This is a genomic window from Hymenobacter qilianensis, from assembly GCF_014638675.1.
Lineage (GTDB): Bacteria > Bacteroidota > Bacteroidia > Cytophagales > Hymenobacteraceae > Hymenobacter > Hymenobacter qilianensis.
In genome coordinates, this window is sequence record NZ_BMFN01000001.1 from 1,092,970 (window position 1) to 1,150,640 (window position 57,671).

Annotated in this window: 46 protein-coding genes and 1 pseudogene (2 of these 47 only partly in view); 17 read left to right on the forward strand and 30 right to left on the reverse strand. The window is 51.8% G+C overall.

Features of this window, described 5'->3' with window-relative positions:
- On the reverse strand, positions 1-527 hold the 5' portion of the coding sequence (locus IEW06_RS04645; protein ID WP_188547564.1) for a hypothetical protein. The gene continues 10 nt to the left of window position 1, outside the view; 527 of the gene's 537 nt are visible here — the first part of the coding sequence; its start codon is at positions 525-527; the stop codon falls past the left edge of the window.
- A gap of 209 nt (positions 528-736) precedes the next feature.
- Here IEW06_RS04645 and IEW06_RS04650 point away from each other — a divergent pair, with 209 nt between their 5' ends.
- Positions 737-2,341, forward strand: a complete 1,605-nt coding sequence (locus IEW06_RS04650; protein ID WP_188547567.1) for an ArnT family glycosyltransferase — start codon at positions 737-739, stop codon at positions 2,339-2,341.
- Positions 2,342-2,406: 65 nt separating this feature from the next.
- Here IEW06_RS04650 and IEW06_RS04655 read toward each other — a convergent pair whose 3' ends face one another.
- On the reverse strand, positions 2,407-3,960 hold the full coding sequence (locus tag IEW06_RS04655) for an OmpP1/FadL family transporter (protein ID WP_187733682.1): 1,554 nt from the start codon (positions 3,958-3,960) through the stop codon (positions 2,407-2,409).
- Positions 3,961-4,027: 67 nt separating this feature from the next.
- Complete coding sequence (locus IEW06_RS04660; protein WP_188547569.1) at positions 4,028-5,242, reverse strand: hypothetical protein; 1,215 nt, start codon at positions 5,240-5,242, stop codon at positions 4,028-4,030.
- Positions 5,243-5,435: 193 nt separating this feature from the next.
- On the opposite strand from IEW06_RS04660, the gene proS reads away from it, so the two are divergent.
- Positions 5,436-6,911 carry a proline--tRNA ligase gene (gene proS / locus IEW06_RS04665; RefSeq protein WP_187733679.1) on the forward strand — a complete coding sequence of 492 codons (1,476 nt, stop codon included), beginning with the start codon at positions 5,436-5,438 and terminating at the stop codon, positions 6,909-6,911.
- A gap of 68 nt (positions 6,912-6,979) precedes the next feature.
- Here proS and IEW06_RS04670 read toward each other — a convergent pair whose 3' ends face one another.
- Positions 6,980-7,234, reverse strand: a complete 255-nt coding sequence (locus IEW06_RS04670) for a hypothetical protein (protein ID WP_223284806.1) — start codon at positions 7,232-7,234, stop codon at positions 6,980-6,982.
- 172 nt (positions 7,235-7,406) lie between these two features.
- Here IEW06_RS04670 and IEW06_RS21070 point away from each other — a divergent pair.
- The 3 genes and pseudogenes from IEW06_RS21070 to floA form a co-directional block, all read left to right on the forward strand.
- Positions 7,407-7,637: pseudogene (locus tag IEW06_RS21070) on the forward strand (hypothetical protein); the annotation flags it as partial.
- Complete coding sequence (locus IEW06_RS21075; RefSeq protein WP_444542855.1) at positions 7,635-7,898, forward strand: NfeD family protein; 264 nt, start codon at positions 7,635-7,637, stop codon at positions 7,896-7,898. The pseudogene IEW06_RS21070 and the gene IEW06_RS21075, both read left to right, overlap by 3 nt.
- A gap of 83 nt (positions 7,899-7,981) precedes the next feature.
- Positions 7,982-8,983, forward strand: coding sequence for a flotillin-like protein FloA (gene floA, locus IEW06_RS04680; RefSeq protein ID WP_188547570.1), 1,002 nt, complete (start codon positions 7,982-7,984; stop codon positions 8,981-8,983).
- A 128-nt stretch (positions 8,984-9,111) separates the two neighbouring features.
- Here the strand turns inward: floA and IEW06_RS04685 are convergent, their stop codons facing one another.
- From IEW06_RS04685 to IEW06_RS04695, 3 genes are all read right to left on the reverse strand, one after another.
- Complete coding sequence (locus IEW06_RS04685) at positions 9,112-9,528, reverse strand: response regulator (RefSeq protein ID WP_187733677.1); 417 nt, start codon at positions 9,526-9,528, stop codon at positions 9,112-9,114.
- Positions 9,529-9,810: 282 nt separating this feature from the next.
- Positions 9,811-11,862 (reverse strand): OmpA family protein, encoded by a 2,052-nt coding sequence (locus IEW06_RS04690; protein WP_188547571.1) that lies wholly within the window; start codon positions 11,860-11,862, stop codon positions 9,811-9,813.
- 276 nt (positions 11,863-12,138) lie between these two features.
- Entirely contained in the window at positions 12,139-12,966 is an 828-nt protein-coding gene (locus IEW06_RS04695) for a hypothetical protein (RefSeq protein WP_187733674.1), read from the reverse strand.
- A gap of 127 nt (positions 12,967-13,093) precedes the next feature.
- On the opposite strand from IEW06_RS04695, the gene IEW06_RS04700 reads away from it, so the two are divergent.
- Complete coding sequence (locus IEW06_RS04700; RefSeq protein WP_187733673.1) at positions 13,094-14,071, forward strand: isopenicillin N synthase family dioxygenase; 978 nt, start codon at positions 13,094-13,096, stop codon at positions 14,069-14,071.
- A 154-nt stretch (positions 14,072-14,225) separates the two neighbouring features.
- Entirely contained in the window at positions 14,226-15,458 is a 1,233-nt protein-coding gene (gene chrA, locus IEW06_RS04705) for a chromate efflux transporter (RefSeq protein WP_229743040.1), read from the forward strand.
- A gap of 73 nt (positions 15,459-15,531) precedes the next feature.
- On the opposite strand, the gene rfbA is transcribed toward chrA, so the two are convergent.
- The 7 genes from rfbA to prmC form a co-directional block, all read right to left on the reverse strand.
- Positions 15,532-16,410, reverse strand: coding sequence for a glucose-1-phosphate thymidylyltransferase RfbA (gene rfbA, locus IEW06_RS04710; RefSeq protein ID WP_187733672.1), 879 nt, complete (start codon positions 16,408-16,410; stop codon positions 15,532-15,534).
- A 66-nt stretch (positions 16,411-16,476) separates the two neighbouring features.
- Positions 16,477-17,484 carry an SDR family oxidoreductase gene (locus IEW06_RS04715; protein ID WP_188547572.1) on the reverse strand — a complete coding sequence of 336 codons (1,008 nt, stop codon included), beginning with the start codon at positions 17,482-17,484 and terminating at the stop codon, positions 16,477-16,479.
- A gap of 105 nt (positions 17,485-17,589) precedes the next feature.
- Entirely contained in the window at positions 17,590-18,645 is a 1,056-nt protein-coding gene (gene rfbB, locus IEW06_RS04720; RefSeq protein ID WP_187733671.1) for a dTDP-glucose 4,6-dehydratase, read from the reverse strand.
- A gap of 78 nt (positions 18,646-18,723) precedes the next feature.
- Positions 18,724-19,755, reverse strand: coding sequence for a UDP-glucose 4-epimerase GalE (gene galE, locus IEW06_RS04725; RefSeq protein ID WP_187733670.1), 1,032 nt, complete (start codon positions 19,753-19,755; stop codon positions 18,724-18,726).
- A 107-nt stretch (positions 19,756-19,862) separates the two neighbouring features.
- Positions 19,863-21,158, reverse strand: a complete 1,296-nt coding sequence (locus tag IEW06_RS04730) for a nucleotide sugar dehydrogenase (protein ID WP_187733669.1) — start codon at positions 21,156-21,158, stop codon at positions 19,863-19,865.
- Between the two features lie 26 nt (positions 21,159-21,184).
- The gene (locus IEW06_RS04735; RefSeq protein ID WP_187733668.1) at positions 21,185-21,787 is read right to left on the reverse strand and encodes an acyltransferase; all 603 of its coding nucleotides are present in this window, start codon (positions 21,785-21,787) and stop codon (positions 21,185-21,187) included.
- Positions 21,788-21,885: 98 nt separating this feature from the next.
- On the reverse strand, positions 21,886-22,746 hold the full coding sequence (prmC, locus tag IEW06_RS04740) for a peptide chain release factor N(5)-glutamine methyltransferase (RefSeq protein ID WP_188547573.1): 861 nt from the start codon (positions 22,744-22,746) through the stop codon (positions 21,886-21,888).
- 52 nt (positions 22,747-22,798) lie between these two features.
- Here prmC and ribD point away from each other — a divergent pair, with 52 nt between their 5' ends.
- Positions 22,799-23,839, forward strand: coding sequence for a bifunctional diaminohydroxyphosphoribosylaminopyrimidine deaminase/5-amino-6-(5-phosphoribosylamino)uracil reductase RibD (ribD, locus tag IEW06_RS04745; protein WP_188547574.1), 1,041 nt, complete (start codon positions 22,799-22,801; stop codon positions 23,837-23,839).
- A 79-nt stretch (positions 23,840-23,918) separates the two neighbouring features.
- Positions 23,919-24,401, forward strand: a complete 483-nt coding sequence (gene msrC, locus IEW06_RS04750; RefSeq protein WP_187733667.1) for a free L-methionine (R)-S-oxide reductase MsrC — start codon at positions 23,919-23,921, stop codon at positions 24,399-24,401.
- 157 nt (positions 24,402-24,558) lie between these two features.
- Here the strand turns inward: msrC and IEW06_RS04755 are convergent, their stop codons facing one another.
- Positions 24,559-31,842: a beta strand repeat-containing protein gene (locus IEW06_RS04755; protein WP_188547575.1), complete on the reverse strand. Its 7,284-nt coding sequence runs from the start codon at positions 31,840-31,842 to the stop codon at positions 24,559-24,561.
- A gap of 1,586 nt (positions 31,843-33,428) precedes the next feature.
- Between IEW06_RS04755 and IEW06_RS04760 the strand changes: the two genes are divergently transcribed.
- Positions 33,429-33,962, forward strand: coding sequence for a dihydrofolate reductase family protein (locus IEW06_RS04760; protein WP_187733663.1), 534 nt, complete (start codon positions 33,429-33,431; stop codon positions 33,960-33,962).
- A gap of 60 nt (positions 33,963-34,022) precedes the next feature.
- Here the strand turns inward: IEW06_RS04760 and IEW06_RS04765 are convergent, their stop codons facing one another.
- From IEW06_RS04765 to IEW06_RS04780, 4 genes are all read right to left on the reverse strand, one after another.
- Positions 34,023-34,703 (reverse strand): phosphatidylserine decarboxylase family protein, encoded by a 681-nt coding sequence (locus IEW06_RS04765; RefSeq protein WP_187733662.1) that lies wholly within the window; start codon positions 34,701-34,703, stop codon positions 34,023-34,025.
- A 268-nt stretch (positions 34,704-34,971) separates the two neighbouring features.
- Positions 34,972-36,258: a Glu/Leu/Phe/Val family dehydrogenase gene (locus tag IEW06_RS04770; protein WP_188547576.1), complete on the reverse strand. Its 1,287-nt coding sequence runs from the start codon at positions 36,256-36,258 to the stop codon at positions 34,972-34,974.
- 307 nt (positions 36,259-36,565) lie between these two features.
- A complete protein-coding gene (locus IEW06_RS04775) occupies positions 36,566-37,537 on the reverse strand; it encodes a phosphatidate cytidylyltransferase (protein WP_187733661.1) in 972 nt (323 codons plus the stop codon).
- Positions 37,538-37,564: 27 nt separating this feature from the next.
- Positions 37,565-38,620 (reverse strand): CPBP family intramembrane glutamic endopeptidase, encoded by a 1,056-nt coding sequence (locus tag IEW06_RS04780; RefSeq protein ID WP_187733660.1) that lies wholly within the window; start codon positions 38,618-38,620, stop codon positions 37,565-37,567.
- Between the two features lie 69 nt (positions 38,621-38,689).
- Here IEW06_RS04780 and dusB point away from each other — a divergent pair, with 69 nt between their 5' ends.
- Entirely contained in the window at positions 38,690-39,679 is a 990-nt protein-coding gene (gene dusB / locus IEW06_RS04785; RefSeq protein WP_187733659.1) for a tRNA dihydrouridine synthase DusB, read from the forward strand.
- Positions 39,680-39,717: 38 nt separating this feature from the next.
- On the opposite strand, the gene IEW06_RS04790 is transcribed toward dusB, so the two are convergent.
- Positions 39,718-40,275, reverse strand: coding sequence for an ester cyclase (locus tag IEW06_RS04790; RefSeq protein WP_308421988.1), 558 nt, complete (start codon positions 40,273-40,275; stop codon positions 39,718-39,720).
- A 42-nt stretch (positions 40,276-40,317) separates the two neighbouring features.
- Here IEW06_RS04790 and IEW06_RS04795 point away from each other — a divergent pair, with 42 nt between their 5' ends.
- A complete protein-coding gene (locus tag IEW06_RS04795; RefSeq protein WP_187733657.1) occupies positions 40,318-41,262 on the forward strand; it encodes a DMT family transporter in 945 nt (314 codons plus the stop codon).
- 262 nt (positions 41,263-41,524) lie between these two features.
- Here IEW06_RS04795 and IEW06_RS04800 read toward each other — a convergent pair whose 3' ends face one another.
- Complete coding sequence (locus IEW06_RS04800) at positions 41,525-42,508, reverse strand: lipid A deacylase LpxR family protein (RefSeq protein WP_188547577.1); 984 nt, start codon at positions 42,506-42,508, stop codon at positions 41,525-41,527.
- 308 nt (positions 42,509-42,816) lie between these two features.
- Between IEW06_RS04800 and IEW06_RS04805 the strand changes: the two genes are divergently transcribed.
- Entirely contained in the window at positions 42,817-43,674 is an 858-nt protein-coding gene (locus IEW06_RS04805) for an ABC transporter permease (RefSeq protein WP_187734217.1), read from the forward strand.
- A gap of 6 nt (positions 43,675-43,680) precedes the next feature.
- On the forward strand, positions 43,681-44,964 hold the full coding sequence (locus IEW06_RS04810; RefSeq protein WP_187733655.1) for an ABC transporter ATP-binding protein: 1,284 nt from the start codon (positions 43,681-43,683) through the stop codon (positions 44,962-44,964).
- A gap of 30 nt (positions 44,965-44,994) precedes the next feature.
- Here IEW06_RS04810 and IEW06_RS04815 read toward each other — a convergent pair whose 3' ends face one another.
- The 7 genes from IEW06_RS04815 to IEW06_RS04845 form a co-directional block, all read right to left on the reverse strand.
- Positions 44,995-45,846, reverse strand: a complete 852-nt coding sequence (locus tag IEW06_RS04815; RefSeq protein WP_187733654.1) for a glycosyltransferase family 2 protein — start codon at positions 45,844-45,846, stop codon at positions 44,995-44,997.
- Between the two features lie 48 nt (positions 45,847-45,894).
- On the reverse strand, positions 45,895-46,593 hold the full coding sequence (locus IEW06_RS04820) for a class I SAM-dependent DNA methyltransferase (protein ID WP_187733653.1): 699 nt from the start codon (positions 46,591-46,593) through the stop codon (positions 45,895-45,897).
- Between the two features lie 40 nt (positions 46,594-46,633).
- Positions 46,634-47,620 carry a GNAT family N-acetyltransferase gene (locus IEW06_RS04825; protein WP_187733652.1) on the reverse strand — a complete coding sequence of 329 codons (987 nt, stop codon included), beginning with the start codon at positions 47,618-47,620 and terminating at the stop codon, positions 46,634-46,636.
- Entirely contained in the window at positions 47,617-48,576 is a 960-nt protein-coding gene (locus IEW06_RS04830; protein ID WP_187733651.1) for a hypothetical protein, read from the reverse strand. The genes IEW06_RS04825 and IEW06_RS04830 overlap by 4 nt, the downstream gene beginning before the upstream one ends.
- Positions 48,573-49,271 (reverse strand): WbqC family protein, encoded by a 699-nt coding sequence (locus IEW06_RS04835; RefSeq protein ID WP_187733650.1) that lies wholly within the window; start codon positions 49,269-49,271, stop codon positions 48,573-48,575. The genes IEW06_RS04830 and IEW06_RS04835 overlap by 4 nt, the downstream gene beginning before the upstream one ends.
- A 1-nt stretch (position 49,272) precedes the next feature.
- The gene (locus IEW06_RS04840; protein ID WP_188547578.1) at positions 49,273-50,346 is read right to left on the reverse strand and encodes a DegT/DnrJ/EryC1/StrS family aminotransferase; all 1,074 of its coding nucleotides are present in this window, start codon (positions 50,344-50,346) and stop codon (positions 49,273-49,275) included.
- 169 nt (positions 50,347-50,515) lie between these two features.
- Entirely contained in the window at positions 50,516-52,264 is a 1,749-nt protein-coding gene (locus tag IEW06_RS04845) for an amino acid permease (RefSeq protein WP_187733649.1), read from the reverse strand.
- 225 nt (positions 52,265-52,489) lie between these two features.
- Between IEW06_RS04845 and IEW06_RS04850 the strand changes: the two genes are divergently transcribed.
- The gene (locus tag IEW06_RS04850; RefSeq protein ID WP_187733648.1) at positions 52,490-53,245 is read left to right on the forward strand and encodes a carboxypeptidase-like regulatory domain-containing protein; all 756 of its coding nucleotides are present in this window, start codon (positions 52,490-52,492) and stop codon (positions 53,243-53,245) included.
- 40 nt (positions 53,246-53,285) lie between these two features.
- Positions 53,286-54,404 (forward strand): lipocalin-like domain-containing protein, encoded by a 1,119-nt coding sequence (locus IEW06_RS04855; protein ID WP_187733647.1) that lies wholly within the window; start codon positions 53,286-53,288, stop codon positions 54,402-54,404.
- Positions 54,405-54,422: 18 nt separating this feature from the next.
- On the opposite strand, the gene IEW06_RS04860 is transcribed toward IEW06_RS04855, so the two are convergent.
- Complete coding sequence (locus tag IEW06_RS04860; RefSeq protein ID WP_187733646.1) at positions 54,423-55,607, reverse strand: sensor histidine kinase; 1,185 nt, start codon at positions 55,605-55,607, stop codon at positions 54,423-54,425.
- A gap of 316 nt (positions 55,608-55,923) precedes the next feature.
- Between IEW06_RS04860 and hemA the strand changes: the two genes are divergently transcribed.
- The gene (gene hemA, locus IEW06_RS04865) at positions 55,924-57,195 is read left to right on the forward strand and encodes a glutamyl-tRNA reductase (RefSeq protein ID WP_187733645.1); all 1,272 of its coding nucleotides are present in this window, start codon (positions 55,924-55,926) and stop codon (positions 57,193-57,195) included.
- A 191-nt stretch (positions 57,196-57,386) separates the two neighbouring features.
- Here the strand turns inward: hemA and IEW06_RS04870 are convergent, their stop codons facing one another.
- Positions 57,387-57,671: the 3' portion of an ArsR/SmtB family transcription factor gene (locus IEW06_RS04870; protein ID WP_084443403.1), read on the reverse strand. 24 nt of this gene lie beyond the right edge of the window; 285 of the gene's 309 nt are visible here — the last part of the coding sequence; the start codon falls outside the window, past its right edge; it ends in the stop codon at positions 57,387-57,389.

Genomic DNA, 57,671 nt, shown 5'->3' on the forward strand with positions numbered 1-57,671 from the left:
ATGGTTATTTCCAAATCGTCGACATAAGCGGGCTCAATACCGCCGTTATTCCAAGCGTACACAAATATCTGAGTGTCGTAGGTAGCTTCGGGAGGCAACGTAATGTCAGCATATCGTCTGATCCAGCGGCCATACTTCTGATCTTTTCCAAAAGTTACGCCCTCCCAAATCAGCTTAGTCCCATTCGTAGGATTAACTAGTTCGGTTACCAGTACGGGGTTAGAGTTTTTGGTGGGAAGCAGCCCCCACGCCGCCACCCGGATTTTGTTGGGCCGAACTTTACTGAATTTACCTAACATGTTAGAGTAGCTCATGCTGTAATTCAGGCCTGGTCCCACCTTTAGCGCGGTAGTACCGGAGTGCGCGGCCTCCTGTGTCAGGCTCCCTGCCGTTTCCGCAGGTATCCATCCCTCCAAGTTCTCAAAGTCATTATGAGCAACTACGTTGCCCTGGGGAGCTTCCGGTTTTTTCTTTGAACAGGCACTTAGCAGGCTGCAGAGGAATAGAACACAAAGGGGAAATCGCATAAAATGTAGAAAGGGAAATACGGGGAACCGGATGGCTATTCAGTTAAAATCAGGCCCGCAAAATAGAGCGTTTTCTTAGTTGAAAACAAAAAAAGCCAGGCTAGCTGCCTGTTGATAATATATTTGTGACCACTCTTACTATCCATCCTGACCAAAACGTCTTCGATTCTCACTACCCAACGGCGCTATTCAATCATCTATTTTCTTGTATGCTTTCTTCCCCCGAAACAGGCTTACCCTCTTCTGCTGATCCTTGGCCGCGCTGGTTGCCCCACTTGCTATTGCTACTGCTGCTGCCATTAATTTTCTACTCATTATTCTATCAATTAGGGGTCAATCCTATTCCTATGTGGGATGAAGGCCGCTTAGCTGTAAACGCAGCTGAGATGGATCTGAATAACAACTGGCTAGTAACATATTTTGGCGGCGCACCTGATATGTGGAATACGAAGCCGCCTCTTATGATCTGGCTAGAGGTGCTTTCCTTACGCCTGTTTGGCTATTCTAACACTGCCCTCCGATTGCCATCGGCCTTCGCCGCCCTCGCTACGGTCATCGTGTTGTATGTTTTTGCCCGATTTTATCTACGGCAGATGCTGGGGGGCGTTTTTGCCGTCATCGTACTACTCACTTCCGATGGCTATATAGATCAGCATGTTACGCGCACCGGCGATTATGATGCCTTGCTGACCTTTATGCTCACGAGTGCTGCGCTGTTCTTTTTTTGGTATTTAGAATCGGGGCGCCGGGGGGCACTCGTGGGCTTTGCCACGGCTATAGCTCTGGCAGCTCTCACCAAAGGGGTAGCAGGTCTGTTTTGGCTACCACCGCTTGTCTTTTATACAGTATGGCGCCGACGCCTTTTCTGGTTGCTGCGGCGCCGGGAGGTATATGTAGCAATGATAGCAGTCATCGCGGTTATTGCCAGCTATTATATAGCCAGGGAGCAGTATAATCCTGGCTACTGGAGAGCGGTGTCAGACAATGAGCTGGGTGGGCGCCTACTGGGCACACTTGACAACCACTCTCACCCTTGGTACTGGTTTATCCAGAATCTTTACGATAGAAGATTTGCCCCCTGGCTGCTGGCGCTGCCGTTTGGCTTGTTCATGCTGGGCATACAGCCACGTGAAACGCTCAGCCATAAGCTAGCCTGGCTAGTGGCGCTACTCTTCGTATTTCATATCACTATCATCAGCACAGCTAAAACAAAGTTGGTGTGGTATGATGCGCCCGTATTTCCTTTGGCCTCCTTAGTTGTGGGATTAGGATTTGGGCGCGCCGCTGAGGTGCTCCTACGCCAGCAGGTCACGCCCTGGAGACGCACTTGCCTTGTTCTCCTGTTCATCGCTGCTTTATTCTTTTATCCTGTTCAGCGCATCGTCGACAAGCTAAATTACCTCCACAGTCTGCGCTTTACTGACAATAACCTGCAGCATGGGTTTCAGATCAAAGCACTACGGGAGCAAGTTCCACAGGCAACTAAATACACCGTCTTTAGTGATCAGAACTACGAGCCAACGATGACATTTTACGCCATAGGAGCTCGCAAAGACTATGGCCACGATGTCACCATTAAGTATCGTTCCGAAGGCTATACTTTACATGTCGGTGAGCTTGTCTTAGTGTGTGGCGAAAGTGACAGAGCCTTCGTGCAGGATCGTTTTGAGACTATCCCCGTACTGCGTGAAAACAATTGTGCAGCATTGTATCTGCAGGCCGTAAAGAAGCCTGAAAGCGAGAAATTGAAGGAAAAGAAGCCGAAAGGGGCAGAGAAATCGAAGGCAGCAAAAGAGAAAAAACCTAAAAATTAGAAGTAATAAAAAGGGCTGCCTCCATAAGTGGAAACAGCCCTTTTTATTGTGGTAGCTACTGCTGGCTAGAAAGTAATACCAGCGGTTAAAGAAGTAATAAAGCGGTTGGCATCCACGGTAATTACAGGCTCATTGCCAGAGTTCAGGGTATAAGCCCGATAGTATTGATTACCAGTATTGTAAACACCTGCCACGTCTAGGAAAAACTTGTTCTGGCGAATGCCAAGGCCACCGGTGAAGTAGTTTTGAGTGCCATTTAAGCCACTGTCTTCGTACGGGCTGCCGTAGCGTGCGTACCCCAGCCGAAAGCGAAACGCATTGTAGCGGGCCTCACCACCGATGCGCAGATTCACCGTGGGGCGGTACAGCGCCGCAATGGCGTCGTTTTGCGAGTTGAAAGAGCCGGAGAGACCAGTATCCGAATCGTCCTTCAATCGTGCGCTGGGATAGTTAACGTATTCCAGGTCGCCGCTCACAAAACCAAATTTGCCAATCAGCACCGCCACGCCCCCCGATGCCCGGAAAGGCGTAGTCAGGCGGTAGCTAAACTCGCCACCGGTGGAAGCTGAGCCATCAGAAATCGATTCTATGACTTGCCCATTCTCGTTCACGAACTCAACGGCTGGCGTGAACTGTGTGGTGAGCAAAGTGCTGTAGGTGTCATCAAGCTGCATAAACGTTGGCGTTTGGACGGAGGCGCCAAAACGAACCTGGTCATTAGGCCGATAAATGGCCCCCAGGCGTGCATTGAATCCATTTCCCCGCGTCTCCAGATTATCCCGCAGTGTCAGGCTTACCCCGCTATTGGGGTCTGTACCGAACTCGCTGAACACGCGGGTTTGAATGAAGCGGGTGCTTACAACCCCAATAGCGCCCCCGATATAAATCTTGTCCCGGAAGCTGGCTCCATAGCCGAAATCAAACTGCGTCTGGGAGCCCTCGTTCACCACCGATTCCTGCTGCTGGATAGGGCCATTGCGTGGCACCGTTACAATCTGCTCCGCCGTGCCCGGACCATTATCCTGAATGTTAGTCAGATAAGCGCCATACGCTAAGCCTTCCAGATCCAGATACTCATTATCGTTGAACTGCTTAACAATATCATCCAGCGTTTGGGGCAGGGAGCCATTCAGCAAGCGGGGTTCACGAAGGCGTTGAAAGAAGGATCGGTTATCCTGAACAGTACCTGAGTATTGGAAGCTCGTGTTGAAATCGTTTATTCGGTTCAGGCCTACGGCAAACGCCCCGGCCCGCCAGTCCGACGTGTTATCATCATCGGGGCGACGATTCACAAAAACGGCCCCCAGACTTCCTATCTGCAAGCCGTTGCGCGATTCCGATAATTGGGCACCCGTGCCCGAAGTAGTAGAATTGCCCATGTTCAGCCCCGGCGTGAAAGTCACTTCCGACTGCTGGAAAAGCCCCAGACCAGCTGGGTTGCTCACCAGGTTGCCGAGGTCGGCGCCCACGGCTACATTGGCCCCACCGATACCCAGCGTGCGGGAGGTGCCGCCAAATTGCAGCTGCGAATACCGTAGCGCATCCGTTTCACTTTGGGCAAAGGCGTGGCTGGCCCAACCCAAAAGGGTCAGACCAAGCCAGTATTTCAGGTTTTTCATGAAGGAGAGATAGACAGGTTCGCGTAAACGAACGTGCGCAGATTATTATTGAGCTTACGCCTTTGACTTAACGAATGCGTCCACGGCTTCCGCCACTGTTGCTGCCACCGCTATTGCTAGGGCTGCTCATTGAAGGGGAAGAATAAGATTCCGAACGCGAAGGCTGCGAATATGACTCGGAGCGCGAAGGCTGTGAGTACGTCCGGGTCGAGCGCTCAGATGTTGAGGACTCAGAGCGCTGAGGACGTGATACTTGCTGACTGGGCGCGTTGCGCATCTCCCGGCGTGATGGGAAAGCCCGAGTAGATTGAGCAGGCGAAGCAGTACCATCATTCGAAGCTGGCTCTACCGTACGCCAGCGGCGTGGCTGGCTGGCACTGGTAGCCGATTCAGTTACTACCCCGGGCTGCGAAGGCTGGGCAGTAGGCTGCGGTGAATCTGCGCCTGACGCGTTCAGCACACGACCACGACCACGGCCGGCAGTAGTTGGCGCGGGAGCGGCGGAACCATCTACCACGTTACCGCCCCGGCTGCGGGTAGACATTACCGGACCGCTATTGGTCGGACGATCCAGATTATATGCCTGACTGCTCCGGTCGCGGCGCGGGGCCACGTTTACGTTGCTACGGCGATTGTCGGTGTAGTTACGATTATACACGTTGCCGTATCCCAGGCCGCCGTAGCCTAAGCCCCCATAGCCATAACCGCGCAGCCCCCCATAGAAGCCGTTGTTGAAACCATCGTAGTAGCCCATGCCATAGCCGCCACCGTAGCCATAGCGCCATGGGCGCGCCCATGGGTTGCCGAAGCCCAAGCCAATGTTAATGAAAGAGCCGCCGCCAAAAGCGTAAGGGTTGTAGAAAGGATCGTAGAAGCCGCCGTAGGGCGAATAAGCGCCATAATAGGCATTAGACCCGTACCAAAAAGGATCGGTGTAGGCTAAATCATAATAGCCCAAGCCGGTGCCACGGTATGGCTGATGAAAGCGACGAATACGCGTCGAGTAGCCATAGTCTTCATCATAATATTCATCTGAGCCACTACGCGCGTTCGATGAGGCAGCACCCTCGTTGTAATCAGGATTGGCCGCCTCATCGGTGGTAGCTTCGTAGCCGCCTTCCTCATACGAGGCGGGGGCTGCCGAAGCAACGAGAGTTGTCTTATCCTTGGAAGTATAGTAAACACCGTCGCTCTCCGTGGAGGTGAGCGCCGACGTGCCAACGCAGCCCCCGAGCGTGAGCAGGGCCAAAGTGGGCAATAAGGCTGGGAGGAAATTTTTCATGTCTGCTGGCGCGAAAGGGTGGACCAAGAAAGTAGAGAATAAGGGTAACCTAACCGGACCCATGCTCTTCTCCGCTAATGTAGCGGACTGCTTGGGTTTTAATAACGTAATTTGCCCCGAAACGGTGCCTTTTGTTGTGTCAAATGTTGTACCAGAGTACGAACAGATTTGCTTATTTAAAGATACTCCAAAGATGAGTAAAAGTTTGCCGAAGCGGAGCGAAGATTATTCGCTGTGGTACAATGAGTTAGTGAAGCGCGCCGGCCTGGCCGAGAACTCGGCTGTACGGGGCTGTATGGTTATCAAGCCGTATGGCTATGCCATCTGGGAAAAGATGCAACGCCAGCTCGACGATATGTTCAAGCGCACGGGCCACGAAAATGCCTACTTTCCGCTGTTTGTACCCAAAAGTTTATTTGAAGCCGAAGAAAAAAACGCCGAAGGTTTCGCCAAAGAATGTGCCGTGGTAACGCACTATCGGTTACAAACAGACCCCGACAATCCGGGGAAGCTGCGCGTCGACCCCAATGCCAAGCTGGAGGAAGAATTGATAGTGCGGCCGACCTCTGAGGCCATCATCTGGAGCACCTACAAAAATTGGATTCAGAGCTACCGCGACCTGCCTTTGCTCATTAACCAGTGGGCTAACGTGGTGCGCTGGGAAATGCGCACGCGCTTGTTTCTGCGCACCGCCGAGTTCTTGTGGCAGGAAGGTCACACGGCCCACGCTACGGCCGAGGAAGCCCTCGCCGAAACGCGCCAGATGCTGGACGTGTACGCCGAGTTTGCGGAAGAGTGGATGGCCCTGCCGGTGGTAAAAGGCGTGAAGACCGAGAATGAGCGCTTCGCGGGTGCCCTCGAAACCTACTGCATCGAGGGTTTGATGCAGGACGGCAAGGCCTTGCAGGCGGGCACTTCCCACTTTCTGGGGCAGAATTTTGCCAAGGCCTTCGACGTACAGTTTACCAACAAAGAAGGCAGCCTGGAGCACGTGTGGGGAACAAGCTGGGGCGTGAGTACCCGCCTGATGGGTGCTTTGGTGATGGCCCACTCCGACGACGACGGCCTGATTTTGCCCCCCAAGCTGGCTCCTATTCAGGTGGTTATCGTGCCCATTTACAAAACCGGCCAGCTAGATGAGCTAAAGGAGCGCATCCGGCCTATTCAGATGGGCTTGCTGGAGCGGGGCATCAGTGTGAAGCTCGACGACCGCGACACCGAGCGCCCAGGCTTTAAGTTTGCTGAGTGGGAGCTAAAAGGCGTACCCGTGCGCTTGGCCATCGGTATGCGCGACTTGGAGAACGGCACGGTAGAAGTAGCCCGCCGCGACACCAAAGAGAAGTTGAACATGCCGCTCACCGACATTGTGAATAACATCGATCAGCTACTTCAGGACATCCAAAATAATATCTACCAGCGCGCTCACAACTTCCGCGAAACCCACACCACCCGCGTGGAAAGCTATGAGGAGTTCAAGCAGGTACTCGACGGCCCCGGCGGCTTTGTTGTAGCTCATTATGATGGCACTCCCGAAACGGAGGAGCGCATCAAAGAGGAAACTAAAGCCACGATTCGCTGCCTGGCGCTTGCCGAGCCTGATGAAGATGGCATCTGCATTGTGACTGGGAAGCCCAGCACACGGCGCGCTCACTTTGCGCGAGCGTATTAGGAGTGTTGCCTTTATTTAAAAAAGCCCCCCACAAATAACTGTGGGGGGCTTTTTTGCTGTTTATTATGTTAGCTGCCAGAACCAGCCGATGTAATAGCAGTAGTTAGCTCCTCATCCGAAAGCTCTTCCAGCCAGTCTTTATCCAGTTCCAGACGCACGGTTTGCGCGCCGCCGCTGGGCGTACAAACTACTGTCACGGTTCCATCTTGGGCTTCGGCTAGCTTGGTGGCTTGCTCGGCGGTTTTGCTATCGAGGCCGGCGTAGGCTTGCACGCAGGTCCAGGCGGTATTTGATTCGTCGGTTATTTCACGTTGTTTCATCATGACCCCAATACGAAACTAGAGCGCAGTTGGTGGGCTCAACATGCCTCATCTTGCTTCCCTAAATACGTCCTGACGATACTTCGCATGGAACTACTAACGGACCAAGCCGCCTAGTTAATAGCAGCAGAAGCTCGGCGCTTGCTCTGGCAACGGCGGTTGTTTTTGTGTATATTTAAGAACACATCCTACTTTCCTTTCTATGGACTGGCTTACCGTTGTTTTACTGTTGCTTTTCGGCCTGCTGTTTTTGGTAGTTGAGGTGCTCTTTATTCCGGGCACTACGTTGGTCGGACTGGTTGGATTTGGGTTACTGGTGGCGGGCGTATGGCTGGGCTATCGTGATTTGGGCACCACGGCTGGCCACTACGCGCTGTTGTTTTCAGTGGTGGCTGCGGGCGTGATGCTGTACGTGGGCCTCCGACCGAAAAACCTGCACAGGTTTGCCCTCACCGATGTGAATGACAGCCACGTGCGCGACGTGCGCCGCCCCGATGTGCAGCCCGGCGCTACCGGACGAGCTCTATCGGCGCTACGGCCCGCCGGCACTGTTCTGTTTGGCGAAGACCGCAGAGAAGCTGCCACGCGGGGTGAGTTTCTGGATGCTGGCACCGCCGTGCGCGTTTTGCGCATCGAGCAGAACCGTATCATTGTAGAGCAAGCTTAACCTTGAAGGCAGCGCTGGCTTAGCTCTAAAAAGCCCCCCAAGTCGTTTTTCTCCTATTTCCACCTACGTCTAACCCTTACTTAATGGAGTTTCCCTTTATTCCGCTGGCCATCGCGGCCGTAGCTCTGCTGGTATTTCTGTACTTCTTTCCCATCGGGCTCTGGATTACAGCTATTTTCTCGGGGGTGCGGGTCAGCCTGTTTCAGCTGGTGCTGATGCGGGTACGCAAGGTGTCGCCCACGCTCATCGTCAACTCCCTGATTACGAGCACCAAGGCCGGCTTGGAGCTAACCGCGAACGATCTAGAAACGCACTACTTGGCTGGGGGCAATATTCCAAGCGTTATCAAAGCACTTATTTCGGCTGACAAGGCCAATATTCCGCTCACTTTTAAGCAGGCTACTGCCATTGACCTGGCTGGCCGCGACGTATTCGAGGCTGTCACGACTTCCGTTAATCCCAAGGTAATCAACACGCCCAACGTGGCGGCGGTAGCGCAAGATGGCATTCAGCTTATCGCCAAAGCCCGGATTACGGTGCGGGCCAACATCGCGCAACTCGTGGGCGGGGCCGGCGAAGAAACGATTCTGGCCCGCGTGGGTGAGGGCATCGTGACGAGCATTGGCTCGTCGCGCTCTCATAAGGAAGTGCTCGAAAATCCGGATAAAATATCTAAGCTGGTGCTGCAAAAAGGCCTCGATGCCGGTACTGCCTTCGAGATTCTCTCTATTGATATTGCTGACATTGACATCGGCGAAAACATCGGGGCAAAACTGCAAATAGACCAAGCCACCGCCGACCTGAAAGTGGCCGAAGCCAAAGCCGAGGAACGCCGGGCCATGGCCGTAGCCGTGGAGCAGGAAAACCGCGCCAAGACGCAGGAAGCCAAGGCCCGTGTGGTAGAAGCTGAAGCCGAAATTCCAAAGGCCATTTCCGAAGCCTTCCGTAGCGGCAACCTCGGTATTATGGACTACTACAAAATGCGCAACATCCAGTCAGACACGGACATGCGTGACTCCATTGCAAATCCTGGGGGGCAAAGTAGCAGCATCAAGCCCGGCCGCGACGAAACCCGTCAGACCTGATAAGAAACGGCAACAGACAGCGCTTTTGCAATTAAGTTTTTATAAAAACGCCCCCCGAACACTTAGCGTTCGGGGGGCGTTTTGTCTTTGCAATCAGACTACACTGCTCGGACAAAACCTGTTTGTGCTTACTCCAGCGGCAGCTCTCGATTAAAATGAGCTTTCAGAATATCGTTTACCTTCTCCTTAGTCAGTGGCTTATTCATAAAGCCTGCAATGCCTAGCTGCTGCACGCGCTCTACGTCGCGCGGGTGCAGCGACGTAGTGAGCATAATGATGATCACATGTTCTTTGGGCGTAATATCGAGCCGGTCGTAAGCTTCCAGAAACTCGAAGCCGTTCATCACGGGCATATTCACATCGAGCAATACCAGCGCCGGGCACCCAGACTCCCGGCATTCCTTCTCAAACATAGAAAGCGCCTCCTTCCCATTCAGGGCCGTGAGCAGCTTCTCTGTCATGTTAAGGCCTTCCAAGAGCCTTTGGTTGAGGAAATTATTAATTCGGTCGTCGTCTACTAAGAGGGTGCAAGAAATCTTATCCACGGGCAGAGGTTGTATCAGGCGATCAGCGTAGGAGAAGCGTGGCTTTACTGCCGCTTCCGACAGTCTCAAATGCTCCGCTTGCTTAGAGATACGCTGACTTTTCGTTTTTGACCGAAGGACAGCTACTCGTTGAAGTAGACGATAAAAGGGAAGGTCTGGTTTAGCAGAGCATGCAAACTCCTCCTCATCGTAAAGTAGACACGGGCCATACTTTACCTATAAAGAAGCCCCCCAGCTCAGCTGGGGGATTCTTTATAGGTAAAGTATCAGATAAATGAAATACTATTTCTTCGTGATCCTGAATTCAACCCGCCGATTGAGACGGCGTGTTTCCTCTTGGTCGTTGCTGCCTACGGGCTTGCTGCCGCCAAAGCCTTCCGTGGTAATACGAGTGGCAGAAATGCCTCGTGCAACCAAGTACTTCTTCACCTCATTCACGCGGTCAAGGCTTAGCTTCACGTTCAAGGCCGGGTCGCCCTGATTATCGGTGTGGCCTTCCAGCTTGATTTCCATGTTCGGATACTCTTTCATAATCCCGATCAGGCGTTGTAGCTCGGGATAAGAGTTTTCGCGCAGAAAGAACTTGCTCTGAGCGAAGAAGATATTGGTCAGCTTGATGGTTTGCCCTACCGTGAACGGAATCAGGTACAAATCCTGCGTTAGCTCGGTGTACTTCTGCCGATCAGTTACGTCGATGTTGTCGCTTTCTGAAATATAGTCGGCAGCCTCCGCCCGGTAGCCATAGTGCGCTCCCGAAGGAAGTACAATCGTATAGGAGCCGTCTACTGGGCTCGTCTCAGCCACACCCAACTCTTCGCCGGTCAGCAGGTTCTCATAGCGAATTTTGGCGGCAACTGGTTTTTTGGTGCTGGCATCGAGCACGCGTCCCCGAACCAGGGTTACTACTTCCGGCTTAAACTGAGGCGTAAGGCCAATGCGAAAGATGTCGCGTGAGCCTTCTGTACCGTTGCGCGACGACACCAGGTAAGCATCCTCTCCCGCCGCCGATACGGTATAGTAAGCATCGAAATCAGAGGAATTGATATTGGAGCCCAGATTGCGGGGCTTGGTCCAGCTTGTCCAGGTGTCGTCGAGGCGCTTGCTATAAAAAATGTCGCTTTGTCCATACCCACCGTGGCCTTCAGAGGCGAAGTACAGGGTTTTGCCATCAGCGGCCAGAAAAGGAGCAAACTCAGCCTTTTTAGTATTTACCGAGGTACCCAAATTGCGAGGCTTTCCCCAGGTTTTGCCATCACTCTTGAGCAGACTTACATATAGGTCCTGCTGGCCCTGCCCGTCTTTGCGCTGTACTGCCATCAGCAGTTCCTTGCCCGAGGTAGCAAGGTAGAAATCAACGTTTTCGGGGTCGTCGTTATAAAAGTCCTCTACTTCAATCTTCGTTGGCTTTGTCCAGCCGGTGGGCGTACGTCGCGCCATACTCAAGCCTTTGGGATCCAGCGAGCCATCGGGATTGTACACATTGATCAAGACCACCGCATTACCGTCCGACGATACCGAGGCTAAGCCATTCGGACCAGGCGTGTTGATGGGTCCGCCGATGTTTTTGGCAGGGTTCCACGACTTCATGGCCGCGTCGCGCAAATTGCTGTACCACACGTCCTGCACATCATCTTTGCCCCCCACATTCTGCGGGCTCTCCTGACGAGCGAAGAACAGCGTTTTGCCATCGGGTGATATAACCGGGTGGGTATCAACGTACTTGGAATTGACGGTAGGCCCGAGGTTCACCATCGACGAATCAGCTGACACGCCGTTCTCATCTGCGGCGGCCGATTTGAATTCCTCCTTTACCATGGTGGCGGCCACGTCGGCAATACCAATAGCATCTATCTGATTCACGCCATTCACTTTAAGCGTGTTCATGGTCACTCGTACGCCGATGGTCCGGTAAGTGCCCGGCTCAAAAGTCACTTGCAGAGAGCGAAATAGCTCCGGAATGGGGCCCGGGTTCTTGTTTTCATACACCTGATGTTTGCCGCCGCGCGTGTCAATTAATTCAATTTTAGTGACCGATCCGGGATTAAAATTTTCCACGACCGTGACCTGACGGGCAATCAACGACTTACTGAAGCGAACTTCCACGAATTCCTCTTTCCCTTCTTTCTTCGGAATCCAGGCATCGTTGCTCACTTGGCCAAGCGGCTTGGCGTTCGGCTCACCTAACACCTTGTCGGGCGAGAACGCCTCTTTCCCTTCTGCCTTCTGCGATGATACCTCTACCACTTTGTTGGCCCATACAGCATGTTGGGCCTGAGCCTGTAAGCTCACAGCTAGCACGACCGCCAGCGTAAAAAATGACTTGTAAAAACGCATAGTTAACACCAAAAAGATATTGCCAGAGAGCTCAACAAGCTCATCTTTGACTTCGTTCTCTTGCCCCGTCACATTCCAAGTAATCTAGGGAGCGGCTCCGGTCTGCGAAAGCCAAGCCAAAACTACTAACTGTGAACGTAAGGGAAGATTTTTTTTAAAAATAGAACTTTTTCTGTATTAAAAATGAACTATATAAGCTAAAACATAAAAAAAAACCTGTTCACGCTTAGCATGAACAGGCTTTTTACTGAAAATCAAGCAATCAGCAATAGCTGCTTAAGGCTGAAGGGTGAACGTGCGGGTGACGGAGTTGAACGGTCCCGGAATGACAGTACCATTGGTGTCGACCAGCTCCAGCTTTATGGTGTTTTGGCCGGCGGGCAAGCCTTCCATCATATACGGCAGCCACTGATCCAACATAAACTCGGTTCCGTTGATGGTAGCGCGCACTTTGGCGCCTTCAGGGCTGAGCGTAGTATTAACCAGATAAAAATCCAGCATTACCTTCTTGGTATCGTTACCCGAATAGGTATCCTTAGGCCGGCTATAGAACATGTGCGGAGCGGCCAAATCGGCCCCCAGCGGGGTGGCGCGCGCCGAGCCAACATTGATCACGCGCAGGTCATAGGCACCACGATGCTTCAGGCTTTCGTGATAGGAGCGCGACAGGAACGACAGCACCACGTGCTGACCATCAGGGATATTCTTGGTAAACTCGGTCGTGTAGTGAGCGGTATAGGGCTCATTGTCGACGATATTATGAATGTGCTGGCCTTGCTGCGAATTGGCCATGTGCTCGGCGTGTATGCCGCCGGTCATCTTGGTCAGCTGAAAGTTACTTAAGTCATAGTCGAAGGGCACAGCACCGGAGGCTACGGTATTGCCAGAGGTTGGCGTCTTCAGCCGCATCTGCGACTCCGGATATTTAGGCGAGTCGTTGAAAGGAGTCAGGCGGATGCCATTCTTTTCCATGCTTGACAATCCACCCGGCGCTGTATTCTCAGCGATGGTCTGCGTGGCAGTTTCGGTTTGCTGACGAGTTGTGTCGCAGGCTACAACGCCTAAAAACATGGCGCCGCTTAAGAGTAAAGTTGATGCTTTCATAATGAAAAAGGAAATAGTACCAAAGAAGCCGAATATCGGGTAATGTTGAGTTACAAAGATGACATTTGATTTTTGAGTACCTTGCACAACACGAAATGATTGCTCAAAAGTATCTTGATTTTCCGCTATGGACCCAACATTGCTGGAAGAAATTCCATCCCTCGATCTAGCCGACTTCCGGTCAGGCGACCCGGAGCGCAAGCAGCGCTTCGTCCAACAACTCGGTGATGCTTACCAAAGCATCGGCTTCGTGGCCCTGCGTAATCATGGCCTAACCGAAGAGCAAACCACCCAGCTCTACGCCGACGTAAAATCCTTTTTCTCCCTGCCCGATGAGGTAAAGCAAAGCTACGAGAACCCTGCTTTGGCCGGGCAGCGCGGTTACATAGGCAAAGGCAAGGAGCACGCGAAAGGCCGCAACACCGGCGACCTGAAGGAATTCTACCACGTAGGCCAAGAGGTAGACGACCCGAATGACCCCATCAAAAATGAGTACCCCGACAACATCTGGCCGAAGGAAGTCCCTACCTTTCACCAGACTACGCTGACCACGTACAAAACGCTGGAAGCAGCGGGTAAGGACGTACTGCGCGCCATTGCTTTATACCTGAATCTGCCCGAAAACTACTTCGATGATAAGGTGCGCAACGGCAACAGCATCCTGCGCCCCATTCATTACTTCCCCATCGAGAACCCCGATGCGGTGCCGGCTGATGCAGTACGGGCCGCCGAACACGGCGACATCAACCTGATTACGCTGCTTATGGGCGCTTCGGCCGATGGCCTGCAAGTGTTGCGCCGCGATGGCAAGTGGATTCCGATCACAGCTCTGCCCGACCAGATCGTGGTAAACGTGGGCGACATGCTCCAGCGCCTGACCAATGGCGTACTCAAGAGCACCATTCACCGCGTGGTAAATCCGCCCCGTGAGAAGATGAACTCTTCGCGCTTCTCTGTACCATTTTTCATGCACCCTCGCTCCGAAATGAGCTTGGCAGCACTCGAAAACTGCGTTACGCCCGACAATCCTAAGCAGGAAGCAGACATTACCGCCGGCGAGTTCCTGAACGAGCGGTTGATTGAGCTTGGCTTGAAGAAAAAGTAACCGTTGTTGTCAGCTAATTACTGACAACCGATAATTGAGGTAAAAAAGCCCCCCGGCATTTTTCTGGGGGGCTTTTTTCTGATAATACCGTATCTTTTCTTCGCACTATGAAGGCCTTAGTATCTGGCTGTTAAAAGTACCAAGCTCTAAAAAAGTGGAAACGGAAGAGGTTAGCTTGGTTCCCCCACCCCGCCGTAGTGGCAACCGCACCAAGCGCGTACGCGGTATCATTTTCCTGAAGGATGTGGCCGTGCTGGCTCTCACCAGCTTTGGCGGTCCGCAGGCGCACCTAGCCATGATGTTCCGCTTGCTAGTTGATAAGCGACGCTACCTCACGTCGGCAGAGTTGGTGGAGCTGACGGCTTTGTGCCAAATTGTGCCCGGCCCCTCCTCTACCCAAACGATCACTGCAATCGGCTTCCGGCTGGGCGGCCCCAATCTGGCGTATCTCACGCTGCTGGTCTGGATGACGCCCGCCGTAACGTTCATGACCGTCTTTGCACTCAGTATTAGCTATTTAGACCCTAGCCTGGTAGCTCGACTGGTGCAGTTCGTGCAGCCGATTGCCATTGGGTTCGTTGCTTATTCAGCTTACAAAATTGCCGAAAAGGTAATTCACACCAAGACCTCCGTCGCCCTGATGGTATCGGGAGCTATGCTTGCTTATTCCTTCCAGCTGCCGGCCGTACTGCCCTTGCTACTGCTGGCTGGGGGGCTAATTACGGCCTTTCGCTACAGCAAACTGCCTCAGATAGAGCAAAAGCAACCGTTGCGCGTTGAGTGGGCCAACTTCGCTCTTTGGCTAGGCGTACTTATTGCGGCGGCCGTGCTTGGCCATTACACGCGCTGGCTACCCGTGCGGCTTTTCGAGAACTTTTACCGCAACGGCAGCCTCGTATTTGGGGGCGGGCAAGTGCTGGCGCCGCTTCTGTTTGCTGAGTTTGTGGAGTTTAAGCGCTACCTCACGGCCCCGGAGTTCCTGTCGGGGCTGGGACTGGTGCAGGCCATGCCGGGGCCCAACTTTTCCTTTGCTTCCTATATCGGTACGCTTGCCATGCGCCGGGAAGATGCAGGTGTGAGCGGGCAGCTGCTGGGTGCGTTGGTTGCCTCGGCGGGTATTTTTCTGCCGGGCACCTTTCTGATCTTCTTTCTGATTCGCTTCTGGGACCAGCTGAAGCAGTACCGCGTGGTAAAAGCGTCGTTGGAAGGCATCAATGCCGTAAGTGCGGGTCTGGTGTGGGCCGCCACCTTTCTGCTCTACCATCCGCTGCCCGATACGCCCGTCAACCTGATACTGGTAGCTTCTACGTTCTTGTTGCTCCTATGGAATAAGATTCCGTCCTACGTTATCATCGGGGCCGGACTGGTAGCTGGTATCTTGTTCTGATACTGGTTTGGTATAAACACAAAAAAGCCCCCCAGATTGACCTGGGGGGCTTTTTTACATAGTATATCTGTGTTTAGGCTTCCAGCATTTGCGTTTCGGGCAGATTCATCAGATAATCGCCATAACCGCTTTTGCGCAGGGGCTCTGCTATTTTGCGTAGCTGATCCGCCGTGATAAAACCCTGACGGTAAGCAACTTCCTCAATGGAGCCTATCTTCAGACCCTGACGATGCTCAATGACCCGCACAAACTCTGAGGCCTGCATCAGGCTCTCAAAGGTGCCCGTATCCAGCCAGGCCGTGCCGCGGCCCAGAATACCCACTTTCAGCTTGCCACGACGCAGATACTCCTGATTCACATCCGTGATTTCGTACTCGCCCCGAAAGCTGGGCTTGAGATTGCGCGCAATCTCAATTACTTCGTTATCATAAAAATACAGGCCCGGCACCGCGTAGTTGCTCTTCGGTGTTTTGGGCTTTTCCTCAATGCTGAGTGCTTTTTTGTCGGCATCAAACTCAACTACGCCGTAGCGCTCCGGGTCATTGACGTGGTAGGCATATACCACGCCGCCGTCGGGGTTGCTGTTGCTTTGAAGCAGCTGCTCCAGTCCTTCACCGTAGAAGATGTTATCCCCCAATACCAAGGCTACTTTATCATCACCGATAAAGTCGGCACCAATGACAAAGGCCTGCGCCAAGCCGTTAGGCACTTCCTGAATGGCATACTGAAAATTGCAGCCCAAGCTCTTTCCATCACCGAGCAGCCGCTGAAACTGCGCCTGATCATGAGGCGTGGTGATCAGCAGGATATCCCGAATTCCGGCCATCATCAAGATAGACAGCGGATAATAAATCATCGGCTTATCGTACACCGGCATAAGCTGCTTGCTAACGGCCAGCGTGAGGGGATGCAGGCGAGTGCCGGATCCACCGGCGAGAATAATACCTTTCATGTGTCAGGGACGACGAACCAAGTATAAAAGAATGGGGCGCGAGCGGGCTTCGTGGCCGCCAAAGGGTTAGTTGCTCTCGTGAATGAACTTCTGGTTTGCTTTAAACCACGCCAGCGTTTGCTGCAAGCCTTCCCGAATGCGAATCTGCGGATCGTAGCCGAGCAGGTTTCTGGCTTTGGAAATATCAGCTAGCGAGTCGCGGATGTCGCCGGGACGGTCGGGGCCGTATTCGGGCGTAATATCCGAGCCGGCTTCTTCTTTGAGAATAGTAAACAGGTCGTTCAGCGACGTGCGGTCGGCTACGGCAATGTTATACACCTCATTCAGCGCCGCCGGATTTGTGGTCAGCGCCGCTTTGATGTTGGCTTGCACGCAGTTTTCTACAAAGGTAAAATCGCGCGTCTGTCCACCGTCGCCATTCATGCGGGGGGCTTTTCCCTGCAACACCGCGTCGATAAACAACGGAATTACGGCCGCGTAAGCGCCATTCGGGTCTTGGCGGGGGCCAAAAATATTGAAGTAGCGCAGCCCGATAATAGGCATGCCATAGGTTTTACCGAATACGTCGGCGTACAGCTCATTGGCATACTTGGTCACGGCGTACGGCGACAAGGGCTTGCCGATGCGGTCTTCTATCTTAGGCAAGTGGGGCGAGTCGCCGTAGGTGGAAGAAGAAGCAGCGTACACAAAGCGCTGTACGTTAGCTTCTTTCGCGGCCACCAGCATATTCACAAAGCCCCCCACGTTCACATCGTTACTCGTGATGGGGTCATTGATAGAACGCGGTACGGAGCCTAGTGCGGCCTGGTGCAGCACCACATTTGCCCCCCGGCAAGCATCGCGGCATACTTGCGGATCCCGAATGTCGCCTTCAATAACTTCCAGAGCCGGATGCCCTTCAAACAGGCGCATGTTTTTGCGGAAGCCGTTCGAGTAATTGTCCAGCACGCGCACGCGCCCGGCGCCGTACTTAAGCAGGTATTCAACCAGATTAGAGCCAATAAAGCCGGCTCCACCCGTCACCAGAAAGGTCAGGTTATCGAGTGGCTGGTCGTGAAAAGGGATATCGTACATTCTTTCAGTTAAGAATTAGTAATTAGTAATTAAGAATCGTGCTTTAAATAATCAGATAACTTATACCCAATTACTCATTCCTAATTCTTAATTATCAGTTGCGCGCTAGCGCTGAGCGTATTGCTGAAGGTAATAGTCCTGGTAGGCGCCCGTAGTCACGCGCTCCAGCCACTCAGTATTGGCCAGGTACCAGTCGACCGTTTGGGCCAAGCCTTGCTCAAACGTAACGGATGGCTTCCAGCCCAACTCGTTCATGATTTTGCTGGAATCGATGGCATAGCGCAAGTCGTGCCCGGCGCGGTCTTTCACGAAGGTGATAAGCTTGCGCGAAGTGCCGGGAGCTTGGCCAGTTTTCTCATCCACCACATCACACAGCAGGTGAATCAGCTCTAGGTTCTGCCACTCGTTTACGCCCCCAATATTATAGGTGTCGCCTACTTTGCCTTTATGAAACACGGCATCAATGGCCGTCGCGTGATCTTTCACGAATAGCCAGTCGCGCACATTTTCTCCCTTCCCATACACCGGCACCGGCTGCTGGGTGCGGATGCGGTGAATGGCCAGCGGAATCAGCTTTTCCGGGAAATGATTGGGACCGTAATTATTGGAGCAGTTGCTCAACTTCACCGGCAGCCCATACGTGTGGTACCAAGCGCGCACGAAGTGGTCGGAGCTGGCCTTGGAGGCGGAATAGGGAGAGCGAGGATCATACGCCGTGTCTTCCGTGAACATCTCAGGACCCATTTCCAGAGAGCCGTAGACTTCGTCGGTGCTTACGTGGTAGAACGTTTTGCCCTCATACCCCAGTGGCTTCCACAGGTTTTTGGCCGCGTTCAACAAGTGCACTGTACCCAGCACATTAGTTTTCACAAATGCCAATGGATCAGTAATGGAGCGGTCTACGTGCGACTCGGCAGCCAGATGGATTACTGCATCGGGCTCTTCGCGCGCAAACAGCTCATCAATGAACGCCTGATCGGCAATATCGCCTTTTATGAAGCGGTAATTAGGTGCATGCTCGATGTCGCGCAGATTCTCCAGGTTGCCTGCATACGTCAGGGCATCCAGATTAAGAATCTGATACTCCGGGTACTTGGTTACAAACAGGCGCACTACATGTGACCCAATAAACCCAGCCCCGCCGGTGATAATTATCTTCATCTGATAAATGGTTGAATTGCTAAATGGCTAAACGCTTAATGACTTGCCAGAACGGCCAGCCATTTAACCTTCAACCATTTAGCCATTTGACATTAGCTTCTGCTGCCACTTCCAGGAGCTAGCCAAGCTTTCTTCCAGAGTAGTAGTGGTTTCAAACCCTAATACCTGATTGGCCTTGGTAACGTCAGCGTAGATGGCGGGCACGTCGCCGAGGCGAGGAGGCCCGATAACATAATTGAGCTTCTGGCCGGTTGCCTTCTCAAAGGTCTGCACCACTTCCAGCACACTGTTGCCACGGCCGGTGCCTACGTTAAAGGTCTCAACGGCCTCGCTCTCCCCTTTCAACAAGCGCTCCACGGCTACCACATGAGCTTTTGCCAAGTCTACCACATGGATGTAGTCGCGGACGTTGGTGCCGTCGGGGGTGTCGTATGTATTGCCGAAAATGGTAAGCTTCTCCCGAATGCCAGCCGCTGTCTGGGTTACAAAAGGAACCAGATTATTGGGTACGCCCAGCGGCAATTCCCCAATCAGAGCCGAAGGATGGGCGCCGATAGGATTGAAGTAGCGCAGCAGAATGGTGCGCACGCTGCTATTAGGCGCGGCCACTACGTCACGCAGTATGTCTTCGCAAATCTTCTTCGTGTTGCCGTAGGGCGAAGTAGCTGGCTTAGTGGGCGTTTCCTCCGTCACGGGCAGCTGGTCAGGGATGCCGTATACCGTGCAGGAAGAAGAAAAAACCACGTTCGGCACCTCAAACTCCTGCATCACTTTCAGCAGTGTGAGCAAGGAGCCGATATTGTTATGGTAGTACGCCAGTGGCTTCTGCACCGATTCGCCCACAGCTTTGTAGGCGGCAAAGTGAATGGCGCCACGCACGTCTTTCTCGTGTGCAAACACCTCGCGCAGTGCTATTTCGTCAGCGCAGTCAATGGCGTAGCACGTGATGCTGGTTCCCAAAATCTCTTTCAGGCCGTGCATCACAGACTCGGAAGAGTTGCTGAAGTTATCAACAATTACAGGCTGATAACCAGCCTCGTATAGCTCTACTACCGCGTGCGAGCCAATGTATCCTGCGCCGCCGGTTACTAATATTTTCGTCCTTTCCATTTCTGAGTGGTTAAATGGCTGGGGGTTAAATTGCTGATTGTTGAATGGCTAAATGGTTGATTATTGAACATTCAACCATTTACCCTCCAGCCATTTAACTATTTATATCACAAGCTCCAATAGTGCAGATCCTGCATCTTGCTGCGGTACAGACCTTTAATATCAACCAAAACGGCATTATCAGCCGTGATAGACTGGAAATACGCTTCGTTTTTGTCGAGGTAGGGCTTATGGCCCACGGCTACAATAACGGCGTCATAGTCAGTTCTAGTCTCTTCGGCGGACGTGAGGCGGAAGCCATACTCATGGTGCAGCTCGTCAGAGTCAGCGTGCGGGTCTACGATATCCACATTGACAGAGAAGTTTTTCAGCTCCTGAATCACGTCGGCCACCTTGGAGTTGCGAATGTCCTCCACGTTCTCCTTAAAGGTAGCGCCCATTACCAGCACCCGGCTTTTGGCTACGTCCTTGCCTTGCTTAATCATCATCTGCACCGTTTTGCGGGCGATGTAGGCTCCCATATTGTCGTTGGTGCTCCGGCCGGAAAGAATAACCTTGGCATCAAAGCCTAGCTCCTTCGCCTTATACGTCAGGTAGTAAGGGTCAACGCCAATGCAGTGGCCACCGACTAGGCCGGGCGAGAACTTAAGGAAGTTCCACTTGGTGCCCGCGGCCTCCAGCACCTCATAGGTGTTGATGTTCATGCGGTCAAAAATCAGCGACAACTCATTCATCAGCGCAATGTTGACGTCGCGCTGGGTGTTCTCGATGATCTTGGCTGCCTCGGCTACTTTAATGCTGCTGGCGCGGTGTACACCGGCTTTCACCACCAACTCATAGAGCTTGGCAATGATATCCAGCGACTCATCATCGCAGCCGGCCACTACTTTTATGATGCTGGTCAGCGTGTGCTCCTTATCGCCGGGGTTGATGCGCTCGGGTGAGTAACCCACCTTGAAATCCTGAGGGAATGATAAGCCCGACAGCTTCTCCATCACCGGGATACAGTCTTCCTCGGTGCAACCGGGGTATACAGTGCTTTCAAACACTACGTAATCACCCTTTTTGAGCACTTTGCCCACGCTGGTTGATGCTCCCAACAAGGGCTTCAAATCGGGCATGGCGTGCTCGTCGATGGGCGTGGGCACGGCCACGATGTAGAAATTGGCCTCACGCAATACCTCCAAGGAGTCGGTGAATGTGATGTCGCAGCCCTCGAAGTCTTTGGCCTCCAGCTCGCCGCTGGGGTCTATGCCGTTGCGCATCAAGTCGACGCGGGCGGCGTTTATATCGAAGCCGATAACGCTGAGCTTGCGGGCAAACTCAAGGGCGATAGGCAAGCCCACGTACCCGAGGCCGATAACGGCTAGCTTGGCTTTTTTCTGAAGTAATTGCTCGTACACAGGAAGAGGAAATGCTGAATTTTGACTTATGAATTTTGGATCGCAATAACAGGTATTACCTGATTATCAAAGGTTAACTCGTACTGCATGCCGCTTTCGGGGCAGGTGGCCCGCTGGCTGGCATCGAAAATAAGACGGTGCCCCGCGCGGCTCATCCAGCCCTGCGGGCGGGCCGGATTACCGTACACTAAGGAGTAAGGGGACACGTCGTGGGTTACTACGGAACCGGCGCCTACAAAGGCGTATTCACCCAACCGAACTCCGCATATAATAGTAGCATTGGCCCCCACGCTTACGCCGCGCTCCAGTACGGTAGGCTGGTATTCGTGGCGGCGCGGCACGGCGCTGCGCGGATTGCGCACATTGGTAAAGACGACGGATGGGCCCAGAAAAACATCATCGGCGCACTCCACGCCCGAGTAAAGGCTCACGTTGTTTTGCACTTTCACGTTGCTACCCAAGCGGACGCCATTCGCTATCATCACGTTTTGCCCGATGCTGCAGTTTTCGCCCAGCTCACAGCCCGCCATCAGGTGGGCGAAGTGCCAGATGCGACACCCGGCGCCAATACGGCAGCCGTCGTCGAGTACAGCGGTGGGATGTGCAAAATAGGCAACCGTATCAGTCACGAAAGCAGATAACTAGCTCGGCAGGCCGCCGATTTTGAGCCCGCAAAGGTAGGACTTTTTAAGTTTGAGAAGTTCGGATTCTGTGAGCGTGGGGGCCCCTACTCGACCATTACCCCAGTCACCATCCGGTCTTTACCGAACATATCCTGCTGAATTTGCCCCCCAGCGTACCCCAGCTCAGCGAGTAGCCTGCGTACGGCTGTGGCGTATTGCTCATTTATTTCGAAGTATAATTTGCCCCCCGGCCGCAACAATTCCTGGCCCAGCTCAGCGATGCGCCGATAGAAAAGCAACGGGTCATTATCCGGCACAAACAACGCGGTAGCCGGCTCGTAGTCCAGCACGTTGGCCCGCATTTGGGCCCGCTCGCTTTCCAGCACGTAGGGCGGATTGCTCACCAGTACCGCCAGGCTGTGGGGGGCAATTCCGGTCGGTGCGGCTCGCAGAATATCGACTTGCTGAAGCTCTACGTTTGGCGCATAGCGGGCCGCGTTGCGCCGGGCCACAGCCAGTGCCTCAGCCGAAATATCCACTCCTATTACCCGGGCTGCTGGCAGGGCCTGGCTGAGGGCAATAGGAATGCAGCCCGAGCCCGTGCCGATGTCGAGAATGGTAAGCTGGGGGGCATTTTTCTGCTCTTTGCTGATAAGCGCCACCAACTCTTCCGTTTCGGGGCGGGGGATGAGCGTGGCGGGCGTTACTTCCAGCTCCAAGCCCGCAAAGTGAGCAGTACCCAGCACATATTGCAGGGGTTCATGGCGCAGGAGCCGAGCTTGGGCAGCGTCTATTAACTGCGCCTTTTCTGTGGAAACCAGCTCAGTGGCTTGCATGCGGCGCTTTAAAGGCGTCAATTCCAGATAATGCTCCACCATCTGCCCCGCAATGGCAGCGGCTTCAGGCTCAGGATAAATGCCCCCCAAAGTGGTGGTGAGGCGGCGCGTTAGCTCCAGGATGGTCATACGAAGCAGGGTTTGTACCTTCGGCCATAAAGCTACGTTCCTCCCACCCCGTATGCGTGATTTTGATGAATTGATAATGCGCCGCGCCCTCGACCTAGCTCGGCTGGGCTTGGGCTATGCGCGGCCTAACCCGGTAGTTGGCTGCGTGGTAACCCACAACGGCCGCATCATCGGCGAAGGCTGGCATGAGCGCTACGGCGGTCCGCACGCTGAGGTAAACGCCCTGGCGGCCGTTGCTGATAAAAGTCTGCTGCCCAAAAGCCGCGTGTACGTGACGCTGGAGCCGTGTGCTCACTTCGGCAAAACACCGCCTTGCGCCGACTTACTGATTGAAAGCGGCGTCCGCGATGTCGTCATCTGCAACCTCGATCCTAACCCGCTTGTAGCCGGCCGCGGCATCGACAAGTTGCGCGCTGCTGGTGTGCACGTGGAGACAGGCGTGCTGGAGGCGGATGGGCGGTGGCTCAATCGGCGCTTCTTCACTTTTCAGGAGAAGAAACGGCCCTACGTGGTCTTGAAATGGGCCGAAACGGCCGATGGACTATTGGCCGGACGGTTTTATCAGCCCATTCAAATAAGCGGGGCGCTGGCCCGCGTGGCGGTGCATCAGTGGCGCGCCGAGGAGCAGGCCATCTTGGTAGGCACGCGCACGGCCCTGCACGACAACCCCAATCTGAACGTGCGCGACTGGCCCGGCCAAAATCCCGTGCGCGTGGCCATCGACAAAAACCTCAGTTTGCCCCCCAGCCATCATCTGCTCGATGGCAAGCAGCCTACCTTGGTTTACACGTACCGCGAGCGGGCTGCCCGGCCCAACATCGACTACATAAAGCTACCCGAAGCGGAAGACTTATTCCCTTGCATTCTGGCCAACCTCTTTGAGCGTCAGATACAATCGGTGCTGGTGGAGGGTGGCCCTACTGTGCTGACTTCTCTATTAAAGGATGGTCTTTGGGATGAAGCCCGAATACTGCGCAGCCCTAAAAACCTTGGCGCGGGCATTGCGGCACCCCAACTGGGTATCAGGCATTTGCACGAGCAGGTAACTCTGGGCGACGATATGCTGTTTGTCTATCACCACTACCGCGCGTAAGCCGCAGCTTGCCTCGCCGTAGCTCAACTTTATCCTACATCTCACGACCACAAAAGCCGCAGCTTACCCTGCTTTTCTCATGGCTGAAGAACTCATTCTCGACCTTACGCTTACCAAAGCCGAAAAATACCGTCAGCTCCTGCCCCAGATTGAGGCCCTGACTACCGGCGAGCCCGACCTGATTGCCAACCTGGCTAACACGATGGGCGCTTTAAAGCAAACCTTTGGCTTTTTTTGGGTAGGCGCTTACCTGGTAAAGGGCGATGAGCTGGTGCTCGGGCCTTTTCAGGGGCCAATTGCCTGCACCCGAATCCGGCACGGCAAGGGCGTATGCGGTGCCAGCTGGGCCCAGGCCCAGACCCTGCTTGTACCCGATGTGGAGCAGTTTCCCGGCCACATTGCCTGCAGCAGCGAGTCGAAGTCTGAAATCGTGGTGCCGGTGCTGAAAGATGGACAGGTAGTAATGGTGCTTGATGTAGACAGCGACCAGCTCAACGACTTTGACCAAGACGATCAGCAGGCCCTGGAGCAACTCGCGCAGCTGATGGCAAGCTGGTTTTGAGTAACTCGCTTGTATTTTGTATAGTCAAAAAAGCCCCCCAGAAAACTCTGGGGGGCTTTTTTTATTAGTGATATGAAAATTAATACATGATGTAAAAAAGAAAGCCAGGAAAATCCCGGCTTTCTTTTTTGGTGCTTACTGTTGGGATAAGCTCAGCTTATCGCTCAATAGCAATGCGCTTGTTTTCCACTTTACCATTAACAATCAGGCGGCAGAAGTACACACCGTTGGGCAGATCCTCACGGGTCAGCTTAACAGTATAGTCACGGTTGCCTTCTATCTCAGCATTATAAAGCGTTGAGACTAAGCCACCCAAGCTGTTATAGATGTATACCTGCGCCTTGCCACCTTCGGTGCTGCGGAAGCGGATAGTAGCCTGGTCAGCTATTGGGTTCGGGTAAACCTCCAGCACGTTGCTGGCTGTCTTCACCTCAGCAGTCTTCACACCACCCACCGACGCAACACTTGTCTGTTGAACTGTTACGGCATTGAGCGTTGAGGTGCTCCGTACGCTGATTCTACCACCTTTCAACTCCTTCATCACCGTTTTGCCGCCAATCCAATTGCTGGAGAAGAGAAGCTCGCCGGTAGATGACCGGAGCGTAACGCCAATCTGGTGCGATTTGCCCGTCAGAACAGACTCGAATGCCTGTATGGAAAGGTCGAGGTTACCAGTGACCGTAACGCTGGTGAGCGGGTTAGCATCCGTGGTGTAAGACAGGTTGGCCTTCGTGTTGAAGTCGCCCTGGTTGCCTTCAGGATTCGAGAAAGTGCCTAATGTGTTGATGGCATTGCTCTTGATCTGATACGTGCGCCACTCGGTGCCAACCTGCTTTCTGAAGATGATATTGGCTTGGCCCTGGATATTCTTGCCGCTTTTGTTCCACTTCATCGTGAAACCAAAGTTCATCTTCGAATCGACAGTGCCGGCATGAGTGCCACCCGGATTAGCCATCACCATGCTGCCCCCACCAGTTACATAATCTTGGCCGGGTACAGCTATCGTAATCAGCGTTTGGGGTTCAACCGTACTGCCCTCATAATAATTGCCCTGTGCTATAGCGCTCAACTTGAACGTCTTACCCCCTTCTTTAAACTCACCTTCAGTAAGCTCGATGACCTTGACATCAGTACGGGCTACCCCAACCGTAGGATCATCAGTATTCAGCAGGTTGACTTCAAAAAGACTACCAAACAAATTGGTGGAGGTGCCTACTTCTCTGAAGGCCACACTTGAAGCCACATTCGTGTTTTTGACAGCCCCGCGTGAGTCATCAGCCTTATCAGTGAATGTTGCGATATATTCCACATTCGCATTGTAGGAGCTGGAATTGGCAGTACCAAAGTACTCTAAGCCAGAGTATACTAAGTCAGCATCCTCTTTTGTAACACCAAGCGCAGTAGTGCTGGTGGCGCTAGCTATGTTAGCTGAGGTTGGCGTAAACACGGCCGACACACTATAAGTACCAGGCTTCTGCATAATTGCGAACGACTTGATTATGGTGCCATTCGTAGCATTCCAGTCTTCAATAATTGAAGAGCCTAATGTTTCAGGCGAGCCACCATTGCTGGTTATCTTGTACAGGATAGTACCACCCGTGCTGTTTAGTGGTGCCTCAGCAGTAGTCGAGGTAACCTTAGCAGTTAGTGTGATTTTATCGGAATATTGTACTGATTGAGTATTAACGACCAGCACCATTTGTGCAACTGCCATATTGATGGTCGCTGTAGTGGCCGCCGTGGTGTTGGCTGTGTAGTTACCAGCATCTGTGCCGGAAATACTGATGCCATTCACCGTCACTGGCTTATTCACACCAACCTTAAAGTCAGCGAAGGATGCACTAGTGTAAGCAGTCGTTAGATCATCTCCACCTACCCGGTTGTCTTTCAGACTTACAGTAGCATTCGTTGTGCCATCGAACAGTTTGTCTATACCGGTTGCAGTCACCAGCAAGTCGCGCTTGCTTATGCTAGCAGTAGTAGTGCTTACGGTAGCTAAGTGATAGTTGGCAGCATCATTACCTGACAGCAAAGGCGTATTAAGCGTTACCGTTTTGTCGGCACCAACATTCTTGTTGCTGAAGGTAGCAGTGCCACTCAGAACTACGTCGTCCGCACTGATGGCTTTCACAACCGAGGTACTTATCACATCAGCTGTTGTTTTACCATCATACACTTTGTCTTTTGATACAAAGGTGCCAGTAGTGCTCAACTTCGTGATATCGGCAGTAGTCGTAGTGGAACTGTTGAAGGTGTAATTCTTTGCATCAGCACCAATCAAGTCCAAATTCACTACCGAGACAGTTTTGGCCGTACCTACACCTTTGTCGGAGAAGGAAGCCGTGCCAGCCGTCAGACTAACATCATCTCCCATTGCCTTGCCTTCCAGAGTACGGGTCAGGATCGTGGCGGCCCCGGTGCCGTCATACACCTTGCTGGCAGCTGTTGCTGAAGCAACCAGCGCTTTGGCGGTAATAGCAGCCGTAGCAGCAGCACTGGTGTTAGCCGTATAGTTGCCAGCATCCGCACCTGCTTTGCTTACCGTCGCCGTAACTGCCTTGCCCGGAGCCACATTCTTGTCGGCAAACGTGCCGCCAGTAGAAGCTACTGTCACTACATCCCCGGCTACCAGACCGCTGGTAGCAGCGAGGAAGGCTGAAGTAGTAGCCGTAGCATTTCCGTCGTAGACCTTGTCTGTTGCGCTAAGCGAAATAACCAGCTCTTTAGCTGAGATGTCAGCCGTGGCAATGGCCGTGGTGTTGGCTGTGTAGTTACCCGCATCAGCACCGGCTTTGCTTACGTCACCGGTCACCGTTTTGCCCGTACCGACATTTTTGTTGTCGAACAGACCGTTGAGAACACTCACTGTTACAGCGTCTTTCTCAACCAGGCCACTGGCGATTGAAGCAGTCACAGCCGCGTTTTTGTTACCATCATACACCTTATTCTGAGCGGCAATGTCAATGACCAGCGTTTTGGCAGTAATAGCAGCCGTAGTAGCAGCCATTGTGTTGGCAGTGTAATTGCCGGCATCGGCGCCCCCGGTGATGCTCACATCCGCCGTCACTGTTTTGCCCGTACCCGCGTTCTTGGTATCAAACAATCCGCCGACAGCGTTTACTGTTACAGCATCATTAGTAACTAGGCCATTGGTGATGATAGCCGTTACGGTAGCATTTCTGTTGCCGTCATAGGGCTTGCTGGTGGCCGTAATGCCAATTGTCAGTTCTTTTGCAGTGATGTTAGCCTGGGCAGTAGGATTAGTAGTCGGCAGGCTATAGTTGCCGGCGTCGCCACCATCCAGTCTGAAGCTGCTGCCGGTTACAATCTTGTTGATGTCTACATTCTTATTGGCGAAGCTGGCACTACCACCCGTGAGGGTTACCGCGTCAGTTTCCAACACACCATCCAGAGAACGGGTCGTGATGGTAGCTGCCGTGCTGCCGTCGTATACTTTATGAGCAGCGGTGAACACGGGGGTTAACTCAGCGGCCGTGATGTTGGCTGTTGTTGAAGCTGAGTTGGCGGTCAGGCTGTAGTTGCTGGCAGAATTGCCCCCCAGCGCTACGGTTGCGGTTACTGCTTTATTCTGTCCAACTTTTTTGTCGTTGAACTGAGCATTTGTAACGGCTACCGTTACTACATCACTTCCTACCAGGCTGGCGGCGGGCACGCTGCCCAAAGCAGTGGCATTACTAGTAGCATCATATACTTTACTCTGCGCCAGAATCGATGCCGTGAGTGCTTTGCGGGTAATGGCAAAGGTGCTGCCAGCGGTCATGCTCAAGTCATAGTTTGTGCCCAGGCTGAGCGTACCCAGATCGATGGCGTAGGTATTCACGTTCTCGCCACCAGCACGCGCCAATTGGCCCGAGAAATTGTCGCCGTCTACTTTTGAACCCGTAGTAATCGAGTACCCTAATACTGGATCAGTAGTCGTACCATACACCTTACTTTGGTTCGCAGCAGCCGTTACTACAATAGGCCGGGCAGTAATAGCGGCCGTGGCCGTAGCCGTAGTGTTAACCGAGTAGTTGCCGGCATCCGCGCCGTCCAGGCGCAGGCCTGCTGCCGCGACGGTTTTACTATCAGCTACGTTCTTATCTGCGAATGCAGCGGTGCCAACCGTCAGGGTAACGGCGTCCGGGCTAATCACTCCTACTAAAGTGCGGGTAGCGATGCTGGCCAGCGTAGTTCCGTCATATACTTTGCTGTCAGCGGTAATGGAAGCTGTTAGCGGCTTGGCCGTGATTTCGGCAGTTGCTGTGGCTGAGGTGGCCGACAAGCTGTAGTTACGGGCAGCCTCTCCTGTCAGAGCTACTGTTGCAGTCACAGTTTTATTTGTTCCAACCTGTTTGGTAGCAAAAGCGGCATCGCTTACTGCTATAGCTACCTCATCACCGGTTACCACATCGGCGGCGGGTACGCTGCCTGTTGCGCTTGCTGTCGTGCCGCCATCATACTCTTTGTTGCTGGCAACGATAGAAGCTGTTAAGGCTTTTGCCGTGATTGTAAACTTCACCCCAGCGGTCAGGCTCAGTACGTAGTTATTGCTCAGGGCCAGGGAGCCCTGGGTAATGTCATAAGAACCTACCGTGCTGCCCTGTTCTCTGGACAAGCTGCCAGTGAAGGCGTCCGTTCCAACTAATACTACTGGCTCGTAAGCTAAAGCCGGCTCGGTAGCGCCATAGGTTTTGCTCTGACCAGATCTGGGGGTCACCGTAACGGCTTTCGTTGTGATAACGAAGTCATTCGTGTTATACGAAACCGTATAGTTATTTATAGCCGAGGCATTGGTCGAGCTGTTTTTGATGGACAGCGTTCCTTGCTGAATGGCGTAAGAACCTACATTTTTGCCCCCCACACGGCTCAATGCACCCGTGAATACGTCGGTGCTGGCTAAGCCACGGCCGCTAACCGTATAAGCAAAAGCGGCTGGCTCATCGTCGCCGTATACCTTTGTCAGGTCAGAAGCTGCCGTAATGGTGATAGGGCGAGCGGTGATGCTTAGGTTGGCAGGAACAGGATTTACCGTGTAGTTAGCCAGCGCTTCCCCGCTGATGGTGGGTGTAATAACATAGGCACTGCCCACTGGTGAGCCAACCGAGGCTGTGCTGCTGCCGCCGGTTGTGAAGGTATCATCGTTCTTCTGACCAGAGACCGTGGCCGTAAAAGAAGGATTGTCATCTCCGTACACGCGGCTTGCGGGGTCAGCCGTTACCGTCAGGGCGGCCTTAGCAACAGTCAGCGTACCGGCTACATAAGTGAAGCTGTAGTTTGTAGCTACGCCACCACTTACAGAGATGGGATATGTGCCAAATCCACTGCTTTCGTTAGAAGCCGTAGCTGCAACGGGAGCAATAGTCAGCGCGCTGGCATCCTCGGTTCCGGCAAAGCCATCATAGCTTACCGTCAAGGGTGGAGTTGCATCCCCGTAGGACTTGCTCTTATTGTCAGCCGTGGCAGTAAGCTCTTTACGCTCGATGGTAATAGCTGCCGTGGCGCTATTGGTAGTGTAGTTAGTGCTGGCAGCATACGTGGACGTAGCTAGGTACTTGCCGGCATTACGAGGAGCTGTGGTGCTGGCGCTGTACGATGTACCATCAGTGCCTTCGTACGTTACGGAAGTAATCGTCAAGTTATCTCCATTCACGCCTGTCACGCTCACGCCGGTGGCTGGATGCGCCTGCGTGTTGTACGTGAAGGTTCCGCCGGTAATCGCGACAGCAGGCGTAGCTGGGGTTACCGTGAAGCTACGCGTTACGTCGGTTGCAGCATTATACGTGTCGTTACCGCCCTGAAAAGCTTCGATAATTACCTCACCAACTCCTGTGATAAAAAGCTCCCCTTTGGTGAGAATAGCTGGTCCCCTTGCTACTGAAATAATCACTGGCAAGTTGGAAGTAGCTGATGCACTGATTGCAAATGGTCTGACGCCATACACTTTCGAGTCTATAGCCGCAAAGGTGATGGTTTGGTCTAGCTTGTTTACGGTCAGTGTGGCTACGCTGCTGGTAACCGGTGGGGTGCACTCACCGCTTACCGTCACATAATAGCTACCGCCATTAGCAGTAGTTACCGAGCTAATTGAATAGGTGCTGCTGGTGGCGCCACCGATAGGAGCACCCGAGCCTACAAGCCCTTTGTACCACTGATACGTGAGGCCGGTACCCGTTGCCGCGACGGAGAAGCTGGCTGCCTCGCCTACGGTTTGGGTTGCGGGCTGGGGCTGAGCGGTAATAGCAGGGGCAGCATTTATCGTTACAGACTTTGTAGCCGACGTGACATTGCATCCATCGCTGGCGGCAATCAAGTTAGTCACCACGTAAGTACCCGGCGTACTGGTGCCGGGCGTGATCTGGCCGGTGGCAGCATCCAGGGTCAGGCCGGCGGGAGAAGCTGTAAATGTGCCAGCCGTAGCGCCTGTAGCCAGTATGGCCGGAGCAGAGGAAACAGAGGTGCAATATGCAGCAGCACCGTACGAGAACGTCGCCACCGGAGTGTTCGTAATCGTGACGGCGGCAGTGGCGCTATTAGAGCAGGTGCCCGACACCGTATAGGTTACGGTATACGTGCCGGCCGTGCTTGCACTCAGGTTAATCTCACCCGTGTTTTCATTCAGGGTCAGACCGTTGGTTGAGGTAAATTTGCCCCCCATAGCACCAGTAACAGCCGGCGATGGATTAGTGCCCGACTTACAAAATGGCGAACCGCTGTAAGTGAAGGCAGCGCTGGGCACAGGATTAACCGTTACAGCCGTAGCGTCCGAAGTAGCCGAGCAGCCGTTGTTAGTAACCGTAACAGAATAATTACCACTGGCACTTACGGTAATGGCTCGCGTGGTCTGGCCGCTGCTCCACGAATAGCTTGTGCCTTCTGAAGCAGTAAGGGTTACGGAGCCGCCAGCGCAGAAGGTAGTTGGGTCACTCGCACTAATCGAGGCAGTAGGTGCAGCAGGCTGTGGATTGACTGTAACTTTGGTCGTACCGGAAGTACAGCCGTTGCTGCGCGTCGACACGAAATAGTCGCCCGCTGCCAGACCCGAGAACACACCACTTGTATTAATGTAATTGGTGCCGTCGATGCTATAAGTGATACCGGTGGCTGGAGCTGGAAGGCTAACTGTGATAGTGCCTGTAGCTAAAGCGCAGGTAGGCTGTTGGGTTACGCTGGCCGTGGGGGCATTAGGGACAGCAGTAATAGAAACAGCTCGAGTAGCACTATTGGAGCAGCCATTGTTGGTGAGTGTATAGCTAATGATGGCTGAGCCGACGCTAACGCCTGTAACTATACCTGATGCTGCATCAACAGTAGCAACTGCCGTATTTGAACTGCTCCACCCGCCACCGGTAGTAGCGGTGCTTAGGGTGGTAGTGCCGCCTACACATGCCGCCGCTGTGCCAGTAATTGAGGCTACCGTAGGTGCAGCATTGATGGTCACCGACCTCACAGTTTGAGCAGAAGGCCCATTACAGCCGTTAGCCGTTACTTGAATATCAACTGAGCCGGAAAAACCACTGGCCCAGGTTACGACACCTGTCGAGGAAATTGTACCAGCTGTGGTTTTACTCAGCGACCAGTTAAATCCTGTGCTGTTAGTAGCCGTGGTGGCATAATTCGTTGTAGTGGTGCTATTCGTTAACTGGCAGGTTGGTTCGATTCCTGACGCAATGGTTATAGCAGTAGGTTTTCCTACCGTTGCATTTATCTTCAGGATACTAGCTGATAGACCACCATTTGGTAGCGCATTCGTGACCACTCTAATACGATATCCCTCGCCTGTATTAGTGCTACTTGGTAGAGTGGCGTTAATAGTCCCACTGCCATTGCCGCCATTATTTAAAGAAAATTGGGTTGGTGAATTAGGGCTAGTAATGTTTGTTGCAGGAGAATTAAAAGCTCCGTTGGCATCCGATAACTCGGCTCTAAATGTATAGGTAGCACCCGTAGACCTTGGGCCATCAAAGTTGAAAGTCACATTCACAGTACTACCTGCGCAAAATGGACTACCAGATATAAGGCCTGTACTAATACTATTTTGCGCCGAGACCTGGGCAGCCAGTAGCAGCAGGAACAGCAAGAGCCCGTAGGCCTTGCGATGTATCCCGCTTTGGGGGGTGGGTAGAAGTGTACTCATAGATGTGGTATGAGGGGTAGATGTGTACTAATAGGTATTGTTTAAGTGCAAAAATTAAATGCTGACCAACAAGCTAAAGAGAGCAAGAAACAGGAATGCGAAGAATGCTTACAATTGGAGCCTATTGACCAATATCTATGTGAATATCCAACAAAAAATGTGACGCTTCTAATTTCTTCAGAATAATTACAACATTTTTTATGGTTTATCCGTAAAGCACGTGTTTTGCCCGCTTAACAGCGGTTTGTAGTCGACCAACAGACTTATAAAATCTATATTTGATATAAACTATGTACCTAGATTACCGCAATTGTTGAGCTTAGAAATAAATAGTCGTTTGCAATCATCATAATAGTCTAATACATTGTTTATCAATTGTTTATACAACAAACAAGTTTGTGATTTAAGCAATCAGATAACACACTTAATATAATTTAAACCCGGAAATGTTTAATTCTCCAAACTTATAGTAAGCCATTGCATACAAGCACATAGCCTATTCAGAGATTCATCACTAATGCTTTGCATAAACAGATAGGAGCCTATTTTTAAGCAGGACCTTTCTAAGAATCTGTTATTTGGCTTCAAGACCTGGTTTTAGCCGTATTTTATAAAGAACATATGCAGTAGCAAGTTGCTGGGCTTAAAGAATCGTATTGCACTAGTTTGCAGATTCTCCTACTTTGTTCAAAGGGTCTATACAAGCTTATATGCCTTATAACCAAGGCACAGGCGTACGCTAAGTATGTTCTATGACTAGTTTGCCTTTACTGTTCAGCCAAGCTTATGGCTTGACATGCGCAGGGCTACAGCATCCTAAATTCACGGGCTCAGCCCTCGAAAAGCCTGAAGATTTTCTGGTCAGATTATGTTAACCTTATACCAACTGTATGCGCAAAGTGGTCCTGTACATTGCCGCGAGTCTCGACGGCTACATCGCCTCGCCTGATGGCTCAGTAGACTGGCTACCACCTCTCCTACCGGGCGAGGACTATGGCTACGCCGACTTTCTTTCAACGATAGACACGACTTTGCAGGGCCGCACTACCTATGAGCAGGTGCTCACCTTTGGTGAATGGTCGTACCCTGAGCTTATCAATTACGTTTTTACCAGCAACCCGCCCACTGAAGCGGTGCATCCGTCCGTCAGGTTTGTAACGACGGATGCAGCCGAGTTTGTCCGGGAATTGCGGCAGGAAGAAGGCGGCACAATCTGGCTTATTGGAGGCGGTAAGCTTGTGGCCCCTTTACTGGCCGCAGGGCAGGTTGATGAGCTGATGCTGTTTGTGGTTCCGAGGCTACTAGGCAACGGTATTCCGCTGTGGCATGAGCCAAAACACTCACAACCGCTTAAATTGCTGCGTACCCATACTTGGCCTGATGGCATGACGCTATTACATTATCAGCTAACTAACATTGAATAAAAAAGCCCCCCAGACTAAGTCTGGGGGGCTTTTTTGGGTATCACAGATCGTTTGTGCGGGTTAGAAAAGACTCGGGGTTTCCGTTTTCAGCTGGGCAATAACTGTTTCGCCGCCCTTCACTTTATCGCCGAGCTGCACTTTCAATACAGTATCCAGCGGCACGTATATATCGACGCGGGAGCCGAACTTGATGAAGCCAAACTCTTCGCCCTGGCTTACTTCGTCGCCTTCGCTCACGTACCATACAATGCGTCGGGCCATAGCGCCGGCAATCTGCCGGAAGAGGACCATGGGCCCGGCTTCCGACTGCACTACGACTGTAGTGCGCTCGTTTTTGGTGCTACTCTTGGGATGCCAGGCGACCAAATAGTTGCCGGGGTGATATTTGAAATAGCGCACCACACCCGAAATCGGGTTACGGGTGATGTGCACGTTGATAGGCGACATGAAGATGCTGATCTGCTTGCGCGTATCGTCAAAGTACTCAGGCTCGTGCACGTCTTCAATCACCACTACTTTGCCATCGGCGGGAGCGATAAGCAGATCTTCGTGGGTAAGCAGATTGCGGTAAGGGCTGCGAAAAAATTGCAACAGCAGCAAAAAGGCTACGGCCGATGCCCCTACAAATATGAAGTTGAAGGTTTCGTTGCGACTATTAAACCGAAACAGCAACAAATTAACGGCCAGCAGAGCCAGCAGCGTAAAGAATAGTATGCGTCGTCCTTCTTTGTGAATCTTCATAAATCGCAGATTAGCTGCGCTGACCTAAGGATGAACCCAACCAGCAAAATGCGCAGCTACAGGGTTTCAACTAATCAAACAGAAAAGAAAACTGGTTTTGTTGCCGAGTTTGGTCACGAATGTACAAAAGCCTGACAAAGATAGCCCGGACCAAATGGTCCGGGCTAGCAATTAGACCGTTTTAGGGCTATTCTGTTTGCATACGCACAATTCAGCTATAGGGTCTAATTAACCAACGAAACTGATATCGGCGCTGAGTACGAAAGGCTTAGTAGCCGCCGCGGAATTTGTACGTCTGCGCTACTTTATCGATGGCTACTATGTAAGCCGCAATACGCATAGGCACTTTGTATTTCTGGCTGGTGGCGTACACTTTCTCAAAGGCATCGTTCATGATGCGCGCTGCGCGCTCAATCACCATACCTTCACTCCACTTGTAGCCTAGGCGGTTCTGTACCCACTCGAAGTAGGACACAGTAACGCCGCCGGAGTTAGCCAGAATGTCGGGCACTACCATAATGCCTTTGCGGTTGATAATATCGTCGGCGCTGGCTGAAGTAGGGCCGTTGGCACCTTCCACAATCAGCTTCGCCTGAATTCGCTCAGCGTTGTGCTCCGTAATCACGTCCTCTACGGCCGCTGGTACTAGTACGTCTACAGCGCTGGTCAGCAGTTCGTCGGGGTCCATGGAAGTAGCGCCGGTGTAGCCTTCCAAGCGGCCGTTATGCGCGTTTTTGTAGGCAATAGCTTCGTCGATGTTAATGCCTTCTTCGTTCCAGTAAGCGCCGCTGATGTCAGAGACACCCTTAATTTTTACGCCTTTCTCGCAGAGCAGCTTAGCTGCCCACGAGCCTACGTTGCCGAAACCCTGCACCGCTGCCGACGACTTGGTGGGATCCATTCCGAGCTTTTTCATAGCAGCAATGGCAGATACCATTACGCCCCGGCCCGTGGCTTCTACCCGGCCCAAAGACCCCCCCATCACCAGCGGCTTGCCCGTCACGACGGCGGGTGAAGTGGCGCCCGTGGTTTTGGAGAACTCATCCATAAGCCAAGCCATTTCGCGGGGGCCAGTACCCATATCGGGCGCTGGAATGTCGCGGTCGGGGCCGAATACGTCTTTCAGAGCCAGCGTATAGCCGCGGGTCATGCGCTCAATCTCGCCGGCGCTCATCTTCGTTGGGTCGCAGATGATGCCGCCCTTGGCGCCGCCATAAGGAATATCAACTACAGCGCACTTCCAGGTCATCCAGGCGGCCAATGCTTTCACCTCGTCGAGGTGCACGTGCATGTCGTAGCGGATGCCGCCTTTCGACGGACCCAGAATGGTGTTGTGCACTACGCGGTAGCCTTCAAACACCCGAATCTGGCCATTGTCCATGGTCACGGGAATATTGACGATTACCTGCTTGTCAGGTGCTTTTAAAACGTTGTAGGTTGATTCGTCTAAACCCAGAATCTCCGCCGCGATATTAAAACGCGACATCATGGATTCAAGTGGATTTTCGCGGTCCACGATAGGGGCCGGCTCTTTGTACACCGTGGTGACAGCCATAGAGGAGGAATGATTGAAAAAGGGTGGGAATTATGATTGGAGGCACATTAAGGCCGGGTGGAGCCGTAAATGTCCCCTGGGTTTGGGGTGGTCAAAGGTACTAGGTTTGTGCATACGCTGAATAAACCGCCTTGATGCTTTGCTATGCAATAATTGCCCCAATCCAGACGCTACGCCCTGTTTGAGGCAACGAAACAGGTTGCAGCTCCACAGTTGAAAGCTGTGGAGCTTATGCAATAAACTATTAGAAACAAGAGCTATGCGAAGCGTTTCTGGGAATTGCCCCTAGTAAGCCGGAAAGTAAGGCTTACTCCACTAATAGCTGTAGGAGCACCAACACCGGCAGCACCAGCAGCAACGCATCAAACCGATCAAGCAAGCCACCGTGCCCGGGCAGAATCCGGCCGGAGTCCTTCACGCCTACGCTACGCTTGAGCATCGACTCGGCTAGGTCGCCGAGCACCCCAAATACGGCTACAACAGCCGCAGCCACTAAGCGGTGTGAAAGCGGCATATCGGGCAGCAAATAGCCTAAGGCCCAGCCCATCACCAGCGTCAGCAACGCTCCGCCAATCCAGCCTTCCCAGGTTTTGCCGGGCGAAATGTTGGGGGCCAATTTGTGCTTGCCCATGGTTTTGCCAGCGGCGTAAGCGCCAATGTCGGCGGTCCAGACGAGGAAGAGCAGGGCGAGAACACGGCGGAAGTCGTAGCCAGCATCGGTAAAGGCCAGCACGCTGAGCAGACTCATCGGAATACTCACGTAAAACAGGCCCAGCAGGTTCACCCCAATATTCCCAAACGGGTTTTTTGAGCGCGGCCACAGAATCATTTCCCGCAAAATCAGCAGGACGGGGATGAGAACCAGACTACTGAGTAAAGCACGCTGAATCAGAAAGCCGAACGAATAAAAAGCCACCGGGCTCCCCGGCGCTGCATCCGCGTTGTAAATCTGAATGGCCGAATTGCCTTCCGTATTGTAATGCCCGGCGCCTGCAATCAGGTGTACGCCCATGAAGAGCAGCACGCTCACTCCTACTCCCATAGCCGCGACCGGCGCGTAGCCGGTCTTGCGCATCATGCGGTAAAATTCGAGCAGCATCTTAGCCTGCACCAACGCAAAAAACACCGCGAAACTCCACGCGCTGTACCAGATGCAGCCGAACAGCAGCACCGCGCCCAGCGCCCCGAAAATAACGCGCTGCGCTAGGTTGGACATCGGCTTCTTGCCTGGGGGCTGATCGGTCAGAGCGGATTCGGCTGGGGCGGGCGTGGGGGGCAAAATAGCGAGGTTAAGGGAAGATAAAAGTTAGGAAGCCGACTTGTCATCATCGACCTCAATGCCCCGACCGCTGAGCGTGTGGCGCTCATGCGGCACGGGCGCGTCGGCGGCGCGCACGGCTACCCCGGTGCTGCCAATGGTATGAGCCTCAGTAGGTTCGGCGGTGGGGGCCATTTTTTGGTACAGATAATACAGTATGCCAGCCGTGAGCAGGGCCGAAATCAATACAAGCGGCCAGGGCAGACTCTCGGTTGAGTCGGGATTGAAGGCATCGGTAGTCAGGGCGCGCTGCTGCACTAAGTACAGCAGCAAGAGCTGAAACGCATTCTGGGTGAAGTGAGCCGCCATGGGCACCAGAATATTGCCGCTCCAGGCATAGAGGTAGCCAAAAATTACGCCCAGGGCCAGACGCGGGATAAAGCCAAAAAACTGGAAGTGAATGGCGCTGAAAATAGCGGCCGCCAGCCAGATACCGGCGTGGTGACTGCCCGTCCACTGCACCAGATTGCGCTGTACCACTCCCCGAAATACCAGCTCCTCACTAATGGCCGGCACAATGGCAATAACCAGCAGAGCCACCAGAAGACGCGTAACCGTATTGAACTGCGTCAGCGACTTGGTCATGGCTTCCGCTTGATCCTCCAGCTGCCGCGCCCACGTTTCAAACCCCTGCATGAAAGGCGGGAAATGCATCTTGGCATTCCATTCTACTAAGCTCGACATGGCGGGCAGGCTGACGATAACGAGCACTCCAGCGAGCAGCAGCCATTCATTGTGTGTGGGCCGCCGGGGGGCAAAATACTCGGCCCAGCGGTAGCCCTGCATCCAGGCCAGCGCCAATGCCGAACCGGCAAAGCCAATAAACAGCGTCAGGCCCTGACTGAGCATAAGCAGCGACCAGCCATCGGGGTGCGACCCGGGCCGGCGCGTGACGTTGCCCATCTCCAGCAAGCCAATATCGTAGATGCTGCTGGCCAGAACAGCGATGAAAAATGTGGCTACGCACAAGCCGCCCACCATCAGGCCAACGAGCAAGAGCAGAGTCAGCAATGGGTGCAAGCGGCTGGACACGAAACCTTTCATAGCAGACAGGTGGTTACGGGAAACTTGGAAGTGTCGTAAATTTGCGCAAATTCCTCTAACTGCCTACTTGTGGTACACATCCGCGACCTAGCTCTGCCCGATTTCCCGTTGCTTTTGGCTCCTATGGAGGACGTATCCGACCCGCCTTTTCGGGCCGTGTGCAAAGCCAACGGGGCTGATTTGATGTACACTGAGTTTATTTCCTCGGAAGGATTGATTCGGGACGCGGCCAAAAGCAAGAAAAAGCTCGACGTGTTCGACTATGAGCGGCCCATCGGCATCCAGCTTTTTGGCTCCGACGTAGCTACGATGGGCGAGTGCGCCGCGATCAGCACCGCCGCTGGCCCCGACCTGATTGATATCAACTACGGCTGCCCCGTAAAGCAGGTGGCCTGCCGGGGCGCCGGCGCGGCTCTGCTGCGCGACATTCCGAAGATGGTGGAAATGACGTCGGCGGTGGTGCGCAATACCCATTTGCCCGTGACGGTGAAAACGCGCCTGGGCTGGGACGACGACACCAAAAACGTGGAGGAGGTAGCCGAGCGCTTGCAGGATATTGGCATTGAGGCGCTTACCATTCACGGCCGCACCCGTGCGCAGCTTTACAAAGGCGAGGCCGACTGGACCCTGATTCACCGGATCAAAAACAACCCGCGCATCCACATTCCCATCTTCGGCAACGGCGATATTGACTCGCCCGAAAAGGCGGCGCTTTATAAAGAGCGCTATGGCGTCGATGGTATCATGGTGGGTCGGGCCAGCATCGGCTACCCCTGGATTTTCCGCGAAATAAAGCACTACCTCGCCACCGGCGAAAAGCTGGCGCCGCCTACTATTGAGGAGCGCGTGGCGATGTGCCGTATGCATTTTGAGAAGAGCATCGAGTGGAAAGGACCGCGCGTGGGTGTGTTTGAGATGCGCCGGCACTATGCCCAATACTTCCGCGGGCTGGAAGGCGCCAAGCAGTGGCGCACCCGCCTAGTAGACGCCGAGCAGCCCGCAATCATTCTGGAAATTCTGGAAGAAATAGCCGCCGCCGAACCGGTAATGGTGGGATAAGGCTGAAGTCAGGTATTTGCCCCCCAGACTAGTTCTGGCTAACCAAGTGATAGGCCCATCTGCCGAAACTGAGCCGCTGAGTCGCGGGCACCCCAGCGCCGTTGAACTTGGCCGTCTCGGACCACGAAGTGTTCCATCGCGACAATCTCATACGTCTTGTCCGTAATGGCGCTCCCACGAAACGAACCGATCGATTGTCCACGCTCTGTGTAGCGCACTGCCACTTCATCGCCCTCAGCGATTATAGACTCTACCTCTAGCTGAATGTTGAAGGCGTTATGCAACTCTTGCCAGACTGGTATTACTTGCTCCATACTACCCCAGCCGAGCACCCCATACACCAGCGCATCGGGGGCAAAAATAGTGCGTAAGGCTTGCATATCACCTTGGTTAAAGGCTTTTACATAAGCCTGTACAACTAATTTGTTAGCTTCTGTTGGCTCCATAGTATGGTTCAAAACATAAGTTGTAAAGCAGCAGTCTGGCACAAGAATCTTCACAGCTACAAGTCTACAGAACGGCGTGATAATTAACCAGTCAACTATTGATTTTACTTGTCTGGCGCTGCACATGCAGTTAGTGCCACTTACCCGCATCCTCCCGATACCTCAGTACTTGTTTTGATCTTTGTAGCCATTATGCCTACTGCTCCTCCTATTGCTCCTGCTTCCACCGCCACCATCGCGCCTGCCCAACGTATTCCAGCCTCGGCCTGGGTGTTGCTCGTTGTTTTGGCCTGCATCTGGGGCACCTCGTTTATTCTGATGAAGAAGGGGCTGGAGGTTTTTTCGGCTCTGGAGCTGGGCGCGGCGCGGGTGAGCATTGCCGCGTTGGTGCTGTTGCCGTTTGGGCTGCGCCACGTGCAACGCGTAGAGCGCAGCCGCTTCAAGTATTTGCTGCTGAGCGGCATAGTAGGCACGTTTATTCCGGCGTTCCTATTTGCTTACGCCGAAACCAAGCTGGCCTCGGGGCTGGCCGGCGTACTCAACGCACTTACGGTAGTGTTTACGCTGCTGGTGGGCGCTCTATTTTTCCGGCAGCGTATTACGCCGCTGCGGGCACTGGGCATCGGGCTCGGCTTTGTGGGTACGGTGGTTCTGATGGGCTTGGGCGGCAGCGGGGGCTCGGCCACTCCTACCGGCCTGGGCAACGCCTGGTACGGCCTCTACATCGTGCTGGCCACGATGGGTTACGGGGTTAGTGTCAACGTGATTAAGCACCATCTGCATGGTATTCCGTCGCTGGCAGTTACCAGCCTGCTCCTCATGCTTATCGGCGGCCCGGCCCTGGTTTTCCTTTTCGGCTTCACCGATTTTCTCGTGAAGCTTTCTACTGTGCCCGGCGCCTGGTCGGCCCTGGGCTACATCGCGTTGCTGGCCTTTATGAGCACAGCAGTAGCGATGGTGCTGTTCAACAAGCTGATTCAGGAATCGACGGCGCTTTTTGCCAGCTCCAATACGTATCTGGTGCCTATCGTGGCGCTGGGCTGGGGTGTGCTGGATGGCGAAACCATCAACCTGCTGCATTGCCTGGGCATGATTATCATTCTGGGGGGCGTTTTTATGGTAAACAAAGCCAGATAGACCGCGCAAAACCTGGTTTACCGCCTTGTTTAGCCAAGTATCCACTACCAGCCGTGGCGCCACACCAACAGCCCCAGCACCGTGAAAGCGGCGAGTGCTAGGCTCCAGGGCCAGTTCGCTTTCACGGCTCGCCACCATCCAGTCGGCTTACGACGCTTATTTCGCACTGCTTTTGGCATGCTGGAACCTACGTACAAAGCATTGCTGCTGGATTCTCTGCGTCGGGCTTGCCTGCTCTGGCACCTGAGCCTAGCCCGAGCGCCTAAAAAGCCCCCCAGAAGTCAAACTGAACCCACCGGTGCGCGCGCCCACCCCGAAGCTCCGGCGAAACCCAGGTAGCCGATGGCTCGAAGCGTACGCGACCATAAGTGAGCACCAAACCGCCGCTGCCCTGCACTATCCCGCGCTTCAATTGGCTTGCACTCAGCGTATAAGGACTCTGCCGATTAAGCATTCCGCCCTGTAGCGTAGCATTATAGCCTACTACTCGCCCTTCTAAGCGGCCCTGAGCGAAAACCTGTAGTTTTTTCCCCCCAGCCCGGCCCACTGTTGAGTTTACACCAAGGTCGCTGAAATACGGGTTCATTTTCCCCGCGCGCACCAGCAAGCCAGTGGCCGCCAGCGTGTACAACGTACCCACCGAGGCCCGCGCCGTACCGATCAGCTCCACGAATTTGCCCCCCGCGGCTATTTGCTTCTCGGCGGCAACGTGGTAGCCCATTACCAAGTCGTTTCGCACCTGATAATCCCAGCCCTGCGGCGTGGGTGCATCCAGCAGTTCATGTACTTTGGTTTGAAAGCCCTTCGCCCCGGCGGCCGGCCCGATAAAGCCTAGGTCGAGGCCGGCAGTCAGCCGCTGCCGTTGTCGGGGCTGATTAGCAATGCGGTACAGCGAAGCATAGATGTAGGAAGCATATGGCCGGTCGCCCACCCGGATAAACGCATCCTGTATTCGCAGCGGCGTAAAACCATCATAAAACAACTTCACGCCATGATAGCGCACGGCCGCCATTTTGCCCCCCAGCAGGATTTTATTTACCGGCGACTTGGCCAGCGCGGGTAGCACCACATTCAGGCTCATGCCTTGGGTAAAATAATAGTCAGTGCGAAAAAAGGCGTCGTTTGCGAAAGAATAGGCGATGAGATGGTCAGGGCTGACAACACTACTGTCGGGGGGCATTTTTTGGGCCCGTCCTGTCCGAATAAGGGTCAAAATCAGCAGCAAAGTACTCAGCCAGTAGCGCATAGAGCGCTATGTACGCAGCCTAGGGCCAGTTCAGTTTGGAGTTCATCTGCCAGCTGGCGCACATTGTATGCTTTATAGAAACAGGTTTGATAATCAAGTATTTAATTAAAACCATCTTACATCATTCCGTAAACCTGCAGCTACATTTGCTTCTCACAGACGCGTTTTGTGTAGTTTGGTCTATACACGAACCAGCCTTACCTTTCTTTATCGCCTAAGAAGCGGGTAGTTGCTTGATTACTTCAAAGCTCCTCTTTCTTAGTTCAGCACTACTGCCGGGCCTCATGGGCCAGTATCACACGCAACACATGTCTATTCGCACCGATAACAAATGGGACTGGGAAATCGGGTCCAAAACCAGTTGGTGGGGCACCAGTTTGCCTGACCTTTGGGCTTACCGACACTTAGCCTCAGGGCTGGTGCGCCGCGATTTTCTGCTCGTCTACCAGCAAACCATTTTGGGTCCGCTGTGGGTGTTGCTGCAGCCTCTCCTGACCCTGATTACGTATGTCGTCGTTTTCGGCAAAGTAGTCGGCATTTCAACGGGCGGCACCCCGCCCGTGCTTTTCTACCTGGCCGGCATTATTCTCTGGAACCTGTTCAACGATACGTTCACCAGTATCTCATCCACCTTCCGCGACAACGCTCAGGTATTCAGCAAGGTCTATTTCCCGCGCCTTATTATTCCAGTTGCGCGCCTTACCGGTTACCTATTCAACTTCGGCATCCAGTTCGGGTTACTAATCTTAGTGCTGGCCTATTATTTCATTTTTCAGGGCCTACCAGTGCCGGATGTTAAATGGCTGTTGCTTGCGCCCGTAGCCATTTTGCTCGTTGGCACAATAAGCTTCGCGCTAGGCTTATTCTTCTCTGTATTGACGGCAAAGTACCGGGATATGAACTACCTGATAGGATTAGGAACCCGTCTGCTCATGTTCCTGACTCCCGTGATTTATCCCGTCGGCTACGTATCGGAAAAGTGGCGCTGGCTTGTGCAACTCAATCCTCTCACCCCCCTATTTGAGTTGTTTCGCCGCGCGCTTCTGGGCCAGGGAGTGGTTACTTTTCCCCTCTTCGCTTACAGCTTCATCGTTACGGCTGTCCTCTTGTTGGCCGCGCTGCTTATTTTTAATAAGCAAGGAGACAAGCTAATAGATACGATATAAAAACATATGTCAGAATTAGTTATCCAAATTGAGAAACTATCCAAGGTTTACCGCCTAGGAACCATTGGCACGGGTTATCTGCTCCAGGACCTGCAGCGCTGGTGGACCACAGCGGTCCGCAAACAGCAGGATCCATTTTTTCAGCTACCCGACGCCCAGTTTCCAAATGCCACCCAGAGCCAGGCCCTATGGGCTCTACAGAATGTCGACTTTGAAGTAAAGCAGGGCGAGGTGTGGGGCATCATTGGTAGCAATGGCGCAGGTAAATCCACGCTTCTTAAAATAGTGTCGCGCATTATTCGTCCGTCCGCTGGCTTTGTTCGAGGCCGTGGAAAGGTGAGTAGCCTGTTGGAAGTGGGTACGGGCTTCCACTCGGAGCTTTCCGGCCGGGAAAACATCTATCTGAGCGGTTACATCCTGGGGATGAGCAAAGCCGAGATCCGAGCTAAGTTCGATGAGATAGTGGCTTTTTCCGGAGTAGAAAAATTCTTAGATACGCCCGTAAAGCGCTACTCATCAGGAATGTACGTGCGATTGGCTTTTGCTGTAGCCGCACACTTGGAACCCGATATCCTGATCATCGATGAAGTTCTGGCTGTGGGCGACGCCGAGTTTCAGAAGAAGTGCTTGGGTAAGATGCGGGAAGTAGCTACCAACGACGGACGCACCATCCTTTTCGTCAGTCATAGTATGCAAGCCATCAACAACCTCTGCGACAAAGGGCTATGGCTGCAACATGGCAAAGTCAGAGCGACCGGCCCCGTAAACGACGTAGTGAATCGTTACTTAATTGATAATCAGCAGCTCAAAACAAAACAAAGCTGGACTGATCCGAATGAAGCCCCAGGCAATGACAAGATTCGGTTTAAACTGGTTGAGCTTATTCCACAACTCCTTCAACCAGATGCCCCCCTCGATATCCGCACGCCACTTACCATTAGGTTCCAATTTTGGAATTTCACGGATGATATTCTCATTAGCACCCATTTAACGCTGTTTTCCTATAATGGTGACTGTGTGTTTGATGTCGCTTCAACTGCGACAATTTGCCAGAAAGGAGTGGTAAGTGGCGAATGTACTATTCCCGGCAATTTCCTCAATGATGGATCCTATTATATAAACTTATACGTGCTGAAGGATACTACTATTAATCTATATGATTATGAGCAATGCCTGAGTTTTGACTTAGAAGACTATCGCACTAATATTCAATGGTATGGCAAGTGGTGGGGAGTAGTTCGCCCAACGTTCCCTTTTTTCCTTACCCAAACACATATGGCTCTACCCTAAATATATTTATCGACAGGAAGGCATCCGTAACTATATGCAGAACCGTGAAAACAATCTGTTTTTAATAGCATTTACAAAATCTCTGTTTTTCAAATCTATTTCATATAACCTATACCGATAGTATTGAATTACTTTTTTTGTGTATTTATTATATTGACTAAATTCAGCATTTCTGATCAATTTAAAAAAGCTGATTATCTGCAAGATCTGGTTGTAATCTGTCTGGCCTGAATAAGCCCCACGTTGGTGAACCCTATAAATACTCATGGTTTCACTAAAATACTTACCCTTACCATATTTACATAAGATAAGATAGAACCCCCAGTCTGTAAAAGGCAAGCTCAATAACCATTCTGGCAACGGGTGTCCTACTACGTTTCTATGTAGTACCGATGAAGTATAAACAGGATTATAGACTTGCAAAAAATGCTCCGTAGAAAAAGTATTATCAATCCCTTTATGTACTGGATCTACAGAATCAACAAAAGTATCTTTAATTCGATCTATAATACGCACTTTGTGAAAGCAGAAAGAGAACTCCGGATTTGTTTCAAGAAACTCAACCTGCTTCTGAAGTTTGTATGGATCGATCCAATAATCATCCCCATCTAGCCAAGCAATGTATCTTCCAGTACAAAGGTCATACGAGGCCTTTGTCATTGGAATCATACCCAGATTTTTGTCGGGCAAATATAACCTGATCCTATCAGGGTAGCGCGCTTTATAAGCAAGTACAATCTCCCGGGTTCGGTCACTGGAAAAGTCTTCTCCAATGACCAATTCATACGTAAAGGTCGTTAATTGACCTAACACGCTTTCTAATGCCTCAGCTATATATTCTTCGTGATTATAGGCAGTAATCCAAATACTTATGTCTACCATTTACAGAAGCTAGAGTTATAAGTTGGAATTACTCGAACTGGAATATACCTACTGTTTTACACCATAATACATACCCCTACCGAACAAACCTTTAGGATCATAATTCACTTCCACAGAGGCTTTCTCCATCGCACTTCTATAATCGATATCAGTCCACAACCCCATTATATGTTCCTCCGAAAAATTATTAACGCCTTCCGGTGTTCCTACCATATAATTTATATTAAAAACTGATGTATTATCTTTCAACTGACTAACATACATCCATGCAATTTTTAGATTAGGCTGATCAACGAAGTTAGCAGTTATCTTTCCGACGACATATTGATCTGGTGTAATCCAAGGTTCAATTACCAATAACCCACCAAGATTTAAATGTTGAGCTAAGCACTTTACGGTTTTGTTCAGGTTGTCAACCGTTTGCACATAAGCAATCGAGCTAAACAAGCAAACTACAACATCGAAAGTAACTGACAAATCAAAATCGGTCATGTCCTTCTGGTAGAAGGGTACATCTGGACATCGTGTGTGAGCTACCTCTAATAATTCAGCATTAAGGTCTATACCAACAACCTGATATCTATTTCTTAGATGCTCTATGTGTTTACCAGTACCACAAGCCACATCAAGCAACGTCTTGGCATTGGGGTTATATGATTGTATAAGTTGATGAAGGTGGTCAGATGCTTCACTATAGTCTTTGAAATTATAAAGAGCATCGTAGTAGCTAGCCGTTTTGGTAAACATTTATTCTATGGTTTGAAAGTGTAAATTATACATGAAACAATTATGTACGTTCCCTATAAGCTGGGAAATAGCCAGTCTTATCGCTTGGATCAGCAGAAATTTCCAGGCAAAGCTGAGAATAGACAGGTTCATTGTACACTTGTTTCAAGCACCTCAATGGACAAATAACGGCGCCAAATCGCTGTTTAAACTGAGCAATAGAATCGTTACGCTGCACCCCTCCACCTAAATTCAGAGTTGGTATATTGAGTGATTTTAAGTAGCTCACACCAAACCATATGAGTGGAACAGCTTTATCTCTACCCTCTGGCAAGGAAATATTGAATAAATATTCTGCTCCATGCAAAGTATAAGCAAACAATGAAACTGCTTGCATTTTGCTACCCTCACTATATCCAACCATTATAACGTTATCTAACTCTATAATATAACTTAGAGTGTTTTCCGAGAAATTATATACACTCGATGCATTTCTCTCAGCAAAAAATTGGTGATAATTGTTAAGAAAAAACTCTTTGATAACATTTTTATCTAATGTAAAATTTTGGCTTTTGTCAGAAAATGTCTTCAGCTGCCGCCTTCTATTCGTCGACAGATTCTGAAAAAGCTCTTCCATTGTAAGCCTCAGATTTATGATATATAATTCATTATATTCAAACACATCTTCTTCAGCATAATAAGAGGGATTCTCTAATATCGGATTCAATCCAATATATCCACTCACCCACCCACATTCATATGCAAATTTTTTCCAATAGTTTGGGAAATTGAGGCAACTCCGATTGCCAATAAAACCTGAAAAACCATAAGGGGTTACGACATCCTTAACCCCTTTATACTCACGAATTGCTATAGGGCATAGCACTTTAATATCATTGCTGACAAAATTATATAAGTAAGTGTCATAATCAGTTGTTAAATGCATTGCATAACAACTTTGCCATGTATGACTAAAGGAATGGGGAATATCCTTTAATGCCTCACTCCACATTTCAGGAGCACTTAATGAAATAAGGTTGTGGTTCATCTACCTAATTCATCTTCTATTAGTTCAACGACCCTTATAAGGTCATCTAAGCCATACCTCTGGTCGATGGGCAAATAAACTATGTTTTCAACATAATCGTACTCGACAGTATTATTATCAACCCATGAAAGAACGTTCTTCCAATAAATGGGAGTAAACACCTTATTTGCTAATAGCTGACTCCTTACTTTCGGCTTTTTTGAATAAAATGGATAAGCCATAGGCACATCTTCATCTTCTAGATAAATTTTTAAAGTGTTATGTTTTTTTAACAATTGATGTAAAAAAATGAAATTTTCCCTTCTTTTTAAAATAATACAAGGATATTCAATTGATTGCAACAAGCTCCTTGTTAAATTAGACATTTGCAAAATAGGCTTACCTGACAAGCTTTTGTCATTTTTAATAAAATAATCATATCCATTTTCTGCTCCAACATCAATCCTCCGTAATAGATGCTCGAACCTTTCGAATGAGGTGTCCATCTTTATATCATCGAATAATAAAGTGTCTGTATACAGATAAGCGCCATCTGGAACACCAAAAAATTTTCTTGGCGAATAAAATGTATCCATCTGCGCAAGTGGAGCAGAAAAGAAAGATTGCGAATTATCTATAATTACATTACCTGCAATATCTTGCAACCCATTAATAAATTTGTTTTTTAAGCCAAAATAGTTAATATATAATAATGCTTGATGTTTTTTTATTTTTTTAAAATCGAATATCGGCTCAAAACATTCGCTTATAGAGTAGAACTCATACTCTATTCCCACCCTTTCTATTGGCTCCAGCAACACATCACAGCTAAAGAAAGGCAAATATATTTTCAATAATCCTTTTGCCCTTATTATGTATTCTAAAGCATTCCGACCAGTATTCAGCCTGATCGCATTATCGTGGTACTCGTTCTTTCTAGATAATTCCAGTCCGAAATAGCCGCCAACACTATTCATATGAGCTTATATTTAGCTAAATATCCACTAATGACAGCAGGCGAATTAAACATCATAACGTCTATCATCGACAAATCTTGAATACAGAATTTGTTCGATTGATGATAAACAATAGGATCAGATTTTAAAAAGCAGAGCTTAAGTCCCCTTTCCAAAAAATTATCTCTGGAATATAGAGAAGTCCCGCCAATTGCGTTAATATATTCTTCCGCTCTCTCTTTTAAACAAATATCTATTACTCTCTTTTCGGATTGCAAATCTTTGTTTTCATATATTCTCGATGTTTTTATCAGTTGAGTTTTTATATCCAGATATTCAACGACGCTTTTAATGCTGCAATAATTCAACTCTGATATGCTAGCATAGTTCGAATCAAAAACAGTTCGTACTATGTCGAACGCCTTACTAAAGAACGGGGCCTTTTTGTAATTTTGCTCAATCGTTTTTATAAAATTTTTATTCCAATAAGCTAAATTTTTTGGCGCAAGCTCGTAAATGAGCTTGTTCGAGCCAGCCCCTTCAAGCGGGATGGTGAACATTGATTTTACGCCATTAATTAGAATATTGTTCCGATTGATCCAGCCTTGCTTGATATAATTAACATCATCATATATAACAAACTTGTCTACAGCATTTATTAATTGAAAATAACCAATATAAGGAAAAATATAAGGCTGCATTATCGCTATTTTCATTCTATAAGTTTTCTTTTATTATAGCAACTATTTGCACAACCGATGAGCTAGACAAATCATGGGCGAGAGGCAAGCAAAGAATACGTGGGGAGATACTCTGGGCAACTTTGCCTTCCTGCTTCTCAACATAATTCAATTCAGATAGAGGCGGATAAAAATATCGCCGCGGAAAGATCTGCTGAGCGTTAAGGGCATGTATCACCGTGAGCATTTTTTCTTCGTTCGGAAAGATCACAGGATAATATGCATAGTTATAGAGTACATCCTTAGCAATCAGTGGCCTCACCAACCCGAGGCCATCAAGCAACTGATCATAGTGCTTACTGATTTCCTGCCTACGACGAGCTAAGTCGGACACTTTGGGTAATACACACAGCCCCATGGCAGCATGTAATTCTGAATTTTTCCCGTTGATTCCCAGTCCTAAGAACCTTTCTGGTCCATCGTGACCGAAGTTACTCATATATGAGATCTTATGTGCTAGCTCATCATCATCGGTAATAATTGCCCCCCCTTCCCCTGTGTGAAACAGCTTGGTCGCGTGAAAACTTAAGGTAGATACATCGCCGAAGTTTAGCAGTGATTGACCTTTGTATTGCACTCCAAAAGCATGGGCAGCATCGTAGATAACCTTTAATTGATGCTTCTGCGCAATGGCTTCAATGGCTTCTACATCACAGGGATTGCCATAAACGTGTGTGGCTAAAATGGCGCTCGTACGCGGGGTAATAGCTTGTTCTACCAATTGTGGATCAAGGCAAAGCGTATCCTGCTGGATGTCGACAAATGTCGGCTTGCACCCCTCCCATACAATGCTGGAGGTTGTAGCAACGTAGGAAAACGGTGTTGTGATAACTTCTCCTTTTAGCTCTAAAGCCTTAATAGCGATTTGCAAGGCTATTGTGCCATTGGCAACAAAGAATAAATGCTTGACGCCTAAATGAGCCTTTAGCTTTTCCTCCAGTTCCAGCACCAACGGTCCATAGTTCGTTATCCATGTCCTATCCCAAATACCCTGAAGATATGCTGTATATTCCTCTAAGGGTGGCAGATATGTTTTTGTTACATTAATCATGCAGAGGATAATTGACAGCAAAGCTGTAGGTAGTAATTGCTAAAGGAATAATAAGGAGCCTGTTTGGGTACTACAAAATACAAACTATCTGACGCGCAGCAAATGCCCCGACAGGCTACAATGGCTTGTAACTACCTGACTTTTAAATACAGACTATCATAACTAGCCATCAGGGCTTCTTCATCCCCAGCTTGCTGTGCTTGTAGCCATAGCCAAAGTACACGCCGAGGCCCATCACCAGCCAGGCAAAAAACAGCAGCCAGTTGCTCACGCCCAATTGCGTCATCAGGTAAAGATTGGTGAGCAGGCCCAGCACCGGCAGCAACGACAGCCGGTTGCGGAAGGAAGCAATGCTCAGATACACGCAGAAGCCCAGGAACACCAGCATCGGGATGTAGTGGCGGAAGCCTTCGTAGCCACTGTCGCCGCGTACGGCGCGACCGAACTCGGCTACTTGCTCGCCGTTGTAAGTCAGCAATAAAAAGCCCCCCACAAGCACCACGAGCGGCACCAGAAACTTGCCGTTGAGGTAAGGTACCTTGAACCGAGCCTCGGAAGTGCCGTGCGGGTCAATCAGCAGAATACCGCCGCACACCAGCGCAAAAGCGAATAAGGTACCAATGCTGGTCAGGTCGATTACCAGGTCCATGTTGAGCAGCAAAGCCGGGATGCCCACGAATAGGCCGGTTACGATGGTGCTAAACGATGGCGTGCGGAAGCGGGGATGTACGCGGGCAAACACGGGGGGCAAAAGCCCGTCGCGCGACATCGACATCCAGATGCGGGGCTGACCAATCTGAAACACAAGCAGCACCGAAGCCATAGCAAAAATGGCGCTTACCGCTACCAAGCCAGCCAGCTTAGGCAGGCCAACTTTGGTGAAAACAAAAGCCAGCGGGTCGCCTACGCCTAGCTCTTTATACGACACCATACCGGTAAGTACCAGCGTGATAATCACGTACAGAATGGTGCAAATAATCAACGCATAGATCATGGCGCGGGGCAAGTCGCGCTGCGGGTTCTTGCACTCTTCGGCCGTGGTGCTGATGGCGTCGAAGCCGATGTAGGCGAAGAATACGGCCGATACGCCTTTGAGCACGCCACTCACGCCGTTGGGCGCAAAGGGTGTCCAGTTGCCGGTATTTACATAGAAAACGCCTACAATAATCACGATTGCCACCACAATGAGTTTGAGCAGCACCAAGAGATTGGAAGCGTTTTTTGACTCTTTAATTCCTACATATACAAGGCAGGTAATGAGGAACGTGATGCCGAAAGCAGGTAAATCAATGACCAGGCGCAGGGAATCAGTGAGTTCGGGGGCGGCAATCCAAGTTTGATAGCCGGCCATATCGGCCGGTGAGGCTTCGGTGAGCGGCCGCCCGGCCATCATCAGCTCCAGCACGTTGTGGTAGCCTTGGTAGGCGCTCTGAAAACCCATACTTAAGTAAGCAGGCACCTCTAAGCCAATGCCTTGCATGAGCCCAGTGAAGTAATCAGACCAGGAGATGGCTACCACGATGTTGCCCACCGCATATTCCATAATCAGGGCCCAGCCAATTATCCAGGCGGTAAGCTCTCCAAAAGAGGCGTAGGCGTAGGTGTAAGCCGAGCCGCTTATGGGAATGGTGGCAGCAAACTGCGCGTAGCACAAGGCCGAAAACGCGCAGGCAATAGCGGTGAATATAAACAGCAGCGACACCGCCGGGCCGCCATCGTGGCTGGCGTTGCCGATGGTGCTGAAAATACCGGCCCCAATGACGGCAGCGATACCCAGCGCCGTGAGGTCGCGCACGGTAAGGTTGCGCTCCAGGGCGCCTTCCTCGGTGCTGCCGGGGTGGACGGCCGTATCGACGGGCGGGTTTTGCAGGATGGCGGAAATGTCTTTACGACGGAAGAGGGAGGAGAAAGAACTCATTCGGAAGGTGAGAAGCGGAGGTTTGGGGGGCAAAAGATAAAGAATATTGCGGCGGGGCTGCATAACCCGACAGCAGCTTATTGCATCTGTGCCAGCCTCTGGATTTAGAAGCAGGCAACTGAGCACTGCGTCTTGACTCAACTTTCAGCTTAAAAATTCTGGCTGATCCGTATGGAATCGGTGGCAAGGCGGCATCAACTGGGAAACCTGTAAACGCTAGCTGCCATGCCGCACCGCCCTACCATCACTATTCCGCAGCCCTGCCACGAGAGCTGGGCTCAGATGACGCCCGCCGCCCAAGGTCGCCACTGCGCCGCCTGCGACAAAGAAGTAGTTGACTTCTCAGGTATGACTGATGCCGAAGTAATCGGGTGGTTTCAGCGTGAAGAGTCGGGCCGGACCTGCGGGCGGTTTGCAACCCAGCAACTGAACAGGCCGCTACTGGTAGTGGCCGTACGGGCTTCCCGCTGGCCTACATGGCTGGCTGCCACAGCGGCTGTAGCCGGTTTGCAGGCCGGAGCCGCCGTCGAGACCCAGGCTCAGCGTATCACCCCAACGGAACAACACATCATAACGATGGGAATGGTGGCAGTACCGCGCCGAGTGGAGCCGCTTGCCCTGAATTTGCCCCCCACGGTGGTGCGCGGCTCCGTTACAGATAATAACTCGGGGGAGGGTCTGCCGGGCGTAACAGTGCTGCTCAAAAACACCTCAATCGGTACTTCGACTAACAGCGACGGTACTTTTGAGCTGGAGATTTCGACCCTGGCTGCTGGACAAGCATTAGTCTTTTCATCGATTGGCTACGTCAGTAAAGAAATAACCCTGGATGACACCCCACAGCGACAAAGAGCAATTAAGATAAGCCTCGATACGGACACGAAAGGCCGATTCATAATAGCAGATTACACTTCTCGCAAACCCTGGCCGTGGCATCCGCGCGCTATATGGCATAGGGTGCGTAATGCTTTTCGCCAGTAGGCAGCAAACCTTTTGCCCCCTAAAGGCATTATTCCGGGGTATGAGAAATATTCTGCTGCTTGCCCTATCGCTATTCCTTGCTACTGCCTGCACGCTTAAGCCAACTAATAAACATGATGTTTTTACCGAACGCGCCCAGCTACCGCAGGAAGAAGCACCACATCTGCGCAACTCCCTGGAGTGGTGGTACTTTACGGGTCATTTGAAGGATAAAGCAACCGGCGAAACCTACGGAGTAGAGTACGTATTCTTCCACTTCAATCCCTCGGGCAAGCAGGATTACCAGATGGTGAACTTTGCCCTCACCGACCCGCAAACCAAGCAATTTCGCTACGACTATAAAGTGGAGCGGCTGCCTAAGCTGCTGCCCGCCACGCTCCCGCTTAGCCTCTCGATGAAGAAAAAGGACGAGCGCTGGACATTGAGCGGGCAGGAAGGGCGCTATCATCTGCAAGCGCGCATGGCTTCCCATCCGGGCGTAGCGGTGAACCTGACCACGACCCCGGCCAAAGCCATCTTGCTGCACGGCGGTACGGGCTACGAAAAATATGGCCCCGTCGCGCAGGCTGGGTACTATAGCTACCCGCGCCTCACGGCCGCTGGCACCATCGAAGTCAACGGGCAGGCCCGAGAGGTGGAGGGCGAACTGTGGTACGACCGCCAGTGGAACTGCAACTCCGTGACCACGAAAGATCTTGGCTGGGATTGGTTTTCCGTGCAGCTCGACGAGCCTCGGGAGGAACTTATGGCGTATCAGCTTTTCAACAAAGCCACGGGCCAGACCGTAAGCGGGGGCTCGCATTTTGGCCCCCAGGCCGAAAATACGCACTTGGCCGCCGAAGATTTTCAGCTCGAAACCCTCGACTACTGGACCAGCCCGGCCACCAAGCTGCGCTACCCCAGCAAGTGGCGACTGCGCGTACCGAAACAAGGCTATGATCTTACCATTGAGCCGATTATGCTCGACCAGGAGCTGACGCTCAAGCTGCTGCCCGGTATTAAGATGAGCTACTGGGAAGGCATGTGCCGCGTGACGGGCACTCACAACGGCAAGCCGGTCAGCGGCAACAGCTACGTGGAAATCACCAACCGTAAAGAGGTGAAGCTGCCCCGCCCGAAGCCGATTGAAACTCCGGCCGCCAGCAGTATAGCTCGTTAGTTGCTGGCCATCAATCTTTTACTCACCGTTCAGGATTATTCGAAAGGTAGTACCCTTACCCACTTCCGACCATTTCACAAACAGTCGGCCTTGGTGGTAATTCTCGATGATGCGCTTAGCCAACGCTAGTCCCAGGCCCCAGCCGCGCTTTTTGGTGGTGTAGCCGGGCAGGAAAACGCGGTCAATCTTGCTCTTGGAAATGCCCTTACCCGTGTCGGTGATGTCGATGGCAATCTGGGACTTGTTGCGGGCGGGGCGGCGCAGATGAATGGTAATACTGCCGCGGCCATCCATGGCATCGATGGCATTTTTGCAGATATTCTCGATCACCCAATCGAACAGCGGAATGTTGAGCTTAGCCGGCGTGTGCGTAGGCAGGCTGGTTTCAATCTTAAATACCACTTTCTTCGATACCCGGCTTTGCAGATAAGCAATAGCGTTTTGGGTGACTTGCAGGATGTTCTCATCCTTGAGCACGGGCACCGATCCAATGTTGGAGAAGCGCTCCGTAATGATTTCCAGACGCCGCACATCCTTGCCTAGCTCTTCTACAATGGGCTCATCTCGGAATGTCTCCGACTCTTTCAGGTAAGTGTGCCACGCCATCAGGCTGCTCAAGGGCGTGCCCAACTGGTGGGCCGTTTCTTTGGCAAGACCCACCCAAACGCGGTTTTGCTCGGCCCTGCGCGAGTAGCTGAAGGCGAAGTAGGCAATGACGCCCAGGCAGGCAATAATGGCCAGCTGCACCAGCGGGTAGTAGCGCAACTGCGTGAGCAGCACGGAGTCTTGGTAATAAATATAATTCCGCAGCCCCGCCGCGTACTCTACCACAATGGGCGGGTGCTGGGCCTTCATCTTCTCGATTCGCTCGCGCAGAAACCGAATAGTAGCTTCTTCTGACATACCCTTGGGCAAGTCGATATTCTTGGTGCCCTGAATATTGCCCTGATCATCCGTGAAGATGATAGGAATGGTGGTGTTGGCATCAATGATTTGCTCCTGCACGAACACCAGATTGGTTTCCTCCTCCGTGCTGATAATATAGCGCTGGGCCTTGGCGTACAGGTCTATCTGCTGCTGCTCGCGCTCAGAAAGGCGACCTACCAGAATATTGGTGTAGATAACCGTAGCGGCGGCGATGAGCAGGGCACCAGCCAGCACCACAAGTTTAATACGGGACTTCTGATCGTAAATCGGTAGCAAAGGCGGAAAAGCTGTAAGGCAAAAATGCCCCCCACGGGAGGCTCAAAAGAACTATAAACGCACGGGCAACGAAGATACGTGCCCGCGCCCGATGCAGACGCTTTCGCTCCAGTTGGAGTTTCAGGGTTGTGCTTGACAGGAGAGTGCCACACGAATTTTTTAAGTTTATCTGCGCACCAAAAAGCCCCCCAGCTTGGTTATACGCCCTTTGACACGATACTTTACGTAATCTCGAACCACCATGGAGCAACGGCTGTTTTCACACTAGCGATTTCCGCCGTATTTTTGCCCCCTGATTCTCGCACTAGCACCAGCTATGCTCCACCCATTCAAGGCTGTCAGCCTGTCTTTCAAGAAAGCGCCCCTAGCAATTCGGGAGCTTATTGCATTAGACGAGGCTGCTTGCCGCCGCTTCCTACATACGCTCCATCACGATTTGGGTCTCAGCGACCTGCTCGTGCTTAGCACCTGCAACCGAACGGAGGTATACTACGCCGCCGACCACGACCAGAGCACGGCCATCATTACGGCTTTAGGTCATCTCAAGGGTTTGCCCGAGAGCCATGCCTATGCGTCGTACTTCGATGTGCTTGACACCTACGAGACAGCTGTTCTGCACCTTTTTGAGGTAGCGATGGGACTTGATGCTCAAGTAGTAGGCGACTTGCAAATCAGCAATCAGGTAAAGAACGCTTACCAGTGGGCCGCCGATGCGGACGCCGCGGGCCCGTTTTTGCACCGCCTTATGCACACTATCTTCTTCACCAATAAGCGCGTACAGCAAGAGACCAGCTTCCGTGATGGGGCAGCGTCTACTTCTTACGCCACGTTGGAACTAGTGGAAGAGCTAACCGCCGATGTAGCCAACCCGCGCATTCTGGTGGTGGGCTTAGGTGAAATTGGAGCTGATGTATGCCGCCACCTCGGCGACAGTAGCCTCTTCACCAATGTCAGCATATGCAACCGGACCCGTACTAAGGCCGAAGAGCTAGCTCTCGAGTGTGGTCTGCGTGTACTTGACTTTGAGGACTTGGTAACGGGCCTGAAAGACGCCGACGTGGTTATTTCCTCTATCAACCGCGACTCGCCCTTCTTCACCACCGATATGGTGGCGCGCCTCGACGTACTGAACTACAAGTTTTTCATCGACCTCTCGGTGCCCCGCAGCGTGGAGGCCGAAGTAGAAAACGTGCCCGGTGTGCTGGTATATAACATCGACGCTATCCATAGCAAGGCTAGCGCGGCGCTAGAGCGGCGCTTGGCTGCTGTGCCACAGGTACGCGCTATTATTGCTGAAAGCATTGCCAGCCTTTCCGACTGGACCAAGGAAATGCTGGTGTCGCCTACCATTCAGAAGCTGAAGAATGCCCTAGAGCAGATTCGGCAGGAAGAAATGGACCGCTACCAGAAGAAATTGGCCCCCGAGGAAGCCAAGCGCATGGACGAAATTACCCGTTCCTTGATGCAGAAGTTTCTGAAGCAGCCGGTGCTCCAGCTAAAAGCTGCCTGCAAGCGCGGCGAAGCCGATCAGGTGATTGATATCATCACCGAACTCTTCGACTTAGAAAACCAGCCTACTACGGCATAGCTTCCGCACCGCGTATCGTTGTTTAGTTGTTAAAAAAAGCCCCCCACGCGAGTCGTTCAGCTATCCGCGACGCGGAAGCTACGCGCTACACCAAAACGATTGCCCAAGCCTTTGCCTGGTGTTGGCACCAAACGAAAAAAGACCGCTATCAGCGGTCTTTTTTCGTTTGGTTTCGTGAGCGAAACAGGTGATTACATAGATTCGCAGCAATCCTCGAGTGAGTCGATCACATCGAGCAGCTTAGGAATGGACAGGGAGTAGTAGATCTTAGTACCAACTTTGAATGACGACAGGATACCGCGGTCTTTCAGAGTGATAAGATGCTGAGAAGCAATGGCTTGGGGCAAGTCGAGCGAACGGTAGATCTCCGTTACGGTCATCTTGTCCTCCTTACCCAGCAGATCCACGATTGCGAGGCGTTTAGGGTGGGCCAACACTTTCAGCATTGCGGCAGCCTTGTCTACTTTCTTCGATTC

Coding starts and splice junctions, on each gene's coding strand:
- IEW06_RS04650 (WP_188547567.1), top strand. CDS start 737: ATGCTTTCTTCCCCCGAAACAGGCTTACCCTCTTCTGCTGATCCTTGG.
- IEW06_RS04655 (WP_187733682.1), bottom strand. CDS start 3,960: ATGAAAAACCTGAAATACTGGCTTGGTCTGACCCTTTTGGGTTGGGCC.
- IEW06_RS04660 (WP_188547569.1), bottom strand. CDS start 5,242: ATGAAAAATTTCCTCCCAGCCTTATTGCCCACTTTGGCCCTGCTCACG.
- proS (WP_187733679.1), top strand. CDS start 5,436: ATGAGTAAAAGTTTGCCGAAGCGGAGCGAAGATTATTCGCTGTGGTAC.
- IEW06_RS04670 (WP_223284806.1), bottom strand. CDS start 7,234: ATGATGAAACAACGTGAAATAACCGACGAATCAAATACCGCCTGGACC.
- IEW06_RS21075 (WP_444542855.1), top strand. CDS start 7,635: ATGCTGTACGTGGGCCTCCGACCGAAAAACCTGCACAGGTTTGCCCTC.
- floA (WP_188547570.1), top strand. CDS start 7,982: ATGGAGTTTCCCTTTATTCCGCTGGCCATCGCGGCCGTAGCTCTGCTG.
- IEW06_RS04690 (WP_188547571.1), bottom strand. CDS start 11,862: ATGCGTTTTTACAAGTCATTTTTTACGCTGGCGGTCGTGCTAGCTGTG.
- IEW06_RS04695 (WP_187733674.1), bottom strand. CDS start 12,966: ATGAAAGCATCAACTTTACTCTTAAGCGGCGCCATGTTTTTAGGCGTT.
- IEW06_RS04700 (WP_187733673.1), top strand. CDS start 13,094: ATGGACCCAACATTGCTGGAAGAAATTCCATCCCTCGATCTAGCCGAC.
- rfbA (WP_187733672.1), bottom strand. CDS start 16,410: ATGAAAGGTATTATTCTCGCCGGTGGATCCGGCACTCGCCTGCATCCC.
- IEW06_RS04715 (WP_188547572.1), bottom strand. CDS start 17,484: ATGTACGATATCCCTTTTCACGACCAGCCACTCGATAACCTGACCTTT.
- rfbB (WP_187733671.1), bottom strand. CDS start 18,645: ATGAAGATAATTATCACCGGCGGGGCTGGGTTTATTGGGTCACATGTA.
- galE (WP_187733670.1), bottom strand. CDS start 19,755: ATGGAAAGGACGAAAATATTAGTAACCGGCGGCGCAGGATACATTGGC.
- prmC (WP_188547573.1), bottom strand. CDS start 22,746: ATGACCATCCTGGAGCTAACGCGCCGCCTCACCACCACTTTGGGGGGC.
- ribD (WP_188547574.1), top strand. CDS start 22,799: ATGCGTGATTTTGATGAATTGATAATGCGCCGCGCCCTCGACCTAGCT.
- msrC (WP_187733667.1), top strand. CDS start 23,919: ATGGCTGAAGAACTCATTCTCGACCTTACGCTTACCAAAGCCGAAAAA.
- IEW06_RS04760 (WP_187733663.1), top strand. CDS start 33,429: ATGCGCAAAGTGGTCCTGTACATTGCCGCGAGTCTCGACGGCTACATC.
- IEW06_RS04765 (WP_187733662.1), bottom strand. CDS start 34,703: ATGAAGATTCACAAAGAAGGACGACGCATACTATTCTTTACGCTGCTG.
- IEW06_RS04770 (WP_188547576.1), bottom strand. CDS start 36,258: ATGGCTGTCACCACGGTGTACAAAGAGCCGGCCCCTATCGTGGACCGC.
- IEW06_RS04780 (WP_187733660.1), bottom strand. CDS start 38,620: ATGAAAGGTTTCGTGTCCAGCCGCTTGCACCCATTGCTGACTCTGCTC.
- IEW06_RS04790 (WP_308421988.1), bottom strand. CDS start 40,275: ATGCGGGTAAGTGGCACTAACTGCATGTGCAGCGCCAGACAAGTAAAA.
- IEW06_RS04795 (WP_187733657.1), top strand. CDS start 40,318: ATGCCTACTGCTCCTCCTATTGCTCCTGCTTCCACCGCCACCATCGCG.
- IEW06_RS04800 (WP_188547577.1), bottom strand. CDS start 42,508: ATGCGCTACTGGCTGAGTACTTTGCTGCTGATTTTGACCCTTATTCGG.
- IEW06_RS04805 (WP_187734217.1), top strand. CDS start 42,817: ATGTCTATTCGCACCGATAACAAATGGGACTGGGAAATCGGGTCCAAA.
- IEW06_RS04810 (WP_187733655.1), top strand. CDS start 43,681: ATGTCAGAATTAGTTATCCAAATTGAGAAACTATCCAAGGTTTACCGC.
- IEW06_RS04815 (WP_187733654.1), bottom strand. CDS start 45,846: ATGGTAGACATAAGTATTTGGATTACTGCCTATAATCACGAAGAATAT.
- IEW06_RS04820 (WP_187733653.1), bottom strand. CDS start 46,593: ATGTTTACCAAAACGGCTAGCTACTACGATGCTCTTTATAATTTCAAA.
- IEW06_RS04825 (WP_187733652.1), bottom strand. CDS start 47,620: ATGAACCACAACCTTATTTCATTAAGTGCTCCTGAAATGTGGAGTGAG.
- IEW06_RS04830 (WP_187733651.1), bottom strand. CDS start 48,576: ATGAATAGTGTTGGCGGCTATTTCGGACTGGAATTATCTAGAAAGAAC.
- IEW06_RS04835 (WP_187733650.1), bottom strand. CDS start 49,271: ATGAAAATAGCGATAATGCAGCCTTATATTTTTCCTTATATTGGTTAT.
- IEW06_RS04840 (WP_188547578.1), bottom strand. CDS start 50,346: ATGATTAATGTAACAAAAACATATCTGCCACCCTTAGAGGAATATACA.
- IEW06_RS04845 (WP_187733649.1), bottom strand. CDS start 52,264: ATGAGTTCTTTCTCCTCCCTCTTCCGTCGTAAAGACATTTCCGCCATC.
- IEW06_RS04850 (WP_187733648.1), top strand. CDS start 52,490: ATGCCGCACCGCCCTACCATCACTATTCCGCAGCCCTGCCACGAGAGC.
- IEW06_RS04855 (WP_187733647.1), top strand. CDS start 53,286: ATGAGAAATATTCTGCTGCTTGCCCTATCGCTATTCCTTGCTACTGCC.
- hemA (WP_187733645.1), top strand. CDS start 55,924: ATGCTCCACCCATTCAAGGCTGTCAGCCTGTCTTTCAAGAAAGCGCCC.